At 74.0% G+C, this 56,497-nt stretch carries 49 protein-coding genes; 29 read left to right on the forward strand and 20 right to left on the reverse strand.

Going from position 1 to position 56,497, the window contains the following annotated elements; translation table 11 throughout:
• Nucleotides 1-150: 150 nt before the first annotated feature.
• Entirely contained in the window at nt 151-873 is a 723-nt protein-coding gene (locus ACGFS9_RS18455; protein WP_393254388.1) for an RDD family protein, read from the reverse strand.
• Nucleotides 874-1,139: 266 nt separating this feature from the next.
• Between ACGFS9_RS18455 and ACGFS9_RS18460 the strand changes: the two genes are divergently transcribed.
• From ACGFS9_RS18460 to ACGFS9_RS18505, 10 genes are all read left to right on the forward strand, one after another.
• Entirely contained in the window at nt 1,140-1,994 is an 855-nt protein-coding gene (locus ACGFS9_RS18460) for a bifunctional methylenetetrahydrofolate dehydrogenase/methenyltetrahydrofolate cyclohydrolase (protein WP_393254389.1), read from the forward strand.
• A complete protein-coding gene (locus tag ACGFS9_RS18465) occupies nt 1,984-2,736 on the forward strand; it encodes a DUF3017 domain-containing protein (protein ID WP_393254391.1) in 753 nt (250 codons plus the stop codon). The genes ACGFS9_RS18460 and ACGFS9_RS18465 overlap by 11 nt, the downstream gene beginning before the upstream one ends.
• 854 nt (nt 2,737-3,590) lie before the next feature.
• A complete protein-coding gene (locus ACGFS9_RS18470) occupies nt 3,591-4,802 on the forward strand; it encodes a DUF2690 domain-containing protein (protein WP_393254392.1) in 1,212 nt (403 codons plus the stop codon).
• Between the two features lie 755 nt (nt 4,803-5,557).
• Complete coding sequence (locus tag ACGFS9_RS18475; RefSeq protein ID WP_393254394.1) at nt 5,558-6,547, forward strand: malate dehydrogenase; 990 nt, start codon at nt 5,558-5,560, stop codon at nt 6,545-6,547.
• 367 nt (nt 6,548-6,914) lie between these two features.
• Entirely contained in the window at nt 6,915-7,946 is a 1,032-nt protein-coding gene (locus ACGFS9_RS18480; RefSeq protein WP_393254396.1) for a hypothetical protein, read from the forward strand.
• Between the two features lie 184 nt (nt 7,947-8,130).
• Nucleotides 8,131-9,642: an aldehyde dehydrogenase family protein gene (locus ACGFS9_RS18485; RefSeq protein WP_393254398.1), complete on the forward strand. Its 1,512-nt coding sequence runs from the start codon at nt 8,131-8,133 to the stop codon at nt 9,640-9,642.
• 194 nt (nt 9,643-9,836) lie between these two features.
• Nucleotides 9,837-11,384: a GMC family oxidoreductase gene (locus ACGFS9_RS18490; protein ID WP_393254400.1), complete on the forward strand. Its 1,548-nt coding sequence runs from the start codon at nt 9,837-9,839 to the stop codon at nt 11,382-11,384.
• A gap of 14 nt (nt 11,385-11,398) precedes the next feature.
• Nucleotides 11,399-12,493 (forward strand): glycine betaine/L-proline ABC transporter ATP-binding protein, encoded by a 1,095-nt coding sequence (locus ACGFS9_RS18495; RefSeq protein WP_393254653.1) that lies wholly within the window; start codon nt 11,399-11,401, stop codon nt 12,491-12,493.
• A 61-nt stretch (nt 12,494-12,554) separates the two neighbouring features.
• Nucleotides 12,555-14,570 (forward strand): ABC transporter permease, encoded by a 2,016-nt coding sequence (locus ACGFS9_RS18500; RefSeq protein ID WP_393254402.1) that lies wholly within the window; start codon nt 12,555-12,557, stop codon nt 14,568-14,570.
• Nucleotides 14,571-14,671: 101 nt separating this feature from the next.
• Nucleotides 14,672-15,637, forward strand: coding sequence for an ABC transporter substrate-binding protein (locus ACGFS9_RS18505; RefSeq protein ID WP_393254404.1), 966 nt, complete (start codon nt 14,672-14,674; stop codon nt 15,635-15,637).
• A gap of 438 nt (nt 15,638-16,075) precedes the next feature.
• Here ACGFS9_RS18505 and ACGFS9_RS18510 read toward each other — a convergent pair whose 3' ends face one another.
• Nucleotides 16,076-16,606: a carboxymuconolactone decarboxylase family protein gene (locus ACGFS9_RS18510; RefSeq protein ID WP_393254406.1), complete on the reverse strand. Its 531-nt coding sequence runs from the start codon at nt 16,604-16,606 to the stop codon at nt 16,076-16,078.
• A 101-nt stretch (nt 16,607-16,707) separates the two neighbouring features.
• Between ACGFS9_RS18510 and ACGFS9_RS18515 the strand changes: the two genes are divergently transcribed.
• Nucleotides 16,708-18,099 (forward strand): PLP-dependent aminotransferase family protein, encoded by a 1,392-nt coding sequence (locus ACGFS9_RS18515; protein WP_393254408.1) that lies wholly within the window; start codon nt 16,708-16,710, stop codon nt 18,097-18,099.
• A gap of 28 nt (nt 18,100-18,127) precedes the next feature.
• Here ACGFS9_RS18515 and ACGFS9_RS18520 read toward each other — a convergent pair whose 3' ends face one another.
• Both ACGFS9_RS18520 and rocD read right to left on the reverse strand, forming a co-directional pair.
• Nucleotides 18,128-18,994, reverse strand: a complete 867-nt coding sequence (locus tag ACGFS9_RS18520; protein ID WP_393254654.1) for a hypothetical protein — start codon at nt 18,992-18,994, stop codon at nt 18,128-18,130.
• Nucleotides 18,995-19,045: 51 nt separating this feature from the next.
• Entirely contained in the window at nt 19,046-20,260 is a 1,215-nt protein-coding gene (rocD, locus tag ACGFS9_RS18525; protein ID WP_393254410.1) for an ornithine--oxo-acid transaminase, read from the reverse strand.
• 328 nt (nt 20,261-20,588) lie between these two features.
• Here rocD and ACGFS9_RS18530 point away from each other — a divergent pair, with 328 nt between their 5' ends.
• The 3 genes from ACGFS9_RS18530 to ACGFS9_RS18540 all read left to right on the forward strand — a co-directional run bounded on the left by ACGFS9_RS18530 (nt 20,589) and on the right by ACGFS9_RS18540 (nt 23,983).
• Nucleotides 20,589-22,034 (forward strand): glycine hydroxymethyltransferase, encoded by a 1,446-nt coding sequence (locus tag ACGFS9_RS18530; RefSeq protein ID WP_393254412.1) that lies wholly within the window; start codon nt 20,589-20,591, stop codon nt 22,032-22,034.
• A 154-nt stretch (nt 22,035-22,188) separates the two neighbouring features.
• The gene (gene trpS / locus ACGFS9_RS18535; protein WP_393254414.1) at nt 22,189-23,202 is read left to right on the forward strand and encodes a tryptophan--tRNA ligase; all 1,014 of its coding nucleotides are present in this window, start codon (nt 22,189-22,191) and stop codon (nt 23,200-23,202) included.
• A gap of 190 nt (nt 23,203-23,392) precedes the next feature.
• A complete protein-coding gene (locus tag ACGFS9_RS18540) occupies nt 23,393-23,983 on the forward strand; it encodes a 2'-5' RNA ligase family protein (protein ID WP_393254416.1) in 591 nt (196 codons plus the stop codon).
• Nucleotides 23,984-24,040: 57 nt separating this feature from the next.
• Here ACGFS9_RS18540 and ACGFS9_RS18545 read toward each other — a convergent pair whose 3' ends face one another.
• A complete protein-coding gene (locus tag ACGFS9_RS18545; protein WP_393254418.1) occupies nt 24,041-24,796 on the reverse strand; it encodes a decaprenylphospho-beta-D-erythro-pentofuranosid-2-ulose 2-reductase in 756 nt (251 codons plus the stop codon).
• Between the two features lie 79 nt (nt 24,797-24,875).
• Nucleotides 24,876-26,225, reverse strand: coding sequence for an FAD-binding protein (locus ACGFS9_RS18550; RefSeq protein WP_393254420.1), 1,350 nt, complete (start codon nt 26,223-26,225; stop codon nt 24,876-24,878).
• Nucleotides 26,226-26,368: 143 nt separating this feature from the next.
• Between ACGFS9_RS18550 and ACGFS9_RS18555 the strand changes: the two genes are divergently transcribed.
• From ACGFS9_RS18555 to ACGFS9_RS18570, 4 genes are all read left to right on the forward strand, one after another.
• Nucleotides 26,369-26,923: a phosphatase PAP2 family protein gene (locus ACGFS9_RS18555; protein WP_393254421.1), complete on the forward strand. Its 555-nt coding sequence runs from the start codon at nt 26,369-26,371 to the stop codon at nt 26,921-26,923.
• Nucleotides 26,916-27,860 carry a decaprenyl-phosphate phosphoribosyltransferase gene (locus ACGFS9_RS18560; RefSeq protein ID WP_393254423.1) on the forward strand — a complete coding sequence of 315 codons (945 nt, stop codon included), beginning with the start codon at nt 26,916-26,918 and terminating at the stop codon, nt 27,858-27,860. The genes ACGFS9_RS18555 and ACGFS9_RS18560 overlap by 8 nt, the downstream gene beginning before the upstream one ends.
• Nucleotides 27,861-28,294: 434 nt before the next feature.
• On the forward strand, nt 28,295-28,705 hold the full coding sequence (locus ACGFS9_RS18565; RefSeq protein WP_393254655.1) for a GtrA family protein: 411 nt from the start codon (nt 28,295-28,297) through the stop codon (nt 28,703-28,705).
• Nucleotides 28,693-29,799, forward strand: coding sequence for a YihY/virulence factor BrkB family protein (locus ACGFS9_RS18570; protein ID WP_393254425.1), 1,107 nt, complete (start codon nt 28,693-28,695; stop codon nt 29,797-29,799). Before ACGFS9_RS18565 ends, ACGFS9_RS18570 begins: the two co-directional genes overlap by 13 nt.
• Before the next feature lie 182 nt (nt 29,800-29,981).
• Here the strand turns inward: ACGFS9_RS18570 and ACGFS9_RS18575 are convergent, their stop codons facing one another.
• The gene (locus ACGFS9_RS18575; RefSeq protein WP_393254427.1) at nt 29,982-31,235 is read right to left on the reverse strand and encodes a D-alanyl-D-alanine carboxypeptidase family protein; all 1,254 of its coding nucleotides are present in this window, start codon (nt 31,233-31,235) and stop codon (nt 29,982-29,984) included.
• A 112-nt stretch (nt 31,236-31,347) separates the two neighbouring features.
• On the opposite strand from ACGFS9_RS18575, the gene ACGFS9_RS18580 reads away from it, so the two are divergent.
• Nucleotides 31,348-31,590 (forward strand): SCO4848 family membrane protein, encoded by a 243-nt coding sequence (locus tag ACGFS9_RS18580; protein ID WP_393254429.1) that lies wholly within the window; start codon nt 31,348-31,350, stop codon nt 31,588-31,590.
• A gap of 15 nt (nt 31,591-31,605) precedes the next feature.
• On the forward strand, nt 31,606-33,042 hold the full coding sequence (locus tag ACGFS9_RS18585; RefSeq protein WP_393254431.1) for a metallophosphoesterase: 1,437 nt from the start codon (nt 31,606-31,608) through the stop codon (nt 33,040-33,042).
• Between the two features lie 71 nt (nt 33,043-33,113).
• Here ACGFS9_RS18585 and ACGFS9_RS18590 read toward each other — a convergent pair whose 3' ends face one another.
• The 3 genes from ACGFS9_RS18590 to ACGFS9_RS18600 form a co-directional block, all read right to left on the reverse strand.
• A complete protein-coding gene (locus ACGFS9_RS18590) occupies nt 33,114-35,423 on the reverse strand; it encodes a sulfatase-like hydrolase/transferase (protein ID WP_393254433.1) in 2,310 nt (769 codons plus the stop codon).
• A gap of 255 nt (nt 35,424-35,678) precedes the next feature.
• Nucleotides 35,679-37,082 carry an ATP-binding protein gene (locus ACGFS9_RS18595; RefSeq protein WP_393254434.1) on the reverse strand — a complete coding sequence of 468 codons (1,404 nt, stop codon included), beginning with the start codon at nt 37,080-37,082 and terminating at the stop codon, nt 35,679-35,681.
• Nucleotides 37,083-37,132: 50 nt separating this feature from the next.
• Complete coding sequence (locus tag ACGFS9_RS18600) at nt 37,133-37,822, reverse strand: response regulator transcription factor (RefSeq protein ID WP_393254436.1); 690 nt, start codon at nt 37,820-37,822, stop codon at nt 37,133-37,135.
• A gap of 167 nt (nt 37,823-37,989) precedes the next feature.
• On the opposite strand from ACGFS9_RS18600, the gene ACGFS9_RS18605 reads away from it, so the two are divergent.
• Nucleotides 37,990-40,407: an MMPL family transporter gene (locus ACGFS9_RS18605; protein WP_393254656.1), complete on the forward strand. Its 2,418-nt coding sequence runs from the start codon at nt 37,990-37,992 to the stop codon at nt 40,405-40,407.
• Between the two features lie 44 nt (nt 40,408-40,451).
• Here ACGFS9_RS18605 and ACGFS9_RS18610 read toward each other — a convergent pair whose 3' ends face one another.
• From ACGFS9_RS18610 to ACGFS9_RS18625, 4 genes are all read right to left on the reverse strand, one after another.
• The gene (locus ACGFS9_RS18610; protein WP_393254438.1) at nt 40,452-41,309 is read right to left on the reverse strand and encodes a TetR/AcrR family transcriptional regulator; all 858 of its coding nucleotides are present in this window, start codon (nt 41,307-41,309) and stop codon (nt 40,452-40,454) included.
• 9 nt (nt 41,310-41,318) lie between these two features.
• Nucleotides 41,319-41,831: a thiol-disulfide oxidoreductase DCC family protein gene (locus tag ACGFS9_RS18615; RefSeq protein ID WP_393254439.1), complete on the reverse strand. Its 513-nt coding sequence runs from the start codon at nt 41,829-41,831 to the stop codon at nt 41,319-41,321.
• Between the two features lie 5 nt (nt 41,832-41,836).
• Nucleotides 41,837-42,244 carry a hypothetical protein gene (locus ACGFS9_RS18620; protein ID WP_393254441.1) on the reverse strand — a complete coding sequence of 136 codons (408 nt, stop codon included), beginning with the start codon at nt 42,242-42,244 and terminating at the stop codon, nt 41,837-41,839.
• A 238-nt stretch (nt 42,245-42,482) separates the two neighbouring features.
• Nucleotides 42,483-42,893: a VOC family protein gene (locus ACGFS9_RS18625; RefSeq protein WP_393254442.1), complete on the reverse strand. Its 411-nt coding sequence runs from the start codon at nt 42,891-42,893 to the stop codon at nt 42,483-42,485.
• A 281-nt stretch (nt 42,894-43,174) separates the two neighbouring features.
• Here ACGFS9_RS18625 and ACGFS9_RS18630 point away from each other — a divergent pair, with 281 nt between their 5' ends.
• Both ACGFS9_RS18630 and ACGFS9_RS18635 read left to right on the forward strand, forming a co-directional pair.
• Nucleotides 43,175-43,630: a TM2 domain-containing protein gene (locus ACGFS9_RS18630; protein WP_393254443.1), complete on the forward strand. Its 456-nt coding sequence runs from the start codon at nt 43,175-43,177 to the stop codon at nt 43,628-43,630.
• Nucleotides 43,623-44,030 carry a DUF2752 domain-containing protein gene (locus ACGFS9_RS18635; RefSeq protein ID WP_393254445.1) on the forward strand — a complete coding sequence of 136 codons (408 nt, stop codon included), beginning with the start codon at nt 43,623-43,625 and terminating at the stop codon, nt 44,028-44,030. The genes ACGFS9_RS18630 and ACGFS9_RS18635 overlap by 8 nt, the downstream gene beginning before the upstream one ends.
• 99 nt (nt 44,031-44,129) lie before the next feature.
• Here ACGFS9_RS18635 and ACGFS9_RS18640 read toward each other — a convergent pair whose 3' ends face one another.
• The 5 genes from ACGFS9_RS18640 to ACGFS9_RS18660 form a co-directional block, all read right to left on the reverse strand.
• Entirely contained in the window at nt 44,130-44,909 is a 780-nt protein-coding gene (locus ACGFS9_RS18640) for a succinate dehydrogenase iron-sulfur subunit (protein ID WP_393254447.1), read from the reverse strand.
• A complete protein-coding gene (sdhA, locus tag ACGFS9_RS18645) occupies nt 44,909-46,663 on the reverse strand; it encodes a succinate dehydrogenase flavoprotein subunit (RefSeq protein WP_393254448.1) in 1,755 nt (584 codons plus the stop codon). The genes ACGFS9_RS18640 and sdhA overlap by 1 nt, the downstream gene beginning before the upstream one ends.
• 23 nt (nt 46,664-46,686) lie before the next feature.
• Nucleotides 46,687-47,178, reverse strand: a complete 492-nt coding sequence (locus ACGFS9_RS18650) for a succinate dehydrogenase hydrophobic membrane anchor subunit (protein ID WP_393254450.1) — start codon at nt 47,176-47,178, stop codon at nt 46,687-46,689.
• A gap of 5 nt (nt 47,179-47,183) precedes the next feature.
• A complete protein-coding gene (sdhC, locus tag ACGFS9_RS18655; protein WP_393254452.1) occupies nt 47,184-47,564 on the reverse strand; it encodes a succinate dehydrogenase, cytochrome b556 subunit in 381 nt (126 codons plus the stop codon).
• Nucleotides 47,565-47,734: 170 nt separating this feature from the next.
• Nucleotides 47,735-48,304 carry a 2-oxo-4-hydroxy-4-carboxy-5-ureidoimidazoline decarboxylase gene (locus tag ACGFS9_RS18660; protein WP_393254657.1) on the reverse strand — a complete coding sequence of 190 codons (570 nt, stop codon included), beginning with the start codon at nt 48,302-48,304 and terminating at the stop codon, nt 47,735-47,737.
• Nucleotides 48,305-48,620: 316 nt separating this feature from the next.
• Between ACGFS9_RS18660 and ACGFS9_RS18665 the strand changes: the two genes are divergently transcribed.
• From ACGFS9_RS18665 to ACGFS9_RS18690, 6 genes are all read left to right on the forward strand, one after another.
• Nucleotides 48,621-50,246, forward strand: coding sequence for a glycoside hydrolase family 20 protein (locus tag ACGFS9_RS18665; protein ID WP_393254453.1), 1,626 nt, complete (start codon nt 48,621-48,623; stop codon nt 50,244-50,246).
• A gap of 490 nt (nt 50,247-50,736) precedes the next feature.
• Nucleotides 50,737-51,309 (forward strand): hypothetical protein, encoded by a 573-nt coding sequence (locus ACGFS9_RS18670; RefSeq protein WP_393254455.1) that lies wholly within the window; start codon nt 50,737-50,739, stop codon nt 51,307-51,309.
• A 182-nt stretch (nt 51,310-51,491) separates the two neighbouring features.
• Nucleotides 51,492-51,872, forward strand: a complete 381-nt coding sequence (locus tag ACGFS9_RS18675; protein WP_393254457.1) for a hypothetical protein — start codon at nt 51,492-51,494, stop codon at nt 51,870-51,872.
• 225 nt (nt 51,873-52,097) lie between these two features.
• On the forward strand, nt 52,098-52,715 hold the full coding sequence (locus ACGFS9_RS18680; protein ID WP_393254458.1) for an RNA polymerase sigma factor: 618 nt from the start codon (nt 52,098-52,100) through the stop codon (nt 52,713-52,715).
• 570 nt (nt 52,716-53,285) lie between these two features.
• Nucleotides 53,286-53,948, forward strand: coding sequence for an RNA polymerase sigma factor (locus ACGFS9_RS18685; RefSeq protein WP_393254460.1), 663 nt, complete (start codon nt 53,286-53,288; stop codon nt 53,946-53,948).
• Nucleotides 53,948-55,015 (forward strand): hypothetical protein, encoded by a 1,068-nt coding sequence (locus ACGFS9_RS18690; RefSeq protein ID WP_393254462.1) that lies wholly within the window; start codon nt 53,948-53,950, stop codon nt 55,013-55,015. Before ACGFS9_RS18685 ends, ACGFS9_RS18690 begins: the two co-directional genes overlap by 1 nt.
• A gap of 454 nt (nt 55,016-55,469) precedes the next feature.
• Here the strand turns inward: ACGFS9_RS18690 and ACGFS9_RS18695 are convergent, their stop codons facing one another.
• Nucleotides 55,470-56,309 carry a L,D-transpeptidase family protein gene (locus ACGFS9_RS18695; protein ID WP_393254463.1) on the reverse strand — a complete coding sequence of 280 codons (840 nt, stop codon included), beginning with the start codon at nt 56,307-56,309 and terminating at the stop codon, nt 55,470-55,472.
• Nucleotides 56,310-56,497: the final 188 nt, after the last annotated feature.

Genomic DNA, 56,497 nt, shown 5'->3' on the forward strand with positions numbered 1-56,497 from the left:
CGCTCCCGCACCCCCGCAAGATCATCGCGTTCAACGGCCACGGTCCTCGCAACTCCCACAGATCGCGGGTGTTGCGAGGACCGTTAGAACCCAAGGAGGACCGGGGGCCCCGGCCGTGGTCCCGCGGTCGGCACGCGACCGCGGGGAGCGTCACTTCTGGACGACCATGGTGCTCGCGGCCTTGTCGTGCCAGCCCTGCTGGCGGCCCGACTTGTCCCAGAACGGCGACAGGTAGACCAGCAACTGCCCGATGCCGCAGACCAGACCGCCGACGAGCGGGATGATCCAGCGCAGGAACGAGGCGCCCAGGCCCGGCTTCTGGCCGGTGTCGGCCTTCACCACGCGTATGCCGACGGCGAGCTTGCCGAGGGTGCCGCCGACCAGACCGGTCATCAGCCACTCGTAGAGCAGGCCCACGATCGCGAGAATGCCGATCACGGCGCCGAACTTGGCGGCGATGTCCGAACCCGCGTTGTTGATGCAGGTGTTGTAGTCGGCCGCGTTCGGGTCGCAGTCCTGGGCCGCACCGACGGAACCGGCCACGCCGATGACGCCGAGGACGCCGTAGATGACGAAGAAGGCGACGGCGTCGATCGCCCGGGCACCGAACCGGCGCCCCATCGACGCGACGCGCGGGCCGGGGCCGCCCGGGTAGCCGTATCCGGGCGGACCCTGCTGCGGGTAGCCGTAACCGGGCTGGCCCTGCTGCGGGTAGCCGTACTCCGGCTGGCCCTGCTGGGGATACCCGTAGCCCTGCTGCGGAATGCCCCCCGGCGCCTGCGGGTAGGGCGGCTGGCCCTGCTGCGGGTAGCCGTACCCCGGTTGCGGGTTCTGCGGCTGTCCGTACGGGTTGTCCGGCGCGCCGAAAGACATGGCGGGTTTCCTCCGTTGCAAAGCTGGGGACGAAGCGGATTGCGCGGAGGAACACGACTGTATGAGCGGTTTGCCCCCCAACACCGACCGCGATAGTGCGTCGTTCATCGTGATCGGAGGCGCGCGAATTGTCCAGCTCGCCGGATCGGCTGTTGTGCAGTCGCAATGTGCCCGATCGCACGTCCCGCGCGGCGCCGCCGCCGCGCCGCGTCCCGGGGGCGCCCCTGATTGGAACCGGGACCCCGTCATCCGGGAGGATGGGAGCCATGACCGCCCAGATTCTCGATGGCAAGGCCACCGCAGCCGCGATCAAGTCCGATCTGACCGTCCGCGTGGCGGCCCTGAAGGAGAAGGGCGTCACGCCCGGCCTCGGGACGATCCTGGTCGGGGACGACCCCGGCAGCCAGAAGTACGTCGCGGGCAAGCACCGCGACTGCGCCCAGGTCGGTATCGCGTCCATCCAGCGCGAACTGCCCGCGACCGCCACCCAGGAGGAGATCGAGGCGGTGGTCCGCGAGCTGAACGAGGACCCCGCCTGTACCGGATACATCGTCCAGCTCCCGCTCCCCAGGGGCATCGACGAGAACCGCGTCCTCGAACTGATGGACCCGGACAAGGACGCGGACGGCCTGCACCCGATGAACCTCGGGCGCCTCGTCCTCAACGAGCCGGCGCCCCTGCCCTGCACCCCGAACGGCGTCCTCACGCTGCTGCGCCGCCACGGCGTGGAGATCAAGGGCGCGGAGGTCGTCGTCGTCGGCCGCGGCGTCACCATCGGCCGCCCCATGCCGCTGCTGCTGACCCGGCGCAGCGAGAACGCCACGGTCACCCAGTGCCACACCGGCACTCGCGACCTGTCGGCCCACCTCAAGCGCGCCGACATCATCGTCGCCGCCGCGGGCTCCGCCCACCTGATCCGGGCCGAGGACGTGAAGCCGGGCGCCGCGGTCCTCGACGTCGGTGTCTCGCGCAGCGCCGAGGGCAAGATCGTCGGCGACGTCCACCCGGACGTCGCCGAGGTGGCCGCGTGGATCTCCCCGAACCCGGGCGGCGTCGGTCCCATGACCCGCGCCCAGCTCCTGGTCAACGTGGTGGAAGCGGCGGAGCGCAGTGTCGGCTGACGGCGGCGCCCAGCGGTCCGGCGAGGGCCCGGACGACCGCACCCGCACGGCCGCCGACGCCGGGCAGGGCGCCGGGGCCCGGACCGCGGCGCAGGCCCCGGTCCGGGTCGGCGCCTCCGCCGGCGCGTCCGGTGCGGACGCCGAGCGCGCCGCCGCCGGTCCCGCCGCGTCCGCCGAGCCGCCGGCCGGCCCGGAGACGGGCCCGGAGGCCCCCGACACCGCCGAGACGGCCGCGGACGACCCGGAGGTGCCCGCCGGGGGCGGTACGGGAGACCCCGCCGACGGCTCCGCGGACGAGCCCGGTCCGGTCGTGCGGGACGCGATCAGCGCTCCCGACGCGGAGGGCCGGCCGCGCCGCACCACCCGGCGGTTCCCGCTGTTCACCCGGGACACCGCGCGGCCCGAGGGCGGTGGCCGGGCGGCCCCCGGAGACGCCCCCGCGCCCGCGCGCCAGTGGCCGATCCTCGGGGTCCTGACCCTGGTCGGCATCGGGCTGCTGCTCACCGCGCTCGACGTGTTCCGGTTCGGGATGATCCTGATCGGCGCGGCGCTCCTCGCGGGTGCCGTGCTGCGCTGGATCCTGCCGAGCGTGGGCATGCTCGCCGTCCGCTCGCGCTTCACCGACATGATCACGTACGGCGTCCTCGGCACCGCCATCGTGCTGCTGGCCCTCATGGCCCAGCCGAACCCGGTGCTGGTGATCCCCTTCCTCGACGACACCCTGCACTTCACGGTCCGCTGAACCGCGGCCCGCGCGGCGGCCGTCGCACGGTGGCCCGTCACCTCTCCGCGGAGAGGTGACGGGCCACCGGCCTTTCCGGGTCCGCCGGGCGGTGCGCCGACCGCTCACGCCGGAGGCGCGCGGTGTCCGCGGCGGCCCGTCCGCAGGGCCCGCGGCGGGTGCCCCGTGGCGGGAGGCGAGGGTTCGGGGCCGGGCCGGGCCGGCCCGGGAACGACGGCGGCCCGTCCTCTCCCCCGAGTAAGGACGGGCCTCCGCCGGGCGGTTGGGCCGCCCTGGGGTCAACCTTTGTGCACTGACGCCGCGCGGACAACAGCCGCCCGGCCCCTGTGGCACGGAAGTGACCGTTCCGCTACGGTGTCCGCGCCGCGCTACGGAACGTGACCTATTCCGCTTCGCCGGGCGGCGGCCCGAGCGGCCGGCGGGTGGGCCCGTGCCGTCCGCCGGAGCCCCGGGCGGGCCCGGCCCCGACCGTCCCCGCCCCGGATCGAGTGCCGCGCACCGTCGCTCCTGATCACTTCCGTGACGTCTGAGGCTCCCCCTGTGTCCTCGTTGTGTCGGTGTGTTGACAAGTTTGGTGATCTGCGCCGAACGGTCCGTTCGCGCGTGCCGCCGGTGGAACACTGGAGCGTGGTCCGGACGGCGTGCGAGGGCGCCCGCGCCGGGCCGGACGCACCCGTGCGCCCCCGTCTCGCGGAACGGCGGAGCCGGCCGGGCGCATCCCGGTGGGTAGAGCGGAACGGGACCCGGCACGGAAGGTGTCGTCCCGCGCCGACGCGGTGGGTCCGGGGCCCGGGGGAGCCGTGTGCGGGACGTCGTGCACGACGTGGGGAAGAAGCGGGGAAGAGGGGGAGGACATGCCTCGTTGGAAGGGCTTGCCGGATGAACTCGATCCGCAGGTGCGGGAGTTCGTCGGTCAGCTGCGACGGCTCGTCGACCGGGGCGGGCTGGGCGTCGCCGCCGTGGCCGACCGTACGGGCTACAGCAGGACGTCCTGGGAGCGGTATCTCAACGGACGGCTGCTCGCGCCGAAGGGAGCGGTGGTCGCGCTCGCGGAGGTGACCGGGGCGAGCCCCGTCCACCTCACGACCATGTGGGAGCTGGCCGAGCGGGCCTGGAGCCGCTCCGAGATGCGCCACGACATGACGATGGAGGCCATCCGGATCGCCCAGGCGCGGGCCGCGCTCGGCGAGTTCGGTCCCGCGGAGGGCGCGCAGGCCGGCGCCGTGAGCCGGGGCGGCGGCGGGCGGTCCGCGGGACGGCGGGCCGGCAGCGTGAGCGCGACGCCGGGGATCGCCGGGCCGGCGGGGGTCTCGCCCACGCTCCCGTCGACGGCCCCGCGCCCGTCGTCCTTGCCGCTCCAGCCGACCGGGCGGGACGCGGCGGACCCGTCCCACAAAAGACCCCCCGCCGGCCCGGCTTCCGGGCCGGGGCCGTCCGGAGCGGGCCGCTCCGGGGCCGCGGTGGCGCCGGGCTCCGGACGTGCGGGCGGGGGCGGCGCGGCGGAGGCCCGCGGGGCGGACGGCACGTCCGCCCCGCGGGACGCGCGGCCCGACGGGGCGGGGGAGGACCGCGTCCGGCGGCGGCGCCGGACGCTGATGTTCGTCGCCGGCGCGGTGGGGGCGCTGGTGATCGTCGCGGTGGCCTTCGCCCTCACCCGGGGCGGGAGCGCGCAGGCCGCGGGCGCCCCGGCGAAGTCCCCGGCCGGGTCCGTGCGGGACCGTGCGGATCTGCCGCCCGGCGTGAAGTGCGCGGGCGCCTCGTGCACCGGGAAGGACCCGGAGGAGATGGGCTGCGGCGGCGACCTGGCCACCACCTCCGCCAGCGTGACCGTGGGGGCGACGCTGGTGGAGGTGCGGTACAGCAGGACGTGCGGGGCCGCGTGGGCGCGGATCACCCGGGCCGCGCGGGGGGACCGGGTGGAGGTGTCCTCCGGGGCCGCGGCGCGGCAGACGGGGTCGGTGGACCGCGACGCGGACGCGTACACGCCGATGGTCGCGGTGAAGGACGCCGGGGACGCGCGGGCCTGCGTGACGCTGAGCGCCGGCCGGAAGGGCTGCACGGCGTAGCCGCCGCGCCCGCGCGGCGCCCCGGCCGGGGCGGGTGCCGTGCGCGCCCCGCCGCCCGCACGGAATCGGCCGGCACCGGAGCGGGGCGTTCCTGCCGGGTATCGCGGCGACGGCGGTCCGCGCGCCGGCGACGGCGCGCGGACCGAGTGCGGGGAGGAGGTCTCCGCGGCCGACGGTCGCATCGCGTACGCCGAACTCGGGCCGGAGACCGAACGTCCGGTTCGGCCGGCCCCCGGCGGGTGCGGCGGCTGCTCGGCTCACAGGCGGCGCGGACCGTCGGAGGACGGCCTCGCGTCGCTGCCCCGACGCGGACGGGCCGCCCGGCTCCCGCCGCCGGACCCGGGCTCCGGGCCCCGGGGCCGGGGACGGTTTCCGGCCAGGGCGGGTGGGGCGCCGGTCACGTCCCCCGGTCGGGTGGATTGAGGTCCGGGGAAAGGGGCAGGCGGAGGACACCCCCACGGGAACCGGTGCTGCCGGGAAGGGCCACATCGCCTTCCCGGAACCCTGCACCCCCATGGCGGTCGCCGTGCTCTTCCCCTCTCCCGGGTCCGGCGACCGCCTCCCCGGGATCTGTGGGCTGGGCCACACGGACCCGGACGTACGGGGTCGCGGATGCGCGATAGCCTGACGGCGGATCTCTCTTGACGCCGAGAGATCGATCATCGAACCCCTTGATCGATCATCGCGGCGGCGGGGGGACGATCCTGCAACCGGGGCAGGGACGCCCCACCGCCTGCTGTCATACGGAGAACGCCATGACCCGCACTCCCGTGAACGTCACCGTCACCGGCGCGGCCGGCCAGATCGGTTACGCCCTGCTCTTCCGCATCGCCTCCGGCCAGCTGCTCGGCGCGGACGTGCCGGTCAAGCTGCGCCTCCTGGAGATCACGCCGGCGCTCAAGGCCGCCGAGGGCACCGCGATGGAGCTCGACGACTGCGCCTTCCCGCTCCTTCAGGGCATCGACATCACGGACGACCCGAACGTCGCCTTCGACGGCACCAACGTCGGCCTGCTCGTCGGCGCGCGCCCCCGCACCAAGGGCATGGAGCGCGGTGACCTGCTGGAGGCCAACGGCGGCATCTTCAAGCCGCAGGGCAAGGCCATCAACGACAACGCCGCGGACGACGTCAAGATCCTGGTCGTCGGCAACCCGGCCAACACCAACGCGCTCATCGCCCAGGCCGCCGCCCCGGACGTCCCCGCCGAGCGCTTCACGGCGATGACGCGTCTGGACCACAACCGCGCGCTGACCCAGCTCGCGAAGAAGACCGGCAGCACGGTCGCCGACATCCAGCGCCTGACCATCTGGGGCAACCACTCCGCCACCCAGTACCCCGACATCTTCCACGCCACGATCGGCGGCAAGAACGCGGCCGAGGTCGTGGGCGACGAGAAGTGGCTCGCCGAGGACTTCATCCCGACCGTCGCCAAGCGCGGCGCGGCGATCATCGAGGCCCGGGGCGCGTCCTCGGCCGCCTCCGCCGCCAACGCCGCCATCGACCACGTCCACACGTGGGTCAACGGCACGGCCGAGGGCGACTGGACCTCCATGGGCATCCCGTCGGACGGTTCCTACGGTGTGCCGGAGGGCCTCATCTCCTCCTTCCCCGTCACCACCAAGGACGGCCGCTACGAGATCGTCCAGGGCCTGGACGTCAACGAGTTCTCCCGTGCGCGCATCGACGCCTCCGTCAAGGAGCTGGCGGAGGAGCGCGAGGCGGTCCGCGGGCTCGGCCTGATCTGACCCGCCCCACCGGTTCCGCGGAATCCGGTGCCCGGCACCTCCACCGACGCCCGGACGGCTCACCCCGTCCGGGCGTCGGTGCGTCCGGCCGCGGTGTACCGGCCGTCCGCCCCCGCGTCCCGGAACGCCCCGCGGCCCCCGGCCCGCCGTGCAGGGGTGCCGCCGCACCCGAGCGGCGATACCCGTGTGACGTACGGAAAGTACGCATCGAACGTACGTGCTTTGTCGGCATAAAGGAGGGTGCGGGGAGGGCCGGGCTCACTATCGTCGGTGCGGACGGTCCGCCCCGAGGCGAGGTGAGCGCGGCGCCCGGTGAGTCGCCGGAGCCGGCGACGGGCGGGGCCGGGGCGGAGCGGGGGGTGACGGGGTGGCGCAGCGATGGGACGCGGACCGTCGGCAGTGGGTCGACGACGGCGGCACCGGCGACGGGCCCGACGGGCGGGAGAGCCGGGACGGCGCGGGGCGTCCCGGCGGGGCCCGGCACGAGGACGGTGCGGCGCCGGACGGGGAGCAGTGGTGGGCCGCCGCCACGCAGGCGGGGGTCCCGCGGCCCGACGCGCCGCCCGCGCCGGGACCCGGCACAGGGCCCGGCGTCGCGGGTCCGCCGCCCCCTCGGGAGCCGTGGCCGGCCGACCGGCCGGCCCCGGGCTGGTCGCCCCCGGTCCCGCAGTGGCCCGCGGGCGCCGCTCCGGCGCCCGGCGGCGGGCGGGCCCCGGGCGCCGGGGACTCCCGCCGGCTGCTGCCGGTGATCGTGGCCGTGGCCGTGCTGGCCGGCGGACTCGGCGGCGGACTCTGGGCGCTCACCCGCGAGGGCACCTCGGACGGCGGTGGTGCGCGCGGCGGGCCGGCCGGGCCCGCGGTGACGGTGACGGCGACCCCCGGTGCTCCCTCCGACGGCGCCTACGCCACCGGGGACGAGGGCCCGGCCGCCGCACCCGGATCGCCCGCAGCCCCGGCTCCGCCCCCGGGATACAGCCGGGTCGCCGATCCGCTCGGCTACAGCGTGGACGTGCCCGTCGGCTGGGTGCGCGCCCGGACCGAGGGGAAGCTGGCGCCCGTCGTCACGTACACGGCTCCCGGCGGGGACCGGCGGCTGATGGTGTTCGAGGTCAAGGAGGTCACCGCGGCGGAGTCCTCGGCGCAGGCCCAGGGCATCGCCGAGGGGTTCGCGGGCTACCGATTCCTGGACCGGCGGAGCGGAGCCGGCTGGAGCGAGTTCAGCTACCGCTACGACAGCAGGCTCAACGGGGTCGTGCAGACCGTCGACCACCGCTTCCGGGCCGCCGACGGCACCCCGTACGCCATCGTCGCCGGCTCGCCCGCCGGGACGGACCTCGCGGAGCAGCTCAGGACCGCCGTGGACTCCTTCTGCCCGAGGGGTGCGGATTGCCGGAGATGATCGTTTCGAGCGTCTGAAATTCGCCCTTTTACGTCCTGTTTTGGTTGGTTTTTCCGTGACCTGGCCCACTTTTGGCATCGAATTGTGCATGCATTCGAGGCCGAGGGGCATGCGCTCACGGCCCCCGAGGGGCTCACCCGTGTGACTCAGGGGCACCGAACAGGAACGGAAGGCAACACCGATCATGGCAGGACAGCAGGCAGAGCAGACCATCCACGTGGGCGGCGAGTGGCGCGCGGCGGCCTCCGGCGCGACGCGCGAGATCCTCGACCCGGCCGATGCCCAGCCGTTCGCCGTGGTCGCGGAGGGCGACGAGAAGGACACCGACCTCGCGGTGGCCGCCGCCCGCCGGGCCTTCGACGAGGGGCCGTGGCCGCACACCCCCGTCGCCGAGCGCGCCGCCCTCCTGCGCCGCGTCGCCGACCTCCTCGTCCGCGACCGCGAGGAACTCGGCCTCCTGGAGAGCCGGGACGCGGGCAAGACCGTGGAGGAGGGCCGCGTCGACATCGACTGCGTCGCCGACGCCTTCCGCCACTTCGCCGACCTCGTGGTCGGCGAGGGCGGCGGACGGGTCGTGGACGCCGGCTCCGAGGAGATCCACAGCGTCGTCGTGCACGAGCCCGTCGGGGTCTGCGCACTGATCACGCCCTGGAACTACCCGCTGCTCCAGGCCAGTTGGAAGGTCGCACCGGCGCTCGCCGCGGGCAACACCTTCGTGATCAAGCCCAGCGAGATCACCCCGCTGACCACCGTCGCCCTGATCCGCCTGCTCGCCGAGGCCGGCCTGCCCGACGGGGTCGCCGGCATCGTCACCGGCCCCGGCCACAGCGTCGGCGCCCGCCTTGCCGAGCACCCCGACGTCGACCTCGTCTCCTTCACCGGCGGCCTGGTCAGCGGCACGAAGGTCGCGCACGCGGCCGTCGACACCGTCAAGAAGATCGCGCTCGAACTCGGCGGCAAGAACCCCAACGTCGTCTTCGCCGACGCCTGCGCCACCGAGGAGGGCTTCGACACCGCGGTCGACCAGGCCCTCAACGCCGCGTTCATCCACAGCGGCCAGGTCTGCTCGGCGGGCTCGCGGCTCATCGTCGAGGAGTCCGTGCGCGAGCGCTTCGTCGCCGAACTCGCCCGCAGGGCCGGCGCGATCCGGCTCGGCCGCGGCACCGAGGAGGGCGTGGAGTGCGGCCCCCTCGTCTCCGAGCAGCAGCGCGAGAAGACCGAGGCGTACGTCGCCTCCGCGCTCGCCGAGGGCGCGGTGCTGCGGTCCGGCGGCAAGCGCCCCGAGCCGTCCGACGTCCGGCCCGCCACCGGCTGGTTCTACGAGCCGACCGTCCTCGACCGGTGCCACCGCGAGATGCGCGTGGTCCGCGAGGAGGTCTTCGGACCCGTCCTGACCGTGGAGACGTTCTCCACCGAGGACGAGGCCGTCGCCCTCGCCAACGACACCGAGTACGGCCTCGCCGGCGCCGTCTGGACCGCCGACGCCGGGCGCGCCCGCCGGGTCGCCGGCCGGCTGCGCCACGGCACCGTCTGGATCAACGACTTCCACCCCTACCTCCCGCAGGCCGAGTGGGGCGGCTTCGGCAAGAGCGGCATCGGACGCGAACTCGGCCCGGCCGGCCTCGCCGAGTACCGCGAGACCAAGCACGTCTACCAGAACCTCGCGCCCAAGCCCGTGCGCTGGTTCGCCGGCTGAGAACCGCCGGCCGGCGCCGCCCGCCGGCCCGCGGCCCGACGGCCGGGCGGCGGACACCGGACCACCGCCCCCGCGGCGGCGGACCGGCCCGTCGCCCGGTGCGGACCGGTACCCCGCCGCCCGCACCGTCCCGTCCGCACGTCCGTCCCCTCTTCCCCGACCCCACCGCATCAGGCACCTTGGAGCACCTCTTCATGTCCCAGCACGAGAACACGTACGACTACGTCGTCATCGGCGGCGGCACGGCGGGCTCCGTGATCGCATCCCGCCTCACCGAGAACCCCGACGTCACCGTCGCCGTCATCGAGGGCGGTCCCAGCGACGTCGGACGCGACGACGTCCTCACCCTGCGCCGCTGGATGGGCCTGCTCGGCGGGGAACTCGACTACGACTACCCGACCACCGAGCAGCCCCGCGGCAACTCCCACATCCGGCACAGCCGTGCCCGGGTGCTCGGCGGCTGCTCGTCGCACAACACGCTCATCGCGTTCAAGCCGCTGCCGTCCGACTGGGACGAGTGGGAGGCGGCCGGCGCCGAGGGCTGGGGCGCGGTGCCGATGGAGGCGTACTACGCCCGGCTCCTCAACAACATCGTCCCGGTCGACGAGAAGGACCGGAACGCCATCGCCCGCGACTTCGTGGACGCCGCGCAGTCCGCGCTCGGCGTGCCGCGCGTCGAGGGCTTCAACGCCAAGCCCTTCACCGAGGGCGTCGGCTTCTTCGACCTCGCCTACCACCCGGAGGACAACAAGCGCTCCAGCGCCTCCGTGGCCTACCTCCACCCGGTGATGGACGACCGCCCCAACCTCACCCTCCTGCTGGAGACCTGGGCGTACAAGCTGGAACTCGACGGCACCCGCGTCACCGGCGTCCGGGTCCGCGCCAAGGACGGCGAGGACGTCCTGGTGAGCGCGCGCAACGAGGTCCTGCTCTGCGCCGGCGCCGTCGACTCCCCGCGGCTGCTCCTGCACTCCGGCATCGGCCCGGCCGGCGACCTGGCGGAACTCGACATCCCCGTGGTGCACGACCTGCCCGGCGTGGGCGAGAACCTCCTCGACCACCCGGAGTCCGTGATCGTCTGGGAGACGAACGGGCCCATCCCCGAGAACTCCGCGATGGACTCCGACGCGGGCCTGTTCGTCCGGCGCGACCCCGAACAGCCGGGCCCGGACCTGATGTTCCACTTCTACCAGATCCCGTTCACCGACAACCCGGAGCGCCTGGGCTACGAACGCCCGGAGCACGGCGTGTCGATGACCCCGAACATCCCCAAGCCGCACAGCCGCGGCCGGCTGTACCTGACCAGCGCCGACCCGTCCGTCAAACCCGCCCTGGACTTCCGGTACTTCACCGACGAGGACGACTACGACGGACGGACCCTCGTCGACGGCATCAAGATCGCCCGGGAGATCGCCCGGTCCGAGCCGCTCGCCGGCTGGCTGAAGCGCGAGGTCTGCCCCGGCCCCGACGTCACGGACGACGAGGAACTCAGCGCGTACGCGCGCCAGGTCGCCCACACCGTCTACCACCCGGCGGGCACCTGCCGGATGGGTGCCATCGACGACGAACAGGCGGTCGTGGCACCAGACTTGAAGATCCGAGGACTGGACGGCATCCGCGTCGCCGACGCGTCCGTCTTCCCGACGATGCCCGCCGTCAACCCGATGATCGGGGTCCTGATGGTCGGTGAGAAGTGCGCGGAGCTGCTGAACGCGGCTGCCGTGGAGAGGAGTCAGGCCTGATGAGCGACACACACATGCCCGAGCATCCCGTTCTCGGCGAGGATGCCGAACGATCGGACGCCGTGGAGCGACCCCCTGTCTTCGGTGTCCGCAACCTGTGGAAGGTCTTCGGCCCGAAGGCCGACCGTGTCCCCGGGGACGCGGAACTCGGCGGGCTGTCGCAGACCGAACTGCGGGCTCGCACCGGATGCACCGCCGCCGTGCGGGACGTCTCGTTCGACGTGCGCAAGGGCGAGGTCTTCGTCGTGATGGGACTGTCCGGCTCGGGCAAGTCCACGCTCGTGCGCTGCCTGACCCGGCTGATCGAGCCGACGTCGGGCAGCCTGGAGATCGACGGTGAGGATGTCCTCGCCATGGACAAGAACCGGCTGCGGGAGCTGCGCCGGCACCGCGCCGCCATGGTCTTCCAGCACTTCGGCCTGCTGCCGCACCGCTCCGTCCTCGACAACGTCGCCTACGGCCTGGAGATCCAGGGCATGGGCAAGGCCGAACGGCGCGCGAAGGCGGCCGAGGTGGTCGCCAAGGTCGGGCTCGAAGGACTGGAGCAGCGCAAGCCGGTGCAGCTGTCCGGCGGCCAGCAGCAGCGCGTCGGCCTGGCCCGCGCGCTCGCCGTCGACCCCGAAGTCCTGCTCTTCGACGAGCCGTTCAGCGCGCTCGACCCGCTGATCCGGCGGGACATGCAGGAGGAGGTCATCCGCCTGCACGGCGAGGAGGGCCGCACCATGGTCTTCATCACCCACGACCTCAGCGAGGCGCTGCGGGTGGGAGACCGGATCGCCCTGATGCGTGACGGGCGGATCGTGCAGCTCGGCACCCCGGAGGAGATCGTCGGCTCGCCCGCCGACGACTACGTGCGGGACTTCGTCCGGGACGTGCCGCGCGAGCAGGTCATCACGGTGCGCACGGCCATGCGCCCCGGTGACTGCGGCGGACCCGGGCACCCGGGTGCCCTCGCCCCTGGAACGGTCGTCTCGTCCGCCATCGAGACCGTCGCGCGCAGCGGTGCGTCCGCCTGCGTCGTGGAGGACGGCCGCTGCCTGGGAGTCGTCGACCACCAGAGCCTGCTGCGCGTTGTCGCGGGCATCGACAGGGAGGAGGTCGCCGCGTGACCCGTATCCCGACCACGCTCCGTCTTCCGCCGATCTGCCCGCACATACGGGGGTGCGCCGCATGAGTACCGTTGCCACCTCCACCCAGCAGCCGACTCCGACCGACGAGTCCGGGACGTCCCGGACGCCCGTGGTCCTGTCCCTCCTGCGGAGCGGCCGGGTCCGCAGGCTCCTGCCCCTCGCCGTCGCCGCGATCGTGCTGGTTCCGCTGTTCGCCGCCCTGTGGGGCAGCGGCAGCTGGCCGTCCGCGCTGACCGTCGACGTGTCCACGCCTCTCGACAACGCCTACGACTGGGTCGTCGACAACCGTGACAGCAGTCCGGTCTTCCTCTACTTCCTGCTCCACCTGAGCAACTGGGCGCAGTCCTCGGTCGACTCGGTGACCCACTTCCTGGAGAACCTCGGCTGGTTCGGTGTCACCGCCGCCGCGATCCTGCTGTCGTGGCGGGTCGGCGGCCTGGGCCGGCGCGGCCTGAAGACGGCGGCCACCGCGCTCGGCGCGTTCGCGGTCTGCGGGCTTCTCGACATGTGGGAAGCCACCATGGAGACGCTCGCGCTCATGACGGTCGCGGTTCTGGCGGCCGCGCTGATCGGCGCACTCCTCGGACTCGCCGCCGGACTCTCGGACCGCTTCGAGCGCGTCCTGCGGCCGGTCCTGGACACGATGCAGATCATGCCGGCCTTCGCGTACCTGCTGCCGCTCGTGCTGATCTTCGACATCGGTGTGCCGTCCGCCCTGATCGCGACCGTCATCTACGCGGCACCTCCGATGGCCCGGCTCACCGCGCTCGGCCTGCGCGGCGCCGACCCCTCGGTCATGGAGGCGTCCGCCTCACTGGGTGCCTCCCCGGTGCAGCGCCTGCTGACCGCCCGGCTCCCGCTGGCCCGCAAGGAGATCCTGCTCGGCCTGAACCAGACGATCATGATGGCGCTGTCGATGGTCACCATCGCGTCGGTGATCGGTGCGGGCGGTCTCGGTGAAGAGGTGTTCCGGGCCCTGTCGACCGTCGACGTCGGCGCGGCGCTCGCGGCCGGCATCCCGATCGTCCTTCTCGCCGTCTGGCTGGACCGCACGACGGCGGCCGCCGGCGACCGGCTGGGCGACGGCGGCATACACACCGGGTTCGCGTGGCTGCACGGCTGGCGCGCCTGGACGCTGGTGGTCGCGTCGCTGGCCGCGCTGGTCGGGTTCGGCAAGGCCCTGCTGGTCGACACGTGGCCCGAGACGTGGACCGTGGACATCTCCCAGCCGGTCAACCAGGCGGTGGACTGGTTCACGGGGCACCTGGCCGAAGGGGTCCCCGTCCTGGGCGGTACCCGTGTCTGGGCGGACGGCTTCACCACCTGGGTGCTCAACCCGATGCGGGACGGCCTCACGGCCATGCCGTGGTGGCTGCTGGTCCTGGTGGCGGCGGGCTTCGCTCTGCTGGCCGGCGGCTGGGGCGCGATGTGCACGGCCGCGCTCGCGATGGCGGGAGTAGGAGTCATCGGGGTGTGGCAGCACTCCCTGGACACGCTGTCGCAGGCCGTCGCCGGCGTGGTCTTCACGCTGCTGATCGGCTTCCTGATCGGTGTGGTGGCGGCCCGCTTGCCGCTGCTGGAGCGCATCCTGCGTCCCGTCCTGGACACGATGCAGACCCTCCCGCAGTTCATCTACCTGATCCCGGTGGTGGCCCTGTTCAACGTGGGCCGGTCCGCCGCCGTCGCCGCCGCCTTCCTGTACGCCCTGCCCGCGGTGATCCGGATCACCGTGCAGGGGCTGCGCCAGGTCGACGCCGCGACGCTGGAGGCGTCCCGGTCGATGGGTGCCAGCACGTTCCAGCAGATTCGCCAGGTGCAGCTCCCGCTCGCCCGGCCCGCACTGATGCTCGCCCTCAACCAGGGCGTGGTGCTGGTGCTCGCGATGGTCATCGTGGGCGGCTTCGTCGGATCCGGCGCACTCGGCTACGACGTCGTCTACGGCCTGCAGAAGAGCAACCTCGGCGTCGGTCTGACGGCGGGCGTCGCCATCGTCCTGCTCGGACTGGTCCTGGACCGCACCACCCAGCGCCGTGCGCCCGGGGCCGAGAAGTCCTGACCGACCGGCCCCCGCACAAGCACACGAGACCCGTAAGGAGACGGCGAAACCCGCCGTCCAGCGCAGGACTTCCTGCCCGAGAGAAGAGAGACGCCTTCACCATGATGAACAGAAAGCACACCCGTACGGCCGTCGCGGCCGCCACCGTCGCCCTCGCCCTCAGCGGCCTCAGCGCCTGCGGCGCCGCCAAGACGAACTCGTCCGGCGGGTCCGGTTCCGGCAAGGTCACCCTCACCGTCCCGTCCTGGGTCGGCGCCGAGGCCAACGCGGCCGTCGCCAAGTACATCCTGGAGCACGAGCTCGACACGAAGGTCGAGACGACCCAGCTCGACGAGACGGTCGCCTTCGACGCCCTCAACAGCGGCAAGGCCGACGCGATCCTGGAGGACTGGGGCGGCGCCGCGAAGAAGGTCTCGCAGTACGTCGACGACAAGAAGACGATCGTCGGCGCGGGCGAACTCGGCGTCACCGGTCACATCGGCTGGTTCGTGCCGAAGTACCTGGCCGACGAGCACCCGGACATCACGGACTGGAAGAACCTCGACAAGTACAAGAAGCTCTTCGAGACCGCGGAGAGCGGCGACAAGGGCCAGCTGCTGGAGGGCTCGCCGTCGTACACGACCAACGACGACGCCCTCATCAAGAACCTGAAGCTGGACTACAAGACCGTGTACGCGGGCTCCGAGGCCGCGCAGATCACCCAGATCAAGGAGAACTACAAGGCCAAGAAGCCGTTCATCAGCTACTGGTGGACGCCGCAGTGGCTCAACTCCCAGCTGGACCTGGTCGAGGTGAAGCTGCCCGAGTACAAGGAGGGCTGCGACGCCGACGCGAAGAAGGTGGCCTGCGGCTACGCGAAGACGCCGCTCCAGAAGTACCTCAACGCCGACTTCGCCAAGGACGGCGGAGACGCGGCCGAGTTCCTCAAGAACTTCAGCTGGACCAACGACCAGCAGAACGAGGTCGCTGCCATGATCGCGAACGACAAGATGAGCGCCGACAAGGCCGCCGAGAAGTGGGTCAAGGCGAACAAGGACGTCTGGCAGGCCTGGCTGCCCAAGAAGTGACCCGGCGGGGAACGGACCTCCCCGCCGCCGCGAGGACGTTCCACCGGCTCGGTCCTCGCCGGGCGTGCCGGGTGCCCCTTGCCGAGGGGCGCCCGGCAGGCCGGGCGGCCCGGCCGGGATGCCGCTCGGCCGTGCCGGCGTCCGTGCGGCCCGGGTGCGATGCCGGCCGGGGCGTCGGCCGCCCCGCGTTGCGGACCGGGCCCGAACGCGGCCCGGGTGGTGCCCGGTTGCCCGAGTTCGGCCGCCGACGGGCCGTCGCGCCGGGCCGGCGCGTTCCGCGGGCCGCGGATGCCCGCGCGCTCGCCGCGTCCCAGGGGCCGGGCGGCACCGGCGGGACGTCCGGCAGCGGGCCCTGGCGCAGGTCCCGCAACCACACGGCTCCGGTGCACCACGTGCCGTCCCCGGAACGGACGGCGGAGGGCCAGCCCGCGGCGGCCCTCAGGCGTGCTCCCCGGCCCGGTAGTGGCCGGGCACCATGCGGCAGGTCACGCCGAAGCGGTTCCAGGCGTTGATGACCGTGATCGCGGCGATCAGCCGGGCCAGCCCGGCCTCGTCGAAGTGGCGGGCGGCCCGCCGGTAGACCTCGTCCGGCACGAAGCCGTCCGTGAGGACGGTGACCGCCTCGGTCAGCTCGACGGCCGCGATCTCCCGCTCGGTGTAGAAGTGCCGCGACTCCTCCCACGCGGCGAGCTGCACGATCCGCTCCACGCTCTCGCCCGCCGCGAGGGCGTCCTTGGTGTGCATGTCGAGGCAGAACGCGCAGCGGTTCAGCTGCGAGGCGCGGATCTTCACCAGCTCCAGGAGGACGGGGTCCACCCCCTGCCGGGCCGCCGCGTCGAGCCGCACCATCGCGCGGTGGACGTCCGGCGCGAGCCGCGCCCAGTCCAGCCGCGGCGGGTGCTCGGGCGCGTACGGCGCGCTCTCCCCGCCGGCCGTGCCGGCGGCCCGCGTCGTCGTGCCGTCGCTCATGGTGTTCCTCCCGGTGGTCTGGGCGGGCCGCGCGGCTCGCGTCCCCGGTGGCCCGCCGTCGACCCTACGAAGGCGGCAGCCCGCGGGTATGGTCCATTTCCATGGCGAGAACACGGGCCACTCCGGGGATCGACCTGCACGTCGAGCCCGCCGGGCGGGGTGTCCGCAAGGGGCTCACCGACGCGCTGCGCGAAGCGGTCCGCACCGGCAGGCTGGCGCCCGGCACCCGGCTGCCGTCCTCCCGTTCGCTCGCCCCCGACCTCGGAGTCGCCCGCAACACCGTCGCCGACGCCTACGCCGACCTCGTCGCCGAGGGGTGGCTCACCGCACGCCAGGGGTCCGGTACCCGCGTCGCGGACCGCGCCGTCGCCGGGCGGACGCCCGAGCCCGCGCCACGCCGCCGGGAACCGCGCCGCCCCGTCCACGACCTCGCCCCCGGCAGCCCCGACCTCGCCTCCTTCCCGCGGTCCGGCTGGCTCAAGGCCGCGCGCCGCGCGCTGGCCCACGCCCCGAACGAGGCTCTCGGCTACGGCGACCCCCGGGGCCGGCCCGAACTGCGCGCCGCGCTCGCGGGCTACGTCTCCCGCGCCCGCGGGGTCCACGCCGACCCGGAGCGGATCGTCGTCTGCTCCGGATTCGCGGACGGCCTGACACTGCTCGGGACCGTCCTGCGGCGGCGCGGACTGCGATCGGTCGCCGTCGAGTCCTACGGCCTGGACACGCACTGGAACCTGCTGCACCGCTCGGGGCTGCCCACCGTCCCGCTGCCGTTCGACGAACACGGCACGGACCCGGCGGACACGGCGGGGGCCGGAGCCGTCCTGCTCACCCCGGCCCACCAGTTCCCGATGGGCGCGCCGCTGCACCCGGACCGGCGGGCCGCCGTCGTCGACTGGGCCCGCCGCACCGGGGGAGTGGTCCTGGAGGACGACTACGACGGGGAGTTCCGCTACGACCGGCAGCCCGTCGGCGCGCTCCAGGGCCTCGACCCGGACCACGTGGTCCACCTGGGCACCGCGAGCAAGTCCCTGGCGCCGGGCCTCCGCCTCGGCTGGCTGGTGCTGCCGCCGTCCCTCGCGGACGAGGTCGTCTCCCTGAAGGCGGAGGGCGGTTGGTCCACCGGAGTGCTGGACCAGCTCACCCTGGCGGAGTTCATCACCTCCGGAGCCCACGACCGCCACGTGCGCGCCGCCCGGCTGCGCTACCGGCGGCGCCGGGACGCCCTGGTCGCCGCGCTTGCCGCCCGCGCGCCCGCCGTCCGCGCCACCGGCATCGCGGCCGGGCTGCACGCCGTCCTGCGGCTGCCGCCGGGCACCGAGCAGTCGGTCGTCCGGGCCGCCGCCCGGCAGCGGCTCGCCGTGCACGGCCTCGCCCGCCACCGGCATCCCGACGCCGCCGGCCCCGCACCGGACGCCCTCGTCGTCGGCTACGGCACCCCGCCCGACCACGCCTGGCCGGGCGCCCTGGACGCGCTGTGCCGGGTCCTGCCGTGAGCCGTCCCCGTCGCGGGCGGGCCTCCGCTCAGGCCCGCGACGGCCGCGTCGCCCCGGTCTCCCGCTCCGCTGCCGGCGCCTCGCCGAAGCGGGCCAGGGCCAGGGCGCCCGCCACCGCCACCGCGAAGCCGACGACCGCGAGCCAGGTCAGCCCCTCCCGGGTGCGGTCACCGAGCCAGACCACCCCCACCAGGGCGGGGCCGATCGTCTCGCCGACGACGAGCCCGGCCGTGGCCGTCGTCACCGAGCCCCGCTGGAGCGCCGTGGTGAGCAGCAGGAACGCCGCCCCGCCGCCGACGAGCAGCGCGTACGTCGCCGGGTTCGTCAGCAGGCCCACCGGGTCCAGGTCCTCGATCAGCCGCACGGCCACCTCGACGACACCGAACCCGAACCCGGCGCCGAGCCCCAGCGCGAGCGCCCGCCCCCGGTCGGGCAGCCGGCCGCCGGCGAGCCCCAGCAGCAGGACGGCCACCGCGATCCCGAGCATCGCGTACTTCAGCGCCGCCGAGCCGGTCCGGTCGCCCTCCGCCCCGGACGAGAGCGCCAGCAGCGCGAGCCCCGCGCACACCACCCCCACCGCGCCCCACTCGACCCGGCTGAGCCGGACGTGGATCAGCCACGAGGCGACCACCGCGGTCACCGCGAGGCTCGCGGCGAGAGCGGCCCCGACCACGTAGATCGGCAGGGACCGCAGCGCGGCGATCTGGAGCAGGAAGCCGACCCCGTCCAGCGCGAGTCCGGCGAGGTAGCGCCACTGCCGCAGCGCCCGCAGCAGCAGGGTCGCGGCCCCCGCGGCCCCGCCGCTCGTCCCGCTCGCGCCGGCGGCCCGCGCGGCCATCGCCTGGAGCACCGTCGCCGTACCGAAACAGACCGAGGCCCCCAGGGCGCACACCATTCCGAAGAGCACGAGGCGACTGTAGGGGACGGCGCGGCGCCGGAGCCGTTCCTACGCCCCCAACACCTCGCGCAGCCGGTCCAGCCCCCAGTCCAGGTCCTCCCGGCTGACGACCAGCGGCGGGGCGATCCGCACCGTGACGCCGTGGGTGTCCTTGACCAGCACCCCGCGCTCCATCAGCCGTTCGGAGATCTCCCGGCCGGTGCCGGCCTCCGGGGCGATGTCGACGCCCGCCCACAGGCCGCGCCCGCGCACGGCGGTGACGTGCCCCGAGTCGGTGAGCCGCGCCAGCTCCCGGTGCAGGTGCCCGCCGAGTTCGGCGGCCCGCCGCTGGTACTCGCCCGTCCGCAGCATCGCGATCACCTCCAGCGCCACCGCGCACGCCAGCGGATTGCCCCCGAACGTCGACCCGTGCTCCCCGGGCCGGAACACCCCGAGGACCTCCGCGGACGACACCACAGCCGACACGGGCACCACCCCGCCGCCGAGCGCCTTCCCGAGGACGTACATGTCCGGCACCACGCCCTCGTGCTCGCAGGCGAAGGTCCGGCCGGTGCGCCCGAGGCCCGACTGGATCTCGTCCGCGACGAACAGCACGCCCCGCTCCCGCGTCAGCTCCCGCACCGCCGGCAGATAGCCGGGCGGCGGCACCAGCACCCCGGCCTCCCCCTGGATCGGTTCGAGGAGGACCGCCACCGTGTTCTCCGACACCGCCGCCCGCATCGCCGTCAGGTCCCCGTAGGGCACGATCTCGAATCCGGGGGTGTACGGGCCGAAGTCCGCCCGCGCCTCCGGGTCCGTCGAGAAGCTGACGACCGTCGTGGTCCGCCCGTGGAAGTTGTTGCCCGCCACGACGATCTTCGCCCGGCCGTCGGGCACCCCCTTCACCCGGTACCCCCACTTGCGGGCCGTCTTCACCGCCGTCTCCACGGCCTCGGCGCCCGTGTTCATCGGCAGCACCATCTCCATGCCGCACAGCGAGGCCAGCTCCCGGCAGAAGTCCGCGAACCGGTCGTGGTGGAACGCCCGCGACGTCAGCGTGACCCGGTCCAGCTGCGCCTTCGCCGCCTCGATCAGCCGCCGGTTGCCGTGGCCGAAGTTGAGCGCCGAGTACCCGGCGAGCAGATCGAGGAAGCGGCGCCCCTCGACGTCGGTCATCCACGCCCCGTCCGCCGTCGCCACGACGACGGGCAGCGGGTGGTAGGTGGGCGCGCTGTGCGCGTCGGCCGAGGCGATGAACGCCCGCGTCGTCTCCGAACCGTCCATGGCGCCGGCGCACCTCCGTTCTCCGGCCCGCGGGGGGCGGGTCCGTGGTCTCCTTCCTACCGCCGCTCGCATGGTGGACGGGGGAACCCGCTGATCCGGCGCGCCCGGTAGGCTGACGGCGGGGCCGTGACTGGCGCGCTGGGATGGGACCGACCATCGGGGAGCGGCACCCACGCCGTGACGTCCCGGGAGCCCTCCCGGACCCCCGGCCCCGCCGCGAGCGGGCCGTTTGCGGGGTCCGCCGGCGAGCGGACGGGAAGCCCCGGCAACCGAGTGCCGTGCGCCTGGGCCGACCCGTGAACGCCGCACGCCACGTCCGGAGGCCGTCATGCCAGAGCCCCTCTCCACCGAGTCCACCGCCTTCCGCAGCGCCCTCGACGTCATCAGGGCCGTCGAGCCGCGCGTCGCCGACGCCATCGGCCGGGAGGTCGCCGACCAGCGCGACATGCTCAAGCTCATCGCGTCCGAGAACTACGCCTCCCCGGCCACCCTGCTGGCCATGGGCAACTGGTTCAGCGACAAGTACGCCGAGGGCACCGTCGGCCGCCGCTTCTACGCCGGCTGCCGCAACGTCGACACCGTCGAGTCGCTCGCCGCCGAGCACGCCCGCGAGCTCTTCGGCGCCGAGCACGCCTACGTGCAGCCGCACTCCGGGATCGACGCCAACCTCGTCGCCTTCTGGGCCGTCCTCGCCGCACGCGTCGAGGTCCCCGCGCTCGCCGAGGCGGGCGTCCGCAACGTCAACGACCTCGGCGAGGCCGACTGGGCCGCACTGCGCCGGGCGTTCGGCAACCAGCGCATGCTCGGCATGTCCCTCGACGCGGGCGGCCACCTCACCCACGGCTTCCGCCCGAACATCTCCGGCAAGATGTTCGACCAGCGCTCGTACGGCACCGATCCCGCCACCGGCCTCATCGACTACGAGGCCCTGCGCGCCACCGCCCGCGCGTTCAAGCCGCTGATCATCGTGGCCGGCTACTCCGCCTACCCCCGTCTGGTGAACTTCCGGATCATGCGGGAGATCGCCGACGAGGTCGGTGCCACCCTCATGGTCGACATGGCCCACTTCGCCGGCCTCGTCGCGGGCAAGGTCCTCACCGGCGACTTCGACCCGGTGCCGCACGCCCAGATCGTCACCACGACCACGCACAAGTCGCTCCGCGGCCCGCGCGGCGGCATGGTCCTGTGCGACGAGACCCTCGCCGAGCAGGTCGACCGCGGCTGCCCGATGGTGCTCGGCGGTCCCCTCCCGCACGTCATGGCCGCCAAGGCCGTCGCGCTCGCCGAGGCCCGCCGCCCCGAGTTCCGCGACTACGCGCAGGCCGTGGTCGACAACGCCCGCGCGCTCGCCGAAGGGCTGATGCGCCGCGGCGCCACGCTCGTCACCGGCGGCACCGACAACCACCTCAACCTCGTCGACGTGGCCTCCTCCTACGGACTCACGGGCCGTCAGGCCGAGTCGGCGCTGCTCGACTCGGGCATCGTCACCAACCGCAACGCCATCCCCGCCGACCCCAACGGGGCCTGGTACACCTCCGGCATCCGCATCGGCACGCCCGCGCTGACCACCAGGGGCCTGTGCACGGCCGAGATGGACGAGATCGCGGGGCTCATCGACCGCGTCCTCACCGCCGCCGAGCCCGGCACCACCGCCAAGGGCGCTCCCTCCAAGGCGCAGCACGTCCTCGACGCGAAGATCTCCGACGAGATCGCCCACCGGGCCACCGACCTGCTCGCCCCGTTCCCGCTGTACCCGGAGATCGACCTCGGCTGACGGCCCGCCGCCGTCACCCCGGCGCGGAACGGCTCCGGCGCGGCGCGCGGCGGCCCGGCGTGGACGCGCCGGGCCGCCGTCCGCGTCCGGGCCGGGGCCCGCCGGGGTCCGGCCCGTTCCGGAACGGGTCCCGGTACCTGAGAGAATGGTGGGCATGGCCTCTGACAGTCCTCGCGTGCTCTCCGGAATCCAGCCCACGGCTGGCTCGTTCCACCTCGGCAACTACCTCGGCGCGGTCCGCCAGTGGGTGGCCCTCCAGGAGTCCCACGACGCGTTCTACATGGTCGTCGACCTGCACGCGATCACCGTTCCCCAGGACCCCGCGGACCTGCGGGCCAACACCCGGCTCGCCGCCGCGCAGCTCCTCGCCGCGGGCCTGGACCCGGAGCGCTGCACCCTCTTCGTGCAGAGCCATGTGCCCGAGCACGCGCAGCTCGCGTGGATCATGAACTGCCTGACCGGTTTCGGCGAGGCGTCCCGCATGACGCAGTTCAAGGACAAGTCCGCCCGCCAGGGCGCCGACCGGGCGAGCGTCGGCCTGTTCACGTATCCGATCCTCCAGGTCGCGGACATCCTGCTGTACCAGGCCAACGAGGTGCCGGTCGGCGAGGACCAGCGCCAGCACATCGAGCTGACCCGCGACCTCGCGGAGCGCTTCAACGGGCGCTTCGGCGAGACGTTCACGGTCCCCAAGCCGTACATCCTGAAGGAGACGGCGAAGATCTTCGATCTCCAGGACCCGGCGATCAAGATGAGCAAGTCGGCCTCGACGCCCAAGGGGCTCATCAACCTGCTCGACGACCCGAAGGCGACCGCCAAGAAGGTCAAGAGCGCGGTCACCGACACGGACACCGTCATCCGGTACGACACGGCGGAGAAGCCGGGCGTCAGCAACCTGCTGACCATCTACTCCACGCTCACCGGGACGGGTGTCGCCGAACTGGAGCAGAAGTACACGGGCAAGGGCTACGGTGCGCTGAAGACCGATCTCGCCGAGGTCATGGTCGACTTCGTGACCCCGTTCCGCGAACGCACCCGGCAGTACCTGGACGACCCCGAGACCCTCGACTCGATCCTCGCCAAGGGCGCGGAGAAGGCCCGTGCCGTCGCCGCGGAGACGCTCTCCCAGGCGTACGACAAGGTCGGCTTCCTGCCCGCCAAGCACTGACCGGCGGTCCGCCGCCGCGGCGGCGGACCGCCGGGGCCCCTTCGGCGGTCCGTACGAGACGAGCGCGACACTCGTCCGGCCGCCGTTTGCGGGCCCGGCCGCCGTACAGTCGATAGCCGGGCAGGCCGTCACCGCCCTGTCCGCCCCGCACCACCACCGCCCGGACGACGGAACGACGACAGGAGACGACGTGGGGACCGTAACGATCGGCGTGTCGATCGCGGTCCCGGAGCCTCACGGCAGCCTGCTCCAGGAGCGGCGCGCGGGCTTCGGCGACCCCGCGGCTTCCGCCATCCCCACCCATGTCACGCTGCTGCCGCCGACCGAGGTCGAGGAGTCGGCGCTGCCCGCGATCGAGGCGCACCTGCTCGACGTCGCGGCGGCCGGGCGCCCGTTCCCGATGCGCCTGTCCGGCACGGGCACCTTCCGCCCGCTGTCACCGGTGGTGTACGTCCGGGTCGCCGACGGCGCCGAGGTCTGCACCTGGCTGCAGAAGCAGGTCCGGGACGCGTCGGGCCCGTGCGCCAGAGAGCTGCAGTTCCCGTACCACCCGCACGTCACCGTGGCGCACGGCATCGACGACCAGGCGATGGACCACGCCTTCGAGGCCCTCGCCGCATACGAGGCCCAGTGGTCCTGCACCGGCTTCGCGCTCTACGAGCAGGGCGCCGACGGCGTCTGGCGCAAGCTCCGCGAATACGTCTTCGGCGGCGCCGTGGTGCCCCCGCAGGCGTGCCCCGTGGAGCAGCGGGACACCAACACCACCCTGCCCGCCCTGTAGCGCCCCGCCCGGGCGCGCCCGAACGGCGCCGGGGCGGGACGCGCCGGACGGCCCGGCTCAGAGGGGCAGTCTGCGGAACAGCCCGCGCGGTGCGTGCCGCAGCGCCGACATCACCACACGCAGCGCGCCCGGCACCCACACCGTCTCCGAGCGGCGCCGCAGCCCCAGCTCGATCGCCGCGGCCACCGCCTCCGGGGTGGTCGCCAGCGGCGCCTCCGGCAGGCCGGCGGTCATCCGGGTGCGGACGAAGCCCGGCCGGACGATCATCACGTGCACACCGGTGCCGTACAGGGCGTCGCCGAGTCCCTGCGCGAACGCGTCGAGCCCCGCCTTGCTGGACCCGTAGATGAAGTTGGAGCGGCGGGCGCGCTCGCCGGCGACCGAGGACAGCACCACCAGGGAGCCGTGCCCCTGCGTCTGGAGCGCCTTCGCGCACACCAGTCCCGACGAGACGGCCCCCGTGTAGTTGGTCATCGCGACCCGGGCCGCCGCGACCGGCTCCCGCTCGTCCAGCGCCTGGTCGCCGAGGACCCCGACGGCCATCAGCACCATGTCGACGTCGCCCTCGGCGAACACCTTGCCGAGCGCCTCCTCGTGCGCCTCCGGGTCCAGGGCGTCGAAGGCCACGGTCCGGACGTCGGCGCCGAGCGCCCGCAGCTGCCCGGCCGCCTCCTCCAGCGCGGGCGTCGGCCGGCCGGCCAGCCACACGGTGCGGGTGCGCCGGACGATCATCCGGCGCGCGGTGGCCAGCGCGATCTCGGACGTGCCGCCGAGGATCAGCAGGGACTGGGGGATACCGAAGGCGTCCTTCACGACAGCTCCTTGGGGCGGGGACCGGGGGCGGCCCGGGGCGGGGACGGGGGACGGGACGGGCGGGCGCGGGCGGGGCGCCTCACAGGTTCAGGCGGCGGGAGAGGTCGGAGGTGAAGACGCCCCGGGGGTCCAGCTCCCGCCGCAGCGAGCGGAACGCGTCGAGCCGCGGGTACATCGAGGCCAGTAGCTCGGGCCGCAGCCGGGCGTCCTTGGCGAGGTAGACGCGCCCGCCGGCGGCCGCCACCTCCTCGTCGAGGCCGTCGAGGAAGGCGCCGAGGCCGGGGAGGTTCGCCGGGATGTCGAGGGCCAGGGTCCAGCCGGGCACCGGGAAGGACAGCCAGCCCGGATCACCCTCTCCGAAGCGCTTCAGGACGGCCAGGAAGGACGGGCACCGGTGCGCGGAGATCCGCCCCACGATCCGCCGCAGCACATCCTCCTGCCCGTGCCCGACGACGAACTGGTACTGCACGAAGCCGCCGCGCCCGTACACGCGGTTCCAGTGCGGCACCCCGTCGAGCGGGTGGAAGAAGGTGGAGATGGGCTGGAGTTCGCCGGTCCGCAGCCGGGGCGCCCTGCGGTACCACAGCTCGTTGAACAGGCCCACCGTCGTCCGGCCGAGCAGCCCCTCCGGCAGGTGGGAGGGGGCGGCCGGCAGCCGTGCCGGACGGAAGGCCAGCGGCCTGCTGCGGGCGCGCGGGGGGAGGGCGTCGAGCGGGGCGTGGTCGCCGCGGCTGAGGACCGAGCGGCCCATCCGCGCGCCGCGCGCCAGCAGGTCGATCCAGGCGACCGAGTAGCGGTAGAGGCCGTCCGTGGCGGTCATCCGGGCCATGAGGTCGTCCAGGTCGGGCGCGCGCTCGGTGTCGACGGACATCAGGGCGGTCCGCACCGGCTGGAGGCGGATGGTCGCCGTGAGGATCACGCCGGTCAGGCCCATGCCGCCGGCCGTCGCGTCGAAGAGCGGATCACCCTGCCCGACGGTCCGCACGCCGCCGTCGGCGGTGAGCAGTTCGAAGGACAGCACGTGCCGGGCGAACGAGCCGGACACGTGGTGGTTCTTGCCGTGGATGTCCGCCCCGATCGCCCCGCCCACGGTCACGTAGCGGGTCCCCGGCGTGACCGGCACGAACCAGCCGAGGGGGAGCAGCAGTTCCATCAGCCGGTGCAGGGAGATCCCGGCGTCGCACAGGACGGTGCCGCCGGCGGCGTCGACGGCGTGCACCCGGTCCAGGCCGGTCATGTCGAGCACGGCACCGCCCGCGTTCTGCGCGGCGTCGCCGTAGGCCCGCCCGAGCCCCCGGGCGATCCCTCCCCGCGCCCCGCACTCCCGGACGGCGGCCGCCGCCTCCTCGTAGCTGCGCGGACGGACCAGACGGGCGGTGGTCGGGGCGGTGCGGCCCCAACCCGTGACGGAGACGGTGTCGGCAGGCATGCCCGTGACCGTAGCGCCGGCGAGGGCGCGGACCGGGGCAATCTCCGCGCCCCCTCAGGGCTCCTCACCGAAATGGGTGATTAATGGGATGTCGTCATAGATTGCCGTAATTCTTCCCTCACTCCCTAGAAGAGTGAGATCGCATGGACGACCTTGACGACCGTGACGACAGGGACCCGCGGCCCGCGCCCGGCGGCCGGCTCGGCGCCGCGGACCGGCGACTGCTGACCGCGTTCCACGCCCGCGGCACGGACCCCCGGGTCGCGGCCGGCGCCCGCGCCCTGTCCTGGAGCGGCGAACACGGTGCGCTCTGGCTCGCCGCCGGACTGGCGGGAGCCGCCGCCGACCGGGAGCGGCGGGGCGCCTGGCTGCGCGCGACCGCCCTCACCGCCACCGCGCACCTCGCGAGCATGGGGGTGAAGCGGATGGTGCGCCGCCCGCGCCCCTCCCACGTGCAGCCGCGGGTCCGGACGGCGGGGCGGCACTCCTTCCCCAGTTCGCACGCCGCCTCCGCGACCGCCGCGGCGGTCGCCTACGGCGCGCTGGGCGCTCCCGTCGTCGTCCCGCTGGCCGCCGCGATGTGCGTGTCCCGCCTCGTCGTGGGCGTGCACTATCCGACCGACGTCGCCGCGGGCGCGGCCCTGGGCGCCGCGGCGGCCCTGCTGGGCGCCCGCCGGACCGGGGCGCGCCATGGCTGAGCGCACGGCACTGCTGGAACGCGCCCCCGCCGCGCCGCCGCCCCCGCGGAGCGCGGCCGGGCTCCTGCGGGGCCTCGTCCGGACCGCCCGCCCCCGCCAGTGGGTGAAGAACGTGCTCGTCGTGGCCGCCCCCGCCGCGGCCGGCCGGCTGTTCTCCGGGCCCGCGCTCGGGCGGCTCGCCCTCGTCTTCGCCCTGTTCACGGCCTGCGCCGCCGCGGTGTACCTGGTCAACGACGCCCGGGACGCCGCCGCCGACCGGGCCCACCCGGTCAAGCGCCACCGCCCGGTCGCCGCGGGCCAGGTCCCCGTCCCCGTCGCCTACGCCGCGGGCGGCGTCCTCGCGGTCCTCGCGCCGGCCCTCGCCGCCTGGCTCTGCTCACCGGCCGTGTGCGCCCTGCTGACCGCCTACATCGGCATGCAGCTGGCGTACTGCGTCAGCCTCAAGCACGTCCTCGTCGTCGACCTCGCCGTCGTCACCACCGGGTTCCTCATGCGGGCGATGGCCGGCGGACTGGCCCTCGGTATCCCGCTGTCCCGCTGGTTCCTGATCACCACCGGTTTCGGCGCGCTGTTCATGGTGGCCGCCAAGCGCTATTCGGAGGCCGTGCGGATGGCCGGCGCGGCGGGCGCCACGCGCGCGCTGCTCACCGAGTACACGACCGGCTACCTGCGGTTCGTCTGGCAGCTGGCCGCCGGGGTGTCCGTCCTCGGCTACTGCCTGTGGGCCCTGGAGGAGGGCGGCGTGGCCGGCACCGGTCTGCTGCCGTGGCGCCAGCTCTCCATGGTCGCCTTCGTCTTCGCGGTGCTGCGCTACGCGGTCTTCGCCGACCGGGGAACGGCCGGCGAACCGGAGGACGTCGTGCTGCACGACCGCGCGCTCGCCGTCATCGGCCTGGTGTGGCTCGCGATGTACGGGCTCGCGGTGGCGAACTGGTGAGGACCGCCGATCACCGCGCCGGCCGCGCCGCCGCGCCACCCGGCACCGCGGCACCGAGGACCACCGCGCCCGGGGTCGCCCTGCCCGGGTCCGCCGCCCCCGCTGCCGCTCCTCCCGTGCCCCTTCCGTCCGAGGCCGTCCCGGCGGGGTCCGTTCCGCCCGGTCCCGTTCCGTGCGAGGCCGTGCCGGCGGGGTCCGTTCCGCCCGGTCCCGTTCCGTCCGAGGCCGTGCCGGCAGGGTCCGTTCCGCCCGGTCCCGTTCCGTCCGGGGCGGTCCCGTCCGGGGCGGTCCTGGCGGAGTCCGCCTCTCCCGGGGTCGCCCCGCCCGGGACCGCTCCCTCGGGGGCTGCCCCCGCGTCGTCCCCCGCGGGGAGGCCCCTTCCCGGGGGCGCACCCTTCCTCGCCGGGGCGCGGCGGCGCGGTCGCGGGCGGTTCCTGCGCGAGATCCTCGGCTTCGCCGCCGCCGGGCTGCTCGCCTACGCCGCCGACCTCGGCCTCTTCCTGTGGCTGCGCGGACCGGCCGGGCTGGACCCGCTGACCGCCAAGGCCCTCTCGTTCCTCGCGGGCTGCTCGGTGGCGTACGCGGGGAACGCGCTCGGCCCCTACCGGCACACGGCCCGCGGCCCCCGGCCGTACGCGGTCTTCTTCGCCGTGAACGTCGCGGGCGCCCTGGTGCAGCTGCTCTGCATCGCGGTCAGCCACTACGGACTGGGGCTCACCTCGCGGCGGGCCGACGTCGTCTCCGGCGCGGGCATCGGCATGGCGATCGCCACGGTCCTGCGTTTTTGGGGTACCCGCACATTGGTTTTCCGAGGCGAGGGCAGGGGCCCATCATGGACTGGCTGAAAAAGATTCCCGGCGTGGGCCCCTGGGTCGCGACGCTCATGACCACTCACGCGTGGCGGTCGTACGAGCGGCTGGACCGGGTGAAGTGGACCCGGCTCGCCGCGGCGATGACCTTCATCAGCTTCGTGGCGCTCTTCCCCCTGCTCACCGTGGCCGCGGCGATCGGTGCCGCGACGCTGAGCGACCAGCAGCAGAAGGACCTCCAGGACAAGCTCGCCGAGCAGGTGCCGGGCATCTCCGACCAGCTGGACATCAACAACCTGGTCCAGAACGCGGGCACCATCGGGCTCATCGCCGGTGCCCTGCTGCTGGTCACCGGCATCGGCTGGGTCGGCTCGATGCGCGAGTGCCTGCGCACCGTCTGGGAGCTGCCCGACAGCGAGGGGAACCCCCTGCTGCGCAAGCTCAAGGACGGTGGCGTGCTCGTCGGACTGGGCGGCGCGGTGCTCCTCACCGTCGCCGTGTCCACGCTCGCCTCCACGGCGGTGGGCTGGTCGTCCCGGCAGATCGGCATCGACGAGAACGGCTGGGGGAGTGTGCTGCTCCAGATCATCGCCTTCGCCGTGGCCGTCCTCGCCGACTTCCTCGTCCTGCTGTACGTCCTGACCCTGCTGCCGGGGGTCCAGCCGCCCCGCCGTCGGCTGATCGTCGCCTCGCTGATCGGCGCGATCGGCTTCGAACTGCTCAAGCTGCTGCTCAGCGGCTACATGCGCGGTGTGGCGTCGAAGAGCATGTACGGCGCCTTCGGGGTGCCGATCGCCCTGCTGCTGTGGATCAACTTCACGTCGAAGCTGCTGCTGTTCTGCGCCGCGTGGACGGCGACGCGGAGCAAGGAGGACGAGCTGGAGCCCGCCGGGGAGTCAGGGGAGTCCGGGGACGCCGAGGAGCGCGGAGCGACGGGGGAAGCCGGAGGACCGGTGCGCTCGGGCGGGGACGGGGGCGCGACGCAGCAGGCGGGCGCCGCGGCGGGAGCGGCCCCGGCCGGGGCGGAGACCGGCCGGCGGTCGTCCGACACGGACGCACCGGCGGAAGCCGACGGCCCGGCGGCCGGGACGCTCCCGCCGTCCGGCACCCAGGAGCGCCGGACGGTGTGACCGCGCCGGGCGCCGCGGGCGCCCTGCGGACCGACAGCGAGGGGTCCCGGGCCGAAGAGGCACCGGGACCCCTCGCGTACGCCCGGCCTCACCCGCGTCCGGCTCGTCTCCGCCCGGCCCTGCGCCCGGGAGCGGACGCCTACGGGCCGGCCGGTGCGACGGCGCACGGGCGGGCCGGTCGCTCAGCTCCGGGAACGGCCGGGCCAGCGGCGGTTCACCAGGTAGACGCCCGCGGCGAGCAGGACGAGCACGCCGCCGATGACGGCCAGCGCGACACCGACACCGCTCGTCCGGCCCTTCGCCGCCGCGGAGGCCGCCACCGGCTTCCGCGAGGAGCCGGAGCCCGGGGTGGCGGAGGACTTCGCGCCGGGCTGCGCCGAGGTGTCGACGCCCTGGGGCGGAACGAGTTCGCCCACCGGCTCGACCTTGCCCGCCGCCTCGAACCCCCAGTCCAGGAGCCGCGCCGCCTCCTTGTACACCTCGTTGTGCTCCTCCTTCTCCGGCTTCATCACCGTGACGAGGAGCACCTTGCCGCCGCGCTCGGCGACCCCGGTGAAGGTGGCGCCCGCGTTGGTGGTGTTGCCGTTCTTCACCCCCGCGATGCCCTGGTAGGTGCCGACATCGCTGTCACCGGTCAGCAGTCTGTTGGTGTTCTGGATCTCGAAGGACTCGCGGGTCGTCCGGCCCTTGGCGTTCTCGGCCGTGGCGCCGGGGAACTTCGCGCGCACCGTGGAGCAGTACTCGCGGAAGTCCTTCTTCTGGAGACCGGAACGGGCGAACAGGGTCAGGTCGTACGCCGACGACACCTGCCCCGGGGCGTCGTAGCCGTCGGGGCTCACCACGTGCGTGTCGAGCGCCTGGAGGTCCTCGGCGTGCTGCTGCATGTCCGCGACCGTGCCGGCGACTCCGCCGTTCATCGCGGACAGCACGTGCACGGCGTCGTTGCCGGAGCGCAGGAAGACACCCAGCCACAGGTCGTGGACGGAGTAGGTCTCGTTCTCCTTTATCCCCACCAGGCTGGACCCCGCGCCGATGCCCGCGAGGTCCGAGGCGGCGACCTTGTGCGCGGTGGTCTTGGGGAACTTCGGCAGCACGGTGTCGGCGAACAGCATCTTCAGGGTGCTCGCCGGGGGCAGCCGCCAGTGCGCGTTGTGCGCGGCGAGGACGTCGCCCGACTCCGCGTCGGCGATGATCCAGGAGCGGGCGCTGACGTCCTTGGGGAGCACCGGCACGCCGTCGGCGAGGTTCACCTGGTTGCCGGGCAGGCCGAGCCGGCTGCCGCCGACGCGCGACATGGTCGCCGGGGGAGTCGCCGACGGGGAGGCCGTGGGGAGGGCGTCGCCGTCCGCGTGGGCGGGCGCGGTGAGAGACAGAGTCAACATGGTGGCTGAAGTGACCAACAAGGATCGCGTGATGGTCTTTTTCGAGGCTGGCACGGTCGAGAAAGTACAGGGCGGGTGCCCCGCGGGCCCACCGCCGTCCGGGGCGCCTTGCGGGCCCTCCGCACCCCGGCGCCGGGTCCCGGCCGGAGGCGGCGATACTGAACCCATGAAGCTCAGCCGCCCCGTGTCCTGGTTCCTGCTCGCCTTCGGGGTGTGGAGCTGGGTCATCTGGGCCACTTTCGTCAAGAATCTCTACAAGGACGGCAGCGGACTCGCGTTCGACTCCGCGGGCGATCCGACGGCCTACTTCTGGGTGCACCTGACGCTGGCCGTCGTCTCCTTTGTGTTGGGGACGGTCGTCGGGGTCATCGGGTTGCGCGGCCTGCGCGCTCTGCGCCGAACGTCATAACGGAGGCGGGGCGCCGTGGTCGTCGTGTTCGTGCTGGTGGGTCTGGCCGTGGCGGCCGTGCTCGCCGGGTTCCACCGGTATGCCTGGGTCCGGCTGGTGCGGGACACCACGGCCGGACCGGGAACGGCCCGCCGGATCGGTACGGCCGTGTTCGTCGCGGGGCCGCTGCTGATGGTCGGCGCCCTGGTGAGCGAGCGTGCGGGCGCGCCGTTCTGGCTCCAGCGGGGTCTGGGGTGGCCCGGCTTCCTGTGGATGGCCCTCTCGCTCTACCTGCTCCTGGCGCTGGCGGCGGGGGAACTCCTCCGGCCGCTGCTGCGGCGGGCCCTCGACCGCCGTGCCGCGGTCCGCGCCGCGGCCGCCCCCGCCGCCGTGGACCCGGCTGCGACGGACCCGGCCCCGCCGGAGGCGGACACGTCTCCGTCGGCAGCCGCCGGGACGCCGGCGGAACGCTTCCCCGCACCCGCGCCCACCGCCCCGCGCTCACCGACGTCACCGACGGCATCGGCGGACCCGGCGCGGCCGGGGCCACGGGCGGCCCCGGTGCTGCCGGCGCCCCCGCCGGACGGCGCGTCCCCGGACGGTCGCGCGGGCACCGCCCCGACGGACGGTGCCCGGCCGCTCGCGTCGCCTTCCCGACGGCTGTTCGTCTCGCGGGTGGTGGGCGGTGCCGTCGCCGCGGCGGCCGTCGGCACGGTCGCCCACGGGACGTACGGAGTGCTGCGGGGGCCCTCGGTGAAGCGGGTCACCGTGCCGCTCGCCAAGCTGCCGCGGTCCGCCCACGGCTTCCGGATCGCCGTCGTGAGCGACATCCACCTGGGGCCGGTGCTCGGCCGGGGGTTCGCGCGGAAGGTCGTCGACACCATCAACTCCACGCAGCCCGACCTGATCGCCGTCGTGGGCGATCTGGTCGACGGCAGCGTGAAGGACCTGGGCCCCGCCGCCGCCCCGCTCGCCGGGCTGCGGGCCCGGCACGGCGCCTGGTTCGTCACCGGCAACCACGAGTACTTCTCCGGGGCCGAGCAGTGGGTCCGGGAGGTACGGGAACTGGGCATCCACCCCCTGGAGAACGCGCGCACCGAGCTGGCCGGCTTCGACCTCGCCGGCGTCAACGACGTACAGGGCGAGAGCGAGGGACAGGGCCCCGACTTCGGCAGGGCGCTCGGCGGCCGGGACCCCGCCCGGGCCTGCGTGCTGCTCGCCCACCAGCCGGTGCAGATCCACGACGCGGTGCGGCACGGCGTCGACCTCCAGCTCTCCGGCCACACCCACGGCGGGCAGCTCTGGCCGGGCAGCCTCGTCGCCGCGGCCGCCAATCCGACGGTCGCGGGACTGGAGCGCTACGGCGACACTCAGCTGTACGTCTCCCGCGGCGCGGGCGCCTGGGGGCCGCCGACCCGGGTCGGCGCGCCCTCCGACATCACGGTCGTCGAGCTCGCCTCGCGCCAGGCCTGACCACCCCGCCGCGCCCCGTCGCGCACCGTGCGGCCGAGCCCGTTCCGGCCGGGACGGGCCGCGGTGAGCCCTCAGGGGTGCGGTGTCGATCCGTACGCCGTCAGGAAGCGGTCGCGGAACGCGCTCATCTTCCAGACGGGAGCGCCGTGCGCGGGGCGGAGACCGTCCGTCCACCCCCAGTCGGCGATCCGGTCGAGGACCTTCGGGTCCTTGGCGACCACCGAGACCGGCACGTCGCGGCTGGCGTGGTCGCCGCTGACCCGGGCGATGGGCTGGTGGTCGCCGAGGAAGACCAGCACCGTGTCCTTGCCGCCGTACCGCGTCAGGTAGTCGATGAGGCTCGTCACCGAGTACTGGATGGACTTGCCGTACTCCTCCTTCGACTTCTGCGCACTGGTGATGATGTCGCCGGGCCGCTTGCCGGCCTTCTCGACGGCGTCGTAGACCGATCCGTCACCGACCTCGTCCTGCGGGACCGTACGGGGGATCGGCGCCCACGGCTGGTGACTCGACGTCAGGATGATCGTCGACATCAGCGGCTTGTCGTGCTTCCTGCCGTGCACCAGCCGCTCGAACGCGGTCAGCGCGTACTGGTCCGGCATGGTCGACCAGCTGAACTTCGGCCCCCGGTAGCCGAGGTCGCGGGAGTCGTAGAGCGTGTCGATGCCGTAGAACTTCTGCTCGGGCCACGCCTTCTGGACGCCCGGCATGACGCCGACGGTCTCCCAGTCACCCGTCTTGGCGAAGGCGCCGGGCAGGGTCAGGTGCTTCCCCGCGGTGACGGTGCGGTAGCGCTGCTGGTTGTTGATCCACAGGCCCGACAGGAACGTCGAGTGCCCGAGCCAGCTGCTGCCCCCGTACGTCGCCGACGTGAGCCAGCCGCTCTTCGCCGCGAACCCCGCGGCGGTGAGCTTCCGGTTCTCGGCGGCGAGGGTCGCGTCCACGCCCGGCGCCTCGACGGGGTCCTCGATCGCGCTGCGGCCGTAGCTCTCGATGAAGGCGATCATCATGTCCTTGCCGCGCAGGCCGGTGAGCAGCTGGTCCGGCGGCGTGTTCGCGAACGCGTCCTTGCGGGCGATCCGCGCGAACGCGGCCTCGTCCCGGATCGTGTCGCGCACCCGCCGCGCCCGGTCCTGCACGCCCAGCGCGACCTGTTCGGAGGCGACGGGCACGCCCGTCACCTGGACGCCGAGCGCCGCGCAGGTCACCCAGACGATCGTCGCCAGCAGCGTGGCGCGCGTCGCCGCCTCGGTGTGCCGGCCCACCAGGGCGGCGAGCCGGACCACCGAGAGGGTGACGAGCGCCAGGACGGCGAGCACCAGGAGCACGGCCAGCACCGCGAGACCGAGGGCGCCGCCGCTGCCGAAGGTGTCCTGGAGGTAGGCCCGGGCGTCGCCGAACAGCGACCAGTCCAGGACCACGTTGAAGCCCCGGCCCAGATACGCGTTGAAGCCGATGTCGAGCAGGTTCAGCACGGTCAGGGCGCCGAGGGCCAGCCCGGCGGCCACCGCCGCGGCGATCCGCGGCCGGCGGGGCAGCGCGATCAGCAGGGCGGCGCCGAACACGGCCTCGACCGGCAGGCGCAGGAACTCCGCGGGGTGGAACCCGTCGGCGCGGCCGGGCATCAGCAGCGCGAACAGGACCAGCAGGACGGCGAGGCCGGTCACCGTCCCCGCCACACCGCGGGCGGCACGGGGGTACCGCTCCCGCAATGCGCGCGGCGCCCACCGGGCCGCCACCGGGCCGCCCGCGTCCGCGGTGCCGTCCGCGTCCCCCGCGCCCGCGTCCGTCGCGCTGCCGGGGTCCGCCGCGCTGTCGGCGTCCGCGCCGGTCGTCGTTCCCGGGTTGGTCGCGTTGCCGGGGGCTGTCGCCGCTGCCGCGTCCCCCGTGTCGCCCGCGTCTCCGCGCGTGTCCGCCGCGCTGTCCGTGTACGCGCCGGTCGTGCCCAAGTTCGTCGTGTTGCCGGGGTCCTCCGTTGCGGCCGTGCCCCTCGTGCCGGTCGAGCCCGCGTTCGCCGCCGTGTCCGTCGCGCTGTCGGCGTCCGCGCCGGTCGTCGTTCCCGGGTCCGGCGTGCTGTCGACGGCCGTCGTCGCTCCCGCGTCCACGGTGGCGCCCGCGTCCCCCGTGCCGACCGCCTCCGCCGTGCTGTCCGCGGCTGCCCGCGCGTCCGCCGTCGCGGGCTGCGCGGGCGTTTCGGCGGCGGGCTGCGTGGCGGGGGGCTCGGGCGCGGGGGAGGACCCGCCCGGTTCGGGCCCTTGAACCGCCGGGGCGGCGGCCGGCCCGGTGCCGGGCCCGGGTGCGGGGCCGCGCCGCTCCGGCGCCTCCCCGGGCACCTCCCGTTCCGGTGTGTCGCCCGGCGGCACCCCGTCCGTCCTCGGCACCTGTCGTGACCTCGATGTGAACGACAACCCGGCGGTCCTTCCCTGCGCGGCGCGGTGGTGGCGGGCGGACCGGGAGGGTGGGGACCGGTGCCGCCTTCGACGAGGTGTACGGCGCCGTGTCGGACCGTGTTCAATCGCTGGGGTCAGCATCTGCCCAAGTCCGTTCTCGCAGCTCACGGCGGGGTCGAAGCGCATCGGCGGCCCCGGTCGCGGTGGTCCGCGGGTCACACGGGCCGGGCGCGGGGCGCCGCGGGCTCACCGGTCCGGCAGGGTCACCGTCACGTCGAGCCCCTCGCCCGGCGCCGTCCGCACGGCGACGCTCCCCCCGTGCGCCGTCACCACGCCCTGCACGATGGCCAGGCCGAGGCCGCTGCCGGCACCGCCGCCCGCACGAAAGAAGCGGTCGAACACCCGTGCGGCGTCCTCCTCGCCGAGCCCCGGCCCGCGGTCCGCGACGCTCAGCCGCACGACACCGCCCGCCCGCACCAGGGCGATGCGCACCGGCGCGTCCGCGGGGGTGTGGGTGGTCACGTTGCCCACGAGATTGCCCAGCACCTGCCGCAGCCCCGACTCGTCGGCCTGCACCAGCAGGGCGCCGTCGGCCTCCACGGTCACCGGGCGCCCGGGCTGCTGGGCCCGCAGGTCCCCGGCCGCGTCGCGCACCAGCCGGCTCAGGTCGACGGCCCGGAGGCGCAGTTCGGGGCGCTGGTCGAGGCGGGCCAGCGTGAGCAACTCGTCCACGAGGCGGCCCATGCGGTCGGCCTCGCCGTTCATCCGGTCCCAGGCGCGCCGCCGTTCGACGGGGTCGGTGAGCATCCCCTTGTCGTACAGCTGGAGGTATCCGCGTATCGCCGCCAGGGGGGTGCGCAGTTCGTGCGAGGCGTCGCCGACGAAGCGGCGCAGCTGGGCGGCGCTGCGCTCCCGGGTGCGGTGGGCCGACTCGACCTGCTGGAGCATGGAGTTGAGGGCGAGCCGCAACTGCTCGACCTCCTGGGTCGGGCGGTGGCTGGAGGGCACCCGCCGGGTCAGGTCGCCGTCGGCGATGGCCGACGAGGTCTCCACCATCGCCTCCAGCGGCTTCATCCGGCGGCGCACGCTGAACATGGTGAGACAGGCGAGCAGCGCCAGCAGCAGGGTGCCGACGGTCAGGTCGAGCCGGAGCGCCTTGCCGATGCCCTTGTGCAGCCCGTCGGTCGACGTGGCGAACAGGACGTAGGTGCCGTCGGCCAGGCGGGCGCCGGTCGCCCGGTAGGCGGCCCCGCGCACGGTGATCTCCCGCGGATCGCCGTCCCCGGCCAGGGCGGCGGGTTCGCCCACGGCCGCGGCGAACGCCCGCTGGCCGGCGCTCGGTTCGACACCCGCCACCTCGACCGCGCGGCCCCGCTCGTCGACGGCGGCGAACAGCGAGTCCGGCCGGGGGGACTCGTCCACCGCCGGCCCGATGCGGTCCCGGACGAACGTCAGGGCGGTCAGCGAGTCGATCTGGCTCATGGTCAGCTGGGAGACGCCCAGCGACTCGCGGGTCTTGGCGAGTTGCGCGTCCACCTGGTCGAGCAGGTAGTGCCGCATGCCCATGAGGCTCACGGCCGTCGCCGTGACGATGCCGAGGGCGAGGAGCGCCACGTTGGCGAGGGTCAGCTGGCCGCGCAGCGAGTGCACGCCGTGCCGGCACCGCGGGCGGCGCGGCCGGACCGGGACGGTCGTCGCCCTCACGCGAGTCCGTAGCCGACGCCGCGCCGGGTCTGGATCACCGGCGGCCCCAGCGGTGCGAGCTTGCGGCGCAGGTAGCTGATGTAGGTCTCCACCACGGTGGACTCGGCCGGGTGCTCGTACTGCCAGACGTGGCGCAGGAGTTGGTCCTTGGGCACGATCCGCCCGCCGTTGCGCACCAGGAAGCGCAGCAGGGCGTACTCGGTGGGGGTGAGTTCCACGGTGGCGTCCCCGCGGTGCACCCGGTAGGTGGTCTCGTCCAGCTCCAGGTCCCCGTACCGCAGGGGCGGGCGCTGCGGGAGCACGTCGTCGGGCCGGGTGCGGCGCAGCACGGCGGTGACCCGGGCGATGACCTCGTCGAGGTTGAACGGCTTGGTGATGTAGTCGTCGCCGAAGCCGAGCGCGCCGACGATCTCGGCGGGCGCGTCCCGGGCGGTGAGGAAGACGACGGCGAGACCGGGCCACCGGGAGCGCAGTTCCCGGCCGAGCGCCCGGCCGTCGCCGTCGGGAAGCATGACGTCGAGCAGGGCCGCGTCCGGGCGGGTGCGCTCGGCGAGCGCGAGGGCCTCGCGGACGGTGCCCGCCGCCATCACCTCGAACCCGTGGTAGCGCAGCGCGATGGTGAGGACGTCGGCGATGCTCGGCTCGTCCTCGACGACGAGGACGGTGGATCCCCCGGGAGCGCTCATGCCTCCAGTATCGGCGCGGCCCCCGGCCGGCGGGACGTTGGTCTCCTTGGAGTTCCTTGAGAGTCATGGGCGCGTCGTGTCCCCGCCCGCGCGGCGCGGCCGATGCTGTGCGCAGGACCTGGGGGACCGACCGATCGACCCGACAAGGAGCGTTGAGCGTGGCGGCATTGGCACGGTGGTGCTATCGGCACCGGTTGGTGGTCCTGTTGCTGTGGGTGGGGGCACTGTTCGGTCTGGGCTTCGCGGCGTCCGCCGCGGGCACGGACTACGCGAACGTCTTCTCCCTTCCGAACACGGACTCCAAGCGCGCGTACGACCAGATGGAGAAGGCCTTCCCGGACAGCGCCGGAGACACCGACACGGTGGTCTGGAAGGCCGATACGGGGACGGTGCGGGACGCGTCCGTGCGGTCCCGGATGCAGCCCGTGCTCGACGAGATCGCCGGCATGAAGGGCGTCGGCGCGGTCGCGGGACCCTACGACGGGCGGCGGGGCGCGGCTCAGATCAGCCGTGACGGCACGATCGCCTACGCCCAGGTCACCTTCACCGAGCAGGCGAACGCCGTCCCCAAGGAGCTGGTGCAGGACGTCGTCGACACCGCGCGGGACGCGGCGGGCGACGGTCTGCGGGTCGAACTGGGCGGCCAGGCGATCCAGCGGGTGCAGGAACCGCCCACCGGACTCGCCGAGATGGTCGGCATCCTGGCCGCGGCCGTCGTCCTCTTCCTCGCCTTCGGCTCGCTGTTCGCGATGCTGCTGCCCATCGGCATCGCCGTGTTCGGTGTCGGCACGGGCCTGTTCTCCACGCAGCTGCTCAGCCACGGCACCGACATCCCCGACCTGGCCCCCCTGCTGGCGACACTGATCGGCCTCGGCGTCGGCATCGACTACGCGCTGTTCATCGTCACCCGGCACCGGCGGGGCATCCTGCGCGGCATGGAGCCGGAGGAGTCGGCGGTCACCGCCCTGAACACCTCGGGCCGGGCGGTGCTGTTCGCGGGCGGCACGGTGTGCATCGCGCTGGCCGGCATGCTCGTGACCAACCTGCGCTTCCTGGACGGCGTGGTCATCGGGACCTCTCTCACCGTCGTGTTCAGCGTGCTCGCGGCCACCACGCTGCTGCCCGCGCTGCTCGGCCTGCTCGGCAAGCGGGTGCTCAGCCGCCGCCAGCGGCGCAGGCTCGCCGACCGGGGCCCCGAGACCGAGCGGGCGAGCGGCGCCGCGGCGCGCTGGTCCGCGGCGGTGCAGCGCCGCCCGCGGGCGATCGCCGCCCTCGCCGTCGTCGTCATGGCGATCCTCGCGATCCCGGTCCTGTCGCTGCGCCTGGGCGCCACCGACCAGGGCAACGACGATGCCTCGACCACCACCAGGAAGGCGTACGACCTGCTGGCGGAGGGCTTCGGGCCCGGGTTCAACGGCCCGCTCCAGGTGGTGGTGACCGACGGGGACCCGCGGGCCCTGGTGACCGGTATCGAGGAGACGTCCGGGGTGGCCCGGGTCGCCGCGCTGCCGCCCGCGCACGGCGTGACCGTCATCCAGGTCGTGCCGACGACGTCGCCGCAGTCGCAGCGGACCGACGAGCTGATCGACACCCTCAGGGACCGGGTGATCCCGGACGCCGGAGCGACCGCGCACGTCGGCGGGGTCACCGCGGTGTCGAAGGACTTCGCCACCATCACCGGGGACCGGCTGCCGTACTTCGTCGCCACCATCATCGGCCTCGGCTTCCTGCTCCTGCTGGTCGCCTTCCGCTCGCTGGTGGTCCCGTTGACGGCCGCGCTGATGAACCTGATCGCCGCCGCCGCGTCCTTCGGCGTCCTGACCGCCGTCTTCCAGTGGGGCTGGGGCCTGGACCTCCTCGGACTCGGCAAGGAGGGCCCGATCAACGCCTTCCTGCCGGTCATCATGCTCTCGCTGCTGTTCGGACTCTCCATGGACTACCAGGTGTTCCTGGTGAGCCGGATGCACGAGGAGTGGGTGCACACGCGGGACAACGCCCGTGCCGTGCGGGTCGGTCTGGCCGAGACCAGCAGGGTCATCAACTCCGCGGCGCTGATCATGGTCTGCGTGTTCCTGGCCTTCGTCCTCAGCGGGGACTCGGGAGCGGCGATGGCCGGCGTCGGTCTCGCCGCCGCCGTCGCGCTGGACGCCTTCATCCTGCGGACGGCGCTGGTGCCGGCCGCGATGCACCTGCTCGACGACGCCAACTGGTGGCTGCCCGCGGGCCTGGAGAAGCGACTGCCGCACCTGGCGGTCGAGCCGGCCGGGGAACGGCCCGCCGAGGAGCCCGCCCCGCCCGAGGGCGGCGCGAGCGTCGTGCACGGTTTCGTACGCGACGCGGAGGGCGCGCCCGTCGACGGAGCGGTCCTGACGCTGCTGTCCAAGGGCGGCCGCCAGCTCGACCGCGTGACCTCGCTGGCCGACGGCTCGTACATCGTCTCGGTGCCGGCTCCCGGCACGTACCTGCTCTCGGCGACCGCCCGTTCGCACGGGGCGCGGGCCGGGCACGTCGTGGTGGCCGACCGGCCGCTGGTGTACGACGTGCGGCTGGCGCAGGGCGAGGTGGACGCCGACGCGGTCGGCTGACCGCTCCGGGCCCCCGCGGGGCGGCGCCACCGGCCGCCCGCCCCTCACACCGTCCCGCGGGCGCCCTCCGGGCCGTCGCCGGCCGCCTCCCGGCTCCGCCGCGCGCCGGCCTTCGCGGCCGGGTCGGGCAGCGCCCTGGTCATCCCCGGCAGGAAGTCCGTGAACAGCTCGTGCACCTCGTGCACGAGGGGCCGCAGCAGCCGGAACCGGGCCAGCGACACCCCGCGCGCCGTCAGCCGCGCGCCCCGCTCGGCGAGCCGGTAGCTGCGCTCGCGGCCCTCCGTGCGGTCGAACACCCAGTACAGGACGAGCCCCATCTGCGAGAGCCACATCAACTCGGGCAGGATCTCGCGCAGTTCCTCGGGCACCTTGGTCTTCGCCCCGGCCAGCACCTCCTTGTGGACGCTGATGGCCTCGGCGCGCGCGTGCTCCGACTCGGGGGAGAAGGGGCTGAGCGGGCTGTCCGGGTCGGCGGCGTTCTTGAAGAACTGCACCGCGAACTCGTGGAAGGGCGTGGCGATGTCCAGCCACACCTTCAGCACGCCGCCCAGCCGCGCCTCCAGGTCGGTCTCCCGGTCCAGCACCTCGCGGACGGCCGCCTGGTGCTCGGCGGCGATCCGGTCGTAGAAGCCCTGGATCAGGTGTTCCTTGCCGGCGAAGTAGTAGTAGGCGTTCCCGACCGAGACCCCGGCCTCCTGCGCGATGGCCCGCATGGTCGTCTTGTCGTAGCCCCGCTCCTGGAACAGCCGCATCGCCGTCTCCAGGATCAGGGCCCGGGTCTGCTCGCTCTTGGCCGGGCTCCGGCCCGCCTCCCGGCCCGAGGGGGCGGCGGGGGCGGGGGAGGGGGAGGGGCCGGGCGCGGAGGGCTCGCCGGGGCCGGGGCTGTCTGTCGGTACGGGCACGGGACGAGCCTAACCAGTGGGGGCGGGTGAACATCCGCCGCCGTCGCAGGGCGGTGCGTACGTCCATCCCGCGGCCGGGTCGTAGCTCCATCCGTCGCCCCACTGGTAGGCGCCGCCGCCCGAGCGCCCGGACCGCCGGGTCTCGCGCCATTTGGCGGCGGCCAGCACCGCGCCGCGGGCGAAGGCCGCCCCGGTGGGGGTGCTCAGCCGGTGGGCCAGCGCCCGGTACTCGCGCAGCGCCCACAGGGTGACGATCCACGCGGGAGCTCCCTGGTAGACCTGCCCCGCGTCCCCCACCACGGTGATCTCGCTCAGGGTGGCGCGGTGGTCGATGCCGGGGTAGCGCCGCCGGGCCTCCTCGGAGGCGACCGGCACGAAGCGGAGCGGGACCAGTTGCGGCTGCCGGGCGAGCCAGTCCTTCAGGAAGGCGCACAGCGGGCAGTGCGGGTCGAAGAGGACGGTGAGCCCGCGGACCGGGACGCGCGAGGCGCCCCGGTCCGGGCCGGCCGGGATGCCGGTCACCGCTCTCACGCTCCGGCCGCGGGCGCGGTCCAGTCCGTCGGCCGCACGGGCGGGGTCTGCTCCCGCTCCATGACCCCCCGCCGGCGGATCTTGTTCAGCACGAACACGTTGCCCAGGTGCATGACGCCCAGCACCAGCAGGACGACGCCGAGCTTCGTGGAGAGTGCCTCGAAGATCTCGCGGGCGTTGCCGATCTCGTCGCTCTGGTGCAGGTAGAGGGCGACGAAGCCGAGGTTGACCAGGTAGAAGCCGACCACCAGGAGGTGGTTGACGGCGTCGGCGAGCTTCTCGTTCCCGTGCAGGACGTCCGACAGGAAGATCCGCCCGTTGCTGCTCAGTGTGCGGGCCACCCAGACCGTCAGCGCGATGCTGACGAGCAGGTAGATGACGTACGCGACGACTGTGAGGTCCATGTCCCCACCCCTTCTTGAACGCGTTCAAAACGCTGTCGAGGATGAATGTAGACCTCCTTTTGAACATGTTCAAGTCCGGTTCCGGTGCCGCTCTCCCGGACCGGGCCCGCCGGTCCGAACCGTGGCGCGGTCCCGGCTCGGGCGCGCGCCGTCCGTGGCGGGGCCGGCGGCGCCCCGCCACGGACCGCCCGGACCGCCCGGGCCGCCCGCGCCCCGACCGGGTCGTAGGGCCGGGCGCTCAGGCCCTGCGGGCGAGTTCGGGACGCTTGGTGTAGTCCGTCAGGCCGAAGACGTTGCCCCAGGGGTCGGCGAACTCCACGGTCCAGCCGGTGGCGCCGGAGTGCGGTTCGTCGAGCGGCGGGATGCCCGCGGCCGCCAGCGACCGGGCCGCGGAGCGGGCGTCCGGCACCTCCACCCACAGCCGCGGCGACGCCCACGGCGGCTGCCGGTGGCTCAGCTCCCCGTCGAGGCGCAGCAGCACCCCGGGCGTCTCCTCGCCGATCTTCAGCAGTGCGATCCCGGCCTCGTCGAGCCGGAAGGCCAGCGGGAAGCCGGCCCGCCCGTAGAAGTCCACCGCCTCGCCGATGTTCCCGACGGGCAGCAGCACGTTGTCGAGTCCGAGCAGTTCGTACGACACGTCATCTGACATGCCATCAGGTTAGGCAGGGCCGGGGGCGTCGACCGCGGGCCCGACCGCGGACCGAACATCCGATCACCCGTTGAGGCGATCCCGCTCGGGCGCGGGCCCGGCCCGGGCCCGCCGGGCTCCGCCCCGCGGCGCCGGAGCCCCGGGACGCCCACCGGGACGCACCGGACTTTTCCGGGAACCCCTTCTGCGCGACGGTCGTCCTCCTGCACGATGGCCTGAACGATCTCCGCCCTCGAACCCGTCCCGCGTCCTCGCGCGCGGGCGCACCAGGAGCCACCACCGTGACCGAGCAGCCGTACCAGCCGCCGCAGCCGCCGAACCAGCCGCCCGGCTACGGCTACCCGCACCCCGGGGCCACGCCGCCCGGCGGCACCGGGCCCTACGGCGCCGGGCCGGGCGGTCCGTACGCCCAGCAGGGTCCGTACGGGAACCCGGGCCCGTACGGATACCCGGGAGGCCCGGTCCCGTCCGGCGCCTACACCGGCGACCCGAACGCCCCGTACGGCTACGACCCCTACGGCCGGCCCTACTCCGAGAAGTCGAAGATCGTCGCGGGTGTCCTCCAGCTCACCCTCGGCGGGCTCGGCATCGGGCGCTTCTACCTGGGCCACGTCGGGATCGGCATAGCCCAGTTGTTCACCTGCGGGGGCCTGGGGATATGGAGCATCGTCGACGGCATCATGCTGCTCGTGGGCAACAGCGCCACCGACTCCGACGGCCGGGTGCTGCGTGGCTGACGTGGGCGCCGCGCGCCGGGCCGTGACGCGGCACCCGGCGGTGGCGCCCCTCGCGGCGGGCGCGGCAGGGGCGGCGGGTGCGGCCTATCTCTACCGCACCGACCCGCACGAGCCGGGTCACCTGCTGCCCGGGTGCCCCTTCCGGCTCGTGACCGGACTGCTCTGCCCCGCCTGCGGCGGCACCCGCATGGTCTACGACCTGATGCACGGCCACGCCGGCGCCGCCTGGCACGACAACAGGATGCTGCTGCTCGCCGCGCCCTTCGCGCTCGCCCTGCTGGCGCGCTGGACGGTGGAGGGCCTGCGGGGGCGGCACTGGAGTCCGCGGCCGACGGCGCGCACGCAGGTGCTCGTGCTGCTGGTGGCGGTGGCCTGGGCGGTGCTCCGCAACATCGTCTGAGCCCGCGGCCCGGGCCGCGGGACCCGCGCGGGCGGCCGAACACGCAAGGGCCCCGCTCCCGGCGGGGAGCGGGGCCCTTCGGCCGTTGCTGCGCGGCGGTCAGAAGCGACGCGTGATCAGCGCGCGCTTGACCTCCTGGATCGCCTTGGTGACCTCGATGCCGCGAGGGCAGGCGTCCGTGCAGTTGAACGTCGTGCGGCAACGCCACACGCCGTCCTTGTCGTTCAGGATCTCCAGCCGCTGCTCGCCGGCCTCGTCGCGCGAGTCGAAGATGAAGCGGTGGGCGTTCACGATGGCGGCCGGACCGAAGTACTGGCCGTCGTTCCAGAACACCGGGCAGGACGACGTGCACGCCGCGCACAGGATGCACTTGGTGGTGTCGTCGAACCGCTCGCGGTCCTCGGAGGACTGCAGGCGCTCGCGCGTCGGCTCGTTGGTGTCCTTCGTGATGAGGAACGGCATCACGTCGCGGTACGCCTGGAAGAACGGGTCCATGTCGACCACGAGGTCCTTCAGCACCGTCAGGCCCTTGATGGCCTCGACCGTGATCGGCTTCTCGGGGTTCAGGTCCTTGATCAGCGTCTTGCAGGCCAGACGGTTCTTGCCGTTGATCCGCATGGCGTCCGAACCGCAGATGCCGTGCGCGCAGGACCGGCGGAACGTGAGTGTGCCGTCCTGGTCCCACTTGATCTTGTGCAGCGCGTCGAGGACACGCTCCTTGGGGTCGATCTCCAGCTGGAAGTCTTCCCAGACCGCGTCCGCCGAGATCTCCGGGTTGAAGCGGCGGATGCGGAACGTGGCGGTGATGTAGGGGGAGTCGGCGAAACCGGGCTCGGGTGCGCCGGCCGCGTCCGCCTTGTCCAGGGTGGGAGTAGCCATCAGTACTTACGCTCCATCGGCTGGTAGCGGGTCTGGACGACCGGCTTGTAGTCGAGACGGATGGACTCGGTGCCGTCGTCGCCGACCTCGCGGTACGCCATGGTGTGGCGCATGAAGTTGACGTCGTCGCGGTTCGGGTAGTCCTCGCGGTAGTGGCCGCCGCGGGACTCCTTGCGGGCCAGCGCGGACACGGCCATGACCTCGGCCAGGTCGAGCAGGTTGCCCAGCTCGATGGCCTCCAGGAGGTCGGTGTTGAACCGCTTGCCCTTGTCCTGGATCGAGACGTTGCGGTAGCGCTCGCGCAGCTCCGCGATCTTCTCGACCGCCGTCTTGATCGTCTGCTCGGTGCGGAACACCATCACGTTGGCGTCCATGCACTCCTGGAGCTCCCGGCGGATGTCGGCGACCCGCTCGGTGCCCGTGGCGTCGCGCAGGCGCTCGACCTGGGCGACGACCTGCGCGGCCGGCTCCTCCGGCAGCTCCACGAAGCCGGCCTTCGCCGAGTACTCCGCGGCGGCGATGCCCGCCCGGCGCCCGAAGACGTTGATGTCCAGGAGGGAGTTCGTGCCGAGGCGGTTGGCGCCGTGCACGGACACGCAGGCGACCTCGCCGGCGGCGTACAGGCCGGGGACGACGGTGGTGTTGTCCGACAGGACCTCACCCTCGACGTTCGTCGGGATGCCGCCCATGGCGTAGTGCGCGGTCGGCTGGATCGGGATCGGGTCCGTGTAGGGCTCGATGCCGAGGTAGGTGCGCGCGAACTCCGTGATGTCGGGCAGCTTGGCGTCCAGCTGCTCCGGCGGCAGGTGCGTGAGGTCGAGGTAGACGTGGTCGCCCTCGGGACCGCAGCCGCGGCCCTCGCGGATCTCCGTGTAGATGGAGCGCGAGACGACGTCACGGGACGCGAGGTCCTTCATGACCGGCGCGTACTTCTCCATGAAGCGCTCGCCGTCCTTGTTGCGCAGGATGCCGCCCTCACCGCGGGCGCCCTCCGTCAGCAGGATGCCCATGCGCCAGATGCCGGTCGGGTGGAACTGGAAGAACTCCATGTCCTCCAGCGGCAGCCCGCGGCGGTAGACGGCGGCCTGGCCGTCGCCGGTCAGCGTGTGCGCGTTGGAGGTCACCTTGAAGAACTTGCCGGTGCCGCCCGAGGCGTAGATCACGGACTTCGCCTGGAAGACGTGGATCTCACCGGTCGCCAGTTCGTAGGCGACGACGCCCGCCGAGTGCTTGACGCCGTCCACCTCGGTGATGAGCTGGTCGAGCACGTAGAACTCGTTGAAGAACTCCACGCCCTCCTTGACGCAGTTCTGGTACAGCGTCTGGAGGATCATGTGGCCGGTGCGGTCCGCGGCGTAGCAGGACCGGCGGACCGGCGCCTCGCCGTGGTTGCGGGAGTGGCCGCCGAAGCGGCGCTGGTCGATCGTCCCGTCGGGCGTCCGGTTGAACGGCAGGCCCATCTTCTCCAGGTCGAGGACGGAGTCGATGGCCTCCTTCGCCAGGATCTCGGCGGCGTCCTGGTCGACCAGGTAGTCACCGCCCTTGACGGTGTCGAAGGTGTGCCACTCCCAGTTGTCCTCCTCCACGTTGGCCAGCGCGGCGGCCATGCCGCCCTGCGCCGCGCCGGTGTGGGAGCGGGTGGGGTAGAGCTTCGTCAGCACGGCGGTGCGGCTGCGCTTCGTCGCCTCGATGGCGGCGCGCATGCCGGCGCCGCCCGCGCCGACGATGACGGTGTCGTACTTGTGGATCTTCATCAGTGGTTGCCTCAGCCCCGTGCCTAGCGGATGTTCGGGTCGAAGGTGAAGATCACCAGCGTGCCCAGCAGGATCGTGAACACCGTGGCGGTGTACAGCAGGCCCTTCAGCCACAGGCGCGTGTTCGCCCGCTCCGCGTAGTCGTTGACGACGGTACGCAGGCCGTTGGCGCCGTGCAGCATGGCGAGCCACAGCATGGCCAGGTCCCAGACCTGCCACCACGGGTTCGCCCACCGGCCGGCCACGAAGGCGAAGCCGATCTTGGAGACGCCGCCGTCGAGGACGAGCTGGATGAGCAGGTGGCCGATGACCAGGACGACCAGGACGATGCCGGACAGGCGCATGAAGAGCCAGCCGTACATCTCGAAGTTGCCGCGGGTGGACTTCGGGGTCTTCTTGGTGCGCTTGCGGGGGGCCTCGATGAACGGGGCCGGGTTGTCGGCGCTGTACGCCGAGAACTCTCCGGACCCCTCGACGGGACCGATGCCGGAAGCGGCGGTGTCAGTGGTGGACATCTGCGTCAGCTCCCGAAGACTTCGCGGAATGCGTGCCCGAGGACGGGGTAGAGCGCCCCGGCCATCAGCACGACCCAGATACCGAGGACGGACCAGAGCATCTGCTTCTGGTAGCGCGCGCCCTTCGACCAGAAGTCGACGGCGATGACGCGCAGGCCGTTCAGCGCGTGGAAGAGGATCGCGGCGACGAGGCCGTACTCCAGCAGCGCGACGATCGGGGTCTTGTACGAGGCCACGACCTTGTCGTAGTCCTCGGGGGAGACACGCACGAGAGCGGTGTCCAGGACATGGACGAACAGGAAGAAGAAGATGAGGACGCCGGTGACTCGGTGAGCCACCCAGGACCACATTCCTTCCCGGCCGCGGTACAGCGTTCCAGCCGGCACGGAAGAACCCTCCGGGAGCGGGGATTGGGGCCGCGCCGGCTTCTGTGTCGGACGGGCCCGGCCGGGTACGGTCCACCGGCCCCGGCCATCGTAGCGACGTGTTGTCGGAACGCTCACAGCGGCCCTGTCAATGTGATCAAACCGGCAATCAATCAGCCACGTTCGGGCTATTACGGGCACCCCGTGCCGGCGGTGCGCGGGGTGCGGGTACCGTCCGTGACGAGCCGGGACAGCCGCCCGCGGGCCAGCCGCCGCAGTTCCTCGGCGGTGGTGACCCGCTCCTCCTCGGGATCGTTCGTCAACCGTGACCGGATGCCGCCGAGCACCTGGTCCAGCGCCTCACCGGGAGGGACGTCGTCGAGACAGATGACGAACACATGTCCGAATTTGCTCTCGTAGGCGGCGTGCGCCGCGCCGAGCGCGGTGTGCGCGGCGGAGTACGCCCCGTCCGGGAGCGGGGCCAGCGACTCGCCCGCCAGCGCTTCGGCCAGGTCGGCGGGGGTCAGGTCGTAAGCCGCCTCGTCGGAGGCGGCGAGCAGCGCCGCGAGATCCGGATAGGGGCGGTGGGCGGCCAGCCGGTGTGCCCAGCGCGGGCTGCGGCAGCAGGTCAGGAGGGCGCGGATGATCTCCTCGGCGGGCGCGCCGTTGAACCCGTCCAGGCGGGCCGGGGACGGCTCCGCGCTCTTCTGGACGGGCAGGGCGACCTGGCCGGGGAGAGGAGGGAGACGGTGGGACGTCAGCGTGGATCCTCGGCGGTGGGGCGACGGGCGCGGACGGTCGGTGAGCGTGACGTGCGCGCGATGCGTGTGTTTCGGCAGGGGAACAAGTGAAACCTGTGCCGGCCACGCTATCGAGGTGTGACCGGAGCTGTCCGACCGACGCCTGGATTTCACCCGGACGGGAGAGTTTCGGAACCGGCGGTGGACGGCAGCGGTGGCGGCCGGAGAAGAGTGCGCGGTGGAGTGGAGAGGTGGACAGCGGAATGGAGGAGTACACCTGGATGGAGGACAGGACCTCCCCGGGGAGCGGCCTCGACGACGGAATGAGGGTGGCGGCGTGACGGGTGGCAGGCGGCGGGCGCCGCGACGGCAGGCGTGGTGGCGGACCCGGACGGCCGCGGGCGGTCTCGCGGTCGCGGGCGTCGTCGCGGTGGCCGCGGTGGTCTGGCCCGGCGGCGGCGGTGAGCGGAGCGCGGCCGACCCGTCCAAGGCCGCGACCGCCGGCGTGTCGCCGAGCGCCAGCCCCTCGCCCACCAGGAGCTACCCGCTCTCCGAGGCGCCGCGCACCATACCGGCCGTGCGGGAGCACACCGCGGCCCGCGGACCGGGCTGGCGCCCGGCCTCGGGGGGCCGGGTCGTCGTGGACGACGCCGCGCTCGCGGACGAGGGCAAGCTGCTGGCCGGCGAACTGAAGCTGACCTACGCGGGCCGGGAGGACGCCCGGGACGGCGACGTCGAGCTGGGCCTGAACGACGGGACCGGGGGACCCGAGTCGTACACGCTGACCGTCAGGAACCACCGGGTCACCGTCAAGGGACCCGCCGAGGCGGGCGTCTTCTACGGCACGCGCACCCTCAAGCAGGAGGTGCACGGCGGCGGAACCGCCCCCGAGGGCGTGGTCAACGACCGGCCGGCGAAACCGCAGCGCGGCTTCATGCTCGACATCGCCCGCAAGCACTTCACCGCGGGCTGGATCGAGGACCGGGTGCGCGAGCTCGGGGACCTGAAGTTCAACCAGCTCGGCCTGCACTTCTCCGACGACCAGGGCTTCCGCATCGCGTCCGACACCCACCCCGAGATCGTGTCGAAGGAGCACCTGAGCAAGGCCGAGGTGCGCAGGATCGTCGCCCTCGCGGCCTCCCGGCACATCACCGTCGTACCCGAGATCGACTCGCCCGGGCACCTCGGCGCGGTCATCGCCGCGCACCCCGACCTCCAGCTCCGCAACGTCTCCGGTACCGCCACGCGCGGCGCCGTCGACATCTCCAAGCCGGCCGCCGCCGACCTCGTCGACGACCTGCTGAACGAGTACGCGGACCTGTTCCCCGGCGCCTACTGGCACATCGGCGGCGACGAGTACCAGGCGCTGACCGTCGCGAACCCGGCCGCCTCCTTCCCCCAGCTCGCCGCCGCCGCCCGGAACAAGTACGGCGCGAACGCGAGCGTCGCCGACCTCGCGACGGGCTGGCTGAACGACCGCGCCGCCGTGGTCCAGGGGCACGACCGGACGGCGCGCGCCTGGAACGACGGGTTCTTCCGGGGCGGCACGGTCCAGGCCGACGACGGCCTCCAGGTCGCCTACTGGACCGGCAAGGAGATCGGGGCCCGGCCGCCGGCCGAGTACCTGAGCGCCGGACGCAAGGTGATCAACTACAACGACGAGTTCCTCTACTACGTCCTCGGCGAGCCGCAGACCTTCGTCTACCCGACCGGGCAGCGGATCTACGAGCAGTGGACGCCGCTCGTACTCCGCGGCACGGACCCGGTCCCCGCGCGGTACGACGCGCAGATCCTCGGCGGCTCCTTCGCCGTCTGGTGCGACCTCTCGAACGCCCAGACGCAGGACCAGGTCGCGGCCGGCATCCGCATGCCGCTGCGCGCGACGGTCCAGAAGCTCTGGGACCCGGGCAAGCCCGAGCTGTCCTGGTCGGAGTTCTCGGCGCTGGCGAAGCGGCTGGGCTGAGGCCCGGGCCGCGCGCGGCCCGGCCCGGGGTGCTCGCCCCCGGCGCCGCCCCGGCGGCCGTTCGCACCGTCCTCCTCGGGCGGGAGCACCCCGCGCGGGACGCCGGAGAGCGCTCCCGGGAGCGACCGGGCCGACCGGCCGACCCGCGTCCGACGGGCACCGGTTCGTCCGCTTCTCTGGTCAACCACCTCACCCGTGTGGTCTATTCGGCACCCAGCCGCCGAGGCGACCCGACCGGGGGGACGCGTCGGCCGGTTCCAGGACGTGCTGCCCGCCCGCGCCCACGGCGGGGCAGCGTCGGCGCGGGGGCGCCGGACGTCCGGCGGGCCCGCGGCACGTCGTCGCGAGGTGGCCGAAACCCGTTCCTCGGCTCCCTCGGTCGACACCGCCCGGTGTCGCTGTGACACTCCTGGACCGTCGCACGCAGTAAGGGGAAGTGCGGGCTCCGTAAGGCGAGGGCGCCCTGTCGAGGCATTTCGAGGGAGTCGTGATGAGTCTGGTGGAACTGATCGCTCGGGCCGACGAGAGAAGTCTGGCGGCGAGTGGTCTGGCTTGTTTGGATCGGTGCGTGCCGCTGCTGGGCGGCGACGACGACATCCTGCGGCCCCTGTGGGCGTGCCTCGCGGACGAGGACCTCTGGGCCGACTGGGAGACGCGTCTGGCGCAGGCCCGCGCCAAGCTGGACGCGGGACCGCCCGAGCCGCCGGCGACCGACGAGGACCACGCGGCCGTCCTCGCCCGCCTCATGCTCGACACCGTTCCCGTGCGGCCCTCGGAGGAGGAGCTGCGGGCCTGGGCGGACGCCTGCTCGCTGACCGCGCTGCGGGCGCACCGGCGCCTCGACCACGCGGACGACTCCACGTCCTGGCCGACCGTCCGCGAGGAGGGGCGCACCGAGGGCCTGTCCCCGCTGGTCGCCGCCGAACTGCGCCGCCAGACCCTCGTGCTGGAACTCCTCGACGAGCACGGCACGGGCGGACTGCGCTTCGTGCTGGACGCCTCGGTCGAGGCGCGGCGCGTGCTGCGGGCCGTGGTCTCGCGCCGGGCCCGGGGGCGGTCGTAGCCGGTTCCCGCCGACGGCGGGACGGGCCCGGCGCCGCCTTCCCCCGGGCCGCCGGGCGCCAAACCCGTGTCCCCGCGGGGTTCCTGTGACGTTCCCGGGGTCCCGGTGGCGGTCCTGGGCCCATCTCGCGCAGCCGCACCCGGCCGGGTGACGCATCCCGCTCCCGCCGCGCTCTACGAAGTGTGAACGCTACACGGACAACCAGACCCGTTGCCGCGACGAAGCCCGTGCGCTGGGCGGCCGATGCGGTCGCGACCATGCGCGAGGGCGCTCGGCTGCGCCTCGACTACTCCGCGCAGAGCTTGTGGAGGGTCGACCGCGTGATCGAGGAGATACGCCGGGAGGGGGCGCCGTACGCCGCGGTCGAGAGCGTGTTGCGCGGGTTCGGCGCCTACGCCGGCGAGGTGGTGGCCCGCCGCACGGGTGCCGAATGGTGGGAGACGGGCGGCCGGCACCGGCTGCGGACTCCCGACGGCCGCGACTGGGACCCCATCGACGAGGCCCGCCGCGCCTACACGGGCGAGGGCTCCCTGCGCCTGCTGTGCCGGGAGGCCGTCCGCTGAGGCCGCCGCCGTGCCCCCGCCCGGACGGACCCGCCGCGGCGGCGCGAGCGCGCCGGCACCGCTCCCGCCGGTGGCCCGGCGGGCCCGCGGCCCGGGCGGGGCCGGGCGGCTGACGTGCTGTGACATTTCCGTGGGGACCGGCGCTGATGACCATGAGAGCGTCGGCGCGGTGGTCCGGGCCGGCGGTCGCACACTCGGGCGAACTCGGCGTGAACGAGGACAGTGTTGGGCCAGGGAGGGGAACCCCGCCGCGCACAGCCGCACGACGGCGAACTGGGCGTGGCCGTCGCGCGGGCGCAGCAGGGGGACGAGGCCGCCTTCGCCGCCGCGTACCGGATGGTCCAGCCGCGACTCCTCGGATACCTGCGGGGGATCGTCGGGGACGACGCGGAGGACGTGGCGTCCGACGCGTGGCTGGAGATCGCCCGGGACCTGGGGAGGTTCCGGGGGGACGGCGCCGGGTTCCGTGGCTGGACCGCGACGATCGCCCGGCACCGCGCGCTGGACCACCTGCGGCGGCTGAAGGCCCGTCCGCGCGGCACGCCCCTCGAACAGGACGTGCTGGACCTGCCCGGCCGGCACAGCACGCACGACGAGGCCCTGGAGTCGCTGTCCACCGAGCACGCCCTGCACCTGGTCGCCGGGCTGCCGCGGGATCAGGCCGAGGCGGTGCTGCTGCGGGTCGTCGTCGGCCTCGACGGGCCGGCCGCGGCGCGGGTGCTCGGCAAGCGGCCGGGCGCGGTGCGCACCTCCGCCCACCGCGGTCTGAAGCGGCTGGCGCGCCGGCTCGCGGCCGAGGGAGGGACGGACGGCGCGCCCTCGGCGCCGGGGGAGGCGGGATGACGCCCGCGCCGCGGGCCGCGAGGTGGGCGGCGGCGGAGCCGGACGAGTGCCGTGGGCGGGCCGGGGGCCGCGGGGGAGCGGGCGCGGGCCGGGGGACCGGGCGGGACGGCGCCGGTCGCGACGGGGCGGCCGGGGAGGCGCGGCGGGCCGGTACGCGGTGCGGGCCGGCGCCGGAACAGGTGCCCGCACGTGCTGCCGATGGCAACGGCCGGGGCCGCCACCCCCCACAGGAGAGGCCCCGACCGTCGCGCGGCACGGGCCGCGCGGCGACCCGTACTCAGTACAGCGCCGCGACTGCGTTTTGTGTCACACCCCGCTGTGTCACGAGTTAGTTGCGCGTTGTACGAACATGGACGGGGAACGGTTTCAGGCCGTAACGTTCCTTTCGCGCCGGGTGCGGAGGACCGACGGAACCGTGACCACGGTGCCCGCGACCGGACCAGGACCACGGGGAGCCCAGGACCACGGGGAGCCCGGGACCGCGGCGGCGCATCGAGGACGGACGACGGCGGGACCGGCCGGCGACAGCGCGACCGGACGGGGCGCGACAGGCAACAGAGGGGCGCGGGGGTGCTGGGGGACGACGCGGAGCTGACCGCCGCGGTGCGTGCTGCGCAGGACGGGGACGAGGCCGCGTTCCGGACCGTGTACCGCGCCGTGCACCCGCGGCTGCTCGGTTACGTGCGGACGCTGGTCGGCGAGCCCGACGCCGAGGACGTCACGTCCGAGGCGTGGCTCCAGATAGCCCGCGACCTGGAGCGCTTCAGCGGGGACGCCGACCGCTTCCGCGGCTGGGCCGCGCGCATCGCCCGCAACCGGGCCCTGGACCACATACGCATGCGCGGGCGCCGCCCCGCCATAGGCGGCGACGAGACCGAACTGACCGGCCGGCCCGCCGAGTCCGACACCGCCGTCGAGGCCATGGAGTCGCTGGCCACCGGCAGCACCCTCTCGCTCATCGCCCGGCTCCCGCAGGACCAGGCGGAGGCCGTGGTCCTGCGGGTCGTGGTGGGCCTCGACGCCAAGACCGCCGCGGAGACCCTCGGCAAGCGCCCGGGCGCCGTCCGCACGGCGGCGCACCGCGGTCTGAAGCGGCTCGCCGAGCTGCTCGGCGCGGATGCGGAATCTCCCGGCGCACTCGACGCCGTTCCCCAGCAACGAGGATCGCGCGGCCGCGCGGTGACGTCCGCCGGTGTGACGCATACGCGTCCGCGGACGCAGAAGGACATGTGATGGCCGACGAGCAGGACAGGTGGCTGGACGCCGACGCCGCGGAGCGTCTGCTGCGCGGGGAGCCGCTGGAAGCCGTCGACGAAGGTGCCCGCGAACAGCTGGAGCGGCTGGCCGGGGTGCTCGGCGCGCTGACTCCGAAAACCGCTCCGACCTGCGACGAACTCCCCGGCGAGGCAGCGGCGTTGGCCGCGTTCCGCAAGGCGCGCGAGAGCGGCGAGGAGGTGGCCGCGCCGCGTGGCCGGCACGGCCTCGGCCGCCCCGGCGCGCACTCCGCGGACGCCGGTGTCGTCCGCCTCGGACGGCCCGTCGCCCGTGCGCGGCGCACGCGCTGGGGGCGCCCCGCCCGGTTCGGGCTCGCCGCCGTGCTCACCGCCGGGATGGTCGGCGGAGTCGCCGTCGCGGCCGGAACCGGAGCGCTGCCGACGCCGTTCACCCACGAGCATCCCGACCCGGCCGCCTCCGTCACGGCCGTCCGCACCCCCGACCGGTCGCCGGCCCCCGCGGGGCCCACGGTCTCCCCGGGGGCCGGTTCCGTGGTCCCGGCGCCCGACGGCGCGACGCACCGGCCGTCCGGCGACGCCTCGGCGACCGGCGGCACCGGCACCCCGTCCGGCCCTCCCGGCGCCGACGCCCCGGCGAGCGCCGGCAGCACGCCCGCCTGGCTGAGCCGGGCGCGTGCCTCCTGCCGCGACGTCCTCGACGGCAAGAAGGTCGACGACGACCGCCGCCGGTTCCTGGAACACGCGGCGGGCGGCGGCAACCGGGTCCGGCTGTACTGCGCGAGCCTGCTCAAGCAGCCCGCCGCGAACGGCTCAGCGGCGGGCGGGACCGGCGGCGACGGCCGGCAGGACGACGGCAAGGGCTCCGAACAGGGCGGCCGGGGTGAGCAGGGCGACCAGGGCGACGACGACGGCCACCACGCGGGACACGGTGGCGGGGGCGGCTGGGGCGGCAAGGGCGTCTCCGCTCCGGCGCGCCCCGGCTTCCTCCGGCTGCTGCCCCTCCGGCCGGCGGACGCCTCGCCTCCGCGGCCTGCGCCGAAGCCCTCGGTGACCGCCCTCCGGTGAGCCGCCGCGGCTCCGGTCGCGGGAACGCGCGGGCCGGGGGCGCGGACGCGCGCGGCGTCCTCGGCGAGGGTGCACGGCCCGTGGGCCGACCGGACGGTACGCCGCTGACCTGGGGTTTCGTTTTTCCTTGAACTTTTCTCCGGCCGGGTGTGACGTTTTCGGCCGCCGTGACGCAGTACTGAATGAGCCGACTGGTCATCGGCCCTCGCGCGGAGCCGGGGTTCCCCCCGTACTCACGGCTCCGCGCACCCGGCGCGGGGGGGGCCCCCGGCCCCCCCCCCCCCCCCCCCCCCCCCCCCCCCCCCCCCCCCCCCCCCCCCGCCGCCCCCCCCCCGGCGGGGGGGGGGGGCCCCCCCGCCCCCCCGGGCGCCGCCCCCGGGGGGGGGGGGCCACCGGCCCCCCGGGCCCCCCCCGCGCCGCACACGCCCGCCGCCCCGGCCCCGCGGCTTCCGCCTCACCAGTAGACGACGACCTTGTCGCCCGTCCTCACCTGCGCGAACAGGGCCGACACCTTCCGCTCGTCCCGGACGTTCACACAGCCGTGCGAAGCGCCGTAGTAGCCGCGCGCGGCGAAGTCCGCGGAGTAGTGCACGGCCTGGCCGCCGCTGAAGAACATCGCGTACGGCATGGCCGTGTCGAAGAGCGTCGAGACGTGATGGCGTGACTTGAAGTAGACGGTGAAGACGCCCTCACGGGTCGGCGTGTACTGCGAGCCGAACCGCACGTCCATCTCCGAGACGGTCCTGCCGTCGATCATCCAGCGCAGGGTCCGGCTGGTCTTGCTGACGCACAGCACCCGGCCCGTCATGCAGCGCGGGTCGGGCGCCGCGGCGGGCTGCCCGCCGTACGGGTACAGCTCCCAGGCGGCCGGATCGTGCGTCATCCCCTTCAGCCGCTGCCAGGTGACGGCGTCCAGCCGCCCGGTGTCCGCCAGCCCCCGCTTGCGCTGGAAGCCCTTGACCGCCGCGACCGTCCGGTCGTCGTACGTCCCCGTCGGCGGAGTGATCAGCCACGCCACCTGGTGCAGCCGGGCCTGCGCCGAGCGGACGTCGTCCCCCCGGTCGCCGCGCGACCAGAGGACCCTCGCCGGCGCCGGCCGCGTGGCGGCGGGCGCGCTCTTGCGGTCCCCGGCCGCGGGCTTGCCGTCGCTCGTCTCGGCGGGGGCCAGTGACCCCTCGATCCGCACCGGCGGCACGGTCCTGCCCGACGCGTCCACGGCCTGCCCGGTGCAGCCGCTCAGCGCGGCGAGGGCGGCGAGCGCGGCCACCGATCTCTTCATCCCTGTCGTACGCATCCGGACCCCTGTTCCACCCGTCCTGTCGTGCACTTCAGGCCCCCCCGCTCGCCCTCGTGCCCCTGAGATGCTCCCCGCGGGGGACCGCACGCGAACCAGGCGGCATGGGGGCAGCGAACACGACAACCCCCCCGCCTTCGGGGACGCACATGCGGCCGGCCCCGTTGCGGCCCGGGTGATTCCTCCCG

Source organism: Streptomyces sp. NPDC048566, from assembly GCF_043199735.1.
Classification (GTDB): domain Bacteria; phylum Actinomycetota; class Actinomycetes; order Streptomycetales; family Streptomycetaceae; genus Streptomyces.

What these genes read in the sequence shown, in the direction of transcription:
- ACGFS9_RS18515 (WP_393254408.1), top strand. Translation starts at nt 16,708, where the DNA reads ATGGCGAGAACACGGGCCACTCCGGGGATCGACCTGCACGTCGAGCCC.
- ACGFS9_RS18490 (WP_393254400.1), top strand. Translation starts at nt 9,837, where the DNA reads ATGTCCCAGCACGAGAACACGTACGACTACGTCGTCATCGGCGGCGGC.
- ACGFS9_RS18550 (WP_393254420.1), bottom strand. Translation starts at nt 26,225, where the DNA reads ATGCCTGCCGACACCGTCTCCGTCACGGGTTGGGGCCGCACCGCCCCG.
- ACGFS9_RS18530 (WP_393254412.1), top strand. Translation starts at nt 20,589, where the DNA reads ATGCCAGAGCCCCTCTCCACCGAGTCCACCGCCTTCCGCAGCGCCCTC.
- trpS (WP_393254414.1), top strand. Translation starts at nt 22,189, where the DNA reads ATGGCCTCTGACAGTCCTCGCGTGCTCTCCGGAATCCAGCCCACGGCT.
- ACGFS9_RS18600 (WP_393254436.1), bottom strand. Translation starts at nt 37,822, where the DNA reads ATGAGCGCTCCCGGGGGATCCACCGTCCTCGTCGTCGAGGACGAGCCG.
- ACGFS9_RS18555 (WP_393254421.1), top strand. Translation starts at nt 26,369, where the DNA reads ATGGACGACCTTGACGACCGTGACGACAGGGACCCGCGGCCCGCGCCC.
- ACGFS9_RS18505 (WP_393254404.1), top strand. Translation starts at nt 14,672, where the DNA reads ATGATGAACAGAAAGCACACCCGTACGGCCGTCGCGGCCGCCACCGTC.
- ACGFS9_RS18455 (WP_393254388.1), bottom strand. Translation starts at nt 873, where the DNA reads ATGTCTTTCGGCGCGCCGGACAACCCGTACGGACAGCCGCAGAACCCG.
- ACGFS9_RS18670 (WP_393254455.1), top strand. Translation starts at nt 50,737, where the DNA reads ATGAGTCTGGTGGAACTGATCGCTCGGGCCGACGAGAGAAGTCTGGCG.
- ACGFS9_RS18495 (WP_393254653.1), top strand. Translation starts at nt 11,399, where the DNA reads ATGCCCGAGCATCCCGTTCTCGGCGAGGATGCCGAACGATCGGACGCC.
- ACGFS9_RS18460 (WP_393254389.1), top strand. Translation starts at nt 1,140, where the DNA reads ATGACCGCCCAGATTCTCGATGGCAAGGCCACCGCAGCCGCGATCAAG.
- ACGFS9_RS18570 (WP_393254425.1), top strand. Translation starts at nt 28,693, where the DNA reads ATGGACTGGCTGAAAAAGATTCCCGGCGTGGGCCCCTGGGTCGCGACG.
- ACGFS9_RS18625 (WP_393254442.1), bottom strand. Translation starts at nt 42,893, where the DNA reads ATGTCAGATGACGTGTCGTACGAACTGCTCGGACTCGACAACGTGCTG.
- rocD (WP_393254410.1), bottom strand. Translation starts at nt 20,260, where the DNA reads ATGGACGGTTCGGAGACGACGCGGGCGTTCATCGCCTCGGCCGACGCG.
- ACGFS9_RS18620 (WP_393254441.1), bottom strand. Translation starts at nt 42,244, where the DNA reads ATGGACCTCACAGTCGTCGCGTACGTCATCTACCTGCTCGTCAGCATC.
- ACGFS9_RS18690 (WP_393254462.1), top strand. Translation starts at nt 53,948, where the DNA reads ATGGCCGACGAGCAGGACAGGTGGCTGGACGCCGACGCCGCGGAGCGT.
- ACGFS9_RS18560 (WP_393254423.1), top strand. Translation starts at nt 26,916, where the DNA reads ATGGCTGAGCGCACGGCACTGCTGGAACGCGCCCCCGCCGCGCCGCCG.
- ACGFS9_RS18510 (WP_393254406.1), bottom strand. Translation starts at nt 16,606, where the DNA reads ATGAGCGACGGCACGACGACGCGGGCCGCCGGCACGGCCGGCGGGGAG.
- sdhA (WP_393254448.1), bottom strand. Translation starts at nt 46,663, where the DNA reads ATGAAGATCCACAAGTACGACACCGTCATCGTCGGCGCGGGCGGCGCC.
- ACGFS9_RS18500 (WP_393254402.1), top strand. Translation starts at nt 12,555, where the DNA reads ATGAGTACCGTTGCCACCTCCACCCAGCAGCCGACTCCGACCGACGAG.
- ACGFS9_RS18475 (WP_393254394.1), top strand. Translation starts at nt 5,558, where the DNA reads ATGACCCGCACTCCCGTGAACGTCACCGTCACCGGCGCGGCCGGCCAG.
- ACGFS9_RS18650 (WP_393254450.1), bottom strand. Translation starts at nt 47,178, where the DNA reads ATGTCCACCACTGACACCGCCGCTTCCGGCATCGGTCCCGTCGAGGGG.
- ACGFS9_RS18695 (WP_393254463.1), bottom strand. Translation starts at nt 56,309, where the DNA reads ATGCGTACGACAGGGATGAAGAGATCGGTGGCCGCGCTCGCCGCCCTC.
- ACGFS9_RS18470 (WP_393254392.1), top strand. Translation starts at nt 3,591, where the DNA reads ATGCCTCGTTGGAAGGGCTTGCCGGATGAACTCGATCCGCAGGTGCGG.
- ACGFS9_RS18485 (WP_393254398.1), top strand. Translation starts at nt 8,131, where the DNA reads ATGGCAGGACAGCAGGCAGAGCAGACCATCCACGTGGGCGGCGAGTGG.
- ACGFS9_RS18580 (WP_393254429.1), top strand. Translation starts at nt 31,348, where the DNA reads ATGAAGCTCAGCCGCCCCGTGTCCTGGTTCCTGCTCGCCTTCGGGGTG.
- ACGFS9_RS18640 (WP_393254447.1), bottom strand. Translation starts at nt 44,909, where the DNA reads ATGGCTACTCCCACCCTGGACAAGGCGGACGCGGCCGGCGCACCCGAG.
- ACGFS9_RS18520 (WP_393254654.1), bottom strand. Translation starts at nt 18,994, where the DNA reads ATGGTGTGCGCCCTGGGGGCCTCGGTCTGTTTCGGTACGGCGACGGTG.